Raw genomic sequence first — 57,671 nt, forward strand, 5'->3', positions numbered from 1 at the left:
CGCGGTTGCCGGGTGGAATACGAGACCGATTCGACCAGTGCCGGCCGCGCCGCGCGCAATGCCTGCACGACTGTCGTCTTACCAGTTCCCGAGGGGGCAGAAATGACGAACAGATGACCCAAAGACATACGCGCTATGCTCACTCGATATTCTGTGCCTGTTCCCGCAATTTTTCCAATTCCGACTTCATGGTCACGACGGCTTGCGCGATCGCCGCATCGCCCGCCTTCGAGGCCATCGTGTTCACTTCGCGATGCATCTCTTGGAGCAGAAAGTCGAGCTGGCGCCCGACCGGTTCGCGACTCGCCAAGAACTGACGATACTGCGTGCAATGGCTTTCGAAACGCACCAACTCTTCGGTGATGTCGCTGCGATTGATCGCGGCGCTTCCACTGCGACCGTTTTCCGTGGCTCCGCCCGACCCGCCCACGTTCGCCGCCGCTAAGGTGGTCTTCGCATTGGCAGCGGATCGCTTCCGCACCGCTTGATTCAGTTGTTCCAAGTGTTTCAATCGCCGTCGTTGGTCCAGTTCGATGTGTCGACCTTCCGTGACCCGCATCCGCTCGAGCTGTGCCAACGCCTTCGCGCAGATCCCACGAATGTGTTGCCAATACCGCTCGTAGCGCACCGGCTCTTCTTCGAGACGGATCAATTCGCGCAGATCGACCATATCGAGCAGGTCTTTCGGTTTGGCGCCCAACGCCCGTTCCAAGTCGTGGAGACACCGCGCGTAGACCCGCGCCAATGCGATGTTGACCGTCGCCTTCGGCACTGGTGCGACCGGGGCGCATTCTTTGATGAAGACTTCGGTCTTGCCGCGTTGGATCACGGCCTGGATTTCTTTGCGCAATTTCGGATCGATCACGTTCAACTTCGGCGGGATCTTGAGAAAGATTTCGCTATAGCGATGATTCACGGCCCGGATTTCGATGAACAGCCGGCCTTGGCCGACTGCCCCTTCCGCCGCTCCATATCCGGTCATGGATTTCATGTGTCGCTCATCCTTCCAACACCATCTTGGTTTCACCCACTTCGATCGCGTCGCCGGGTTGGAGTAAACGGCTCTCCACTTCTTCGCCGTTCACATACGTGCCGTTCTTGCTCACCAGATCCAACACGCCGACGCCGATGTCGTCGAAAAAGAGCATCGCATGGAGCCGCGACACCGAGACGTCTTCCAACACGATATCGCCGGTGCGGCGAAACCCGAATTCGGTGCCCGGCGCCGCCTCGGCCCGGCGGAATTGCTTCGTGACATACTGATGGATCACTTTGCGGGTGTTTTCGTCCAACGCCAACGTCACGTCGACATGAAACGACGCGGTCTTGTGCGGGTCGCTCACTGCGCGGCCGATCGCGCGACAGGTCCCGAGTTCGAGTGAAAAATGCGCCCCTTTTTTGGTCCCCGCCACGACCCGGAACGAGGCCCCAGCCGCGGCCTTACCGGAATCCACGCGTGCGGCACTCGCAGCGGCGCCCCCCGTCGGGCGCGCCTTCAGATCGAGCCCTTCTTCTAAAATGAGCAACGGGACGTCGTCCCGTACCGGAAATTTCAATTGGCAGTGTTCGCAGAGCACACCGCGCCCGCCTTCGACCACGACGAGCGGCCCTTTGCATTGGATGCAGGCGAGGACTTCCAGCAGTTGGTGGTCAATGGCCATTGATTAATTCGAAATGCGTCGGTTCACTTCGCACCGCTGTTGTAGGCCCGAATCACTTGATCGGTAATATCGGCGTCGGCCGGGGAATAGAGGACCACGTCCTGCGATTTTTCCAGAATCATGGAATACCCCCCCTCTTTGCCGATCCGCGACGCGACTTGCTTCAACGTCGTGAGGATCGCCCCGGTCTTTTCGGATTCTTTTTGATCGAGCTCGGATTTGTAGTCGCCCAACTTTTGATTCAGCTCGAGGAACTTTTGCCGATAACTCTCTTCTTTTTGCTTTAACGTCTCGGCGTTCATCGTAAGCCGATTTTTCTCTAAGTCGGTTTTCAGCGTCTCGAGTTGTTTTTGCAAGCCTTGCAGGTCTTGTTGCCGTTGGTCGTAGACCTTTTTCAGCTCCGCCTTGGCCCGTTTGCCGACGTCCGTTTCGTTCAGCGCGCGTTGAAAATCGACGAAGCCGACTTTCTGCCCCCCGGTCGCAGCGGCCGGCGCCTCGGCGCTATACCCCGTGCGACCACATCCGGTTGCCCCGATCCCGATCAGGATCATACCCATCCACAGCACCTGCTTCATACCGCCATACCTCCGTATTGCCCGGCCGTATGCCGGGTGTGGCGCTTCTAGCGAGGTGCCACCGAGAATACAAGATGGAAGTGGCATTTCCGTGCGCCCACCTCTTCCCCCTTGAGATTTCATACCCGTTTGCAGTAAGGCGGCGGCGTGGCGAAAGTGAAAACCCAATTTGTCTGTCAATCGTGCGGTTCGGCCGCGCCGAAGTGGTTGGGGCGCTGTCCCGATTGCGGGGCGTGGAATTCGTATCAGGAAGAAACGTGTGCAGCGGAACCGGCCGCAGCGCGCGGTTGGAGCGGCCAGGCAGCAGCCACGCATCCGGTGCGGCTCGCCGAAATCGAGGCCGCGACCGGCCACCCGATCCCGATCGGGATCGGCGAACTCGATCGCGTATTGGGCGGAGGACTGATCCCCGGTTCTATGGTGTTGCTCGGCGGCGATCCCGGGATCGGCAAATCGACCATTGCGTTGCAGGCGTTGGCCCATTTAGCCGGCAACGGACACCGCGGACTGTACGCCACCGGCGAGGAATCGGCCGCGCAAGTCAAACGCCGCGCCCTCCGGCTCGGCGTCGATCCGGAGCAATCGGTCTTCATCCTGACCGAAAACACCGTCGACGCCGTGGCCCGCGCCATTCAAGACCTGAATCCCACCATTTGCATCATCGACTCCATTCAAACGATTTATAGCAGCGCGCTCACGTCGGCGCCGGGGACCGTCAGTCAATTGCGCGAAGTGACCACGCAACTACTTTACTTGACGAAAGCGCGCCCGATGGCCACGTTATTGATCGGCCACGTCACGAAAGACGGCACGCTCGCCGGACCGAAAGTCCTCGAACATATGGTCGACACCGTCCTCTATTTCGAAGGGGAGCGCGGTCACCAATATCGACTGCTGCGCGCGGTGAAGAATCGCTTCGGCTCCACGAACGAACTCGGCGTCTTCGAGATGACGGGCGAAGGGTTACGCGAAGTGAGCAATCCATCGGAATTGTTCTTGGCCGAACGTCCGGCGCATGCGGCCGGATCGGTCGTGATTGCGCCGCTCGAAGGAACGCGGCCGATGCTCGTGGAGCTCCAGGCACTCGTCAGCCACTCCGGCCTCGCCAATCCGCGCCGTACCGTGATCGGCGTCGAGGGCGCGCGCGTCGGCCTGTTGATTGCCGTCCTCGAACGGATCACCGGCTTGGCACTCCACGACCAAGACGTGTTTGTGAATGTGGCCGGCGGACTGAAGATCGCGGAACCGGCCAGCGACCTCGGCATCGTCACCGCGATCGCGTCGAGCTTTCGCAATCGCCCCGTCCCGGAGCGCACTGTGGTAATCGGCGAAGTCGGGCTCACCGGCGAAGTGCGCGCGGTGGTGGGCCTCGAGACACGCATGACCGAGGCACACAAGCTCGGGTTTCGCCGCGCGATCGTGCCGAAAGGACAAGCGGGGATCAAAGGACCCAAAGGGATGGAACTCACGACCGCCGGCAATGTGGCCGAGGCGTTGGAGTGTCTGTCATGATCGCCGCGTGGCTGCGGCGCGGTCGCGCGCTCGGAGCGGCATTGTGGCCGATCGGCCTCTATCTCGTCGCGTACGACCTCGCAGGGCGGATTCCCAACCATTGGCGACCCGCCATTCACGGCGACATCTTGGCGCGCTGGGACCAATGGCTCGGGGCCGGAACACTGCCGCACCAATATCTGAGTCGCAGCACCTCGCTCCCGCTCGATATCGCCGCCGCGATTCCGTATACGCTCCACTTCGTCGCGCCGATCCTGTTTGTCTGGTGGTTGTGGCGGCGGGGCACCGTCGCCGTCCGCGCATTTGCGTGGAGTTTTCTGCTCGCCAATCTCGGGGCGCTTCTCACCCAACTCTGCTTCCCCACCGCCCCGCCATGGTTCTTCGAACGCCACAGCCCGATCCCGCCGACATACGGGATCCTCGGGGATGCCGCGGGTCTCAGTCGCATCGACCAATGGCTCGGGATCGACTATTTCAACCATCTCTACGCGATGAGCCGCGTGGTGTTCGGCGCGTTTCCCTCGATGCACGGGGCCTGGCCGATCCTAATGGCGCTGCATGCCCAGCATTACTCGAATTGGCTCGCCGGCTGGATCCTGATCTACACCGGCTGGATGTGGTGGGCCGCGATGTATCTCCACCACCACTTCCTCGTCGACCTGCTCTGCGGCGTCCTCTACGTCGGCCTGGCCTACCTCGCAGTGCGCCGCTGGGCCTGGCCCTACGCCCGCTTCATCATCACCCACGTCAACACCGACGGCCCCCGCGGCGAGGCGATACGGCATTAGAGAGAATGCAAAATTCAAAATGCAAAGTGCAAAATGTCGGAACGCCTAGCGTCCTCTATTTTACATTGGGTATTTTGCATTTTGAAATTGTGCATTCCCCATAGAACCAGTTACGCTACGCACATGGGCCTCCGCGCCGGGGACTTCGACATCTTGAGTTATCTGTGGGACCAACTCCCGAAGTCCCCCGATCCCGACCACGTCACGTATACCGCGGCCGACATCGACACCCTGTGGCACATGGGCTTCGTCGATATCGGGCTTTGCCCGCTCACCACCTGGCGACAGGCCTTTGCGACCAATCGGCAACCGGACGGGAAGTTTCTCCTCACCCGCGAAGACTTTCTTTCGCTCGACCGCTATCGCTATAAAGGCGAGATCTACGCGCCGTTCGACGCAGACCTAATCAATGAAGGCCAGTACACGGATGAAGGGTTCCAAGAACTCGTGGAACAAAGCCTCGTCCCGTCGTGCAGCCTCGGACGGGCGGAACTGGGCGGCCTGGTGGATGGCCTGAAGGCCAGGATTCGCCAACCGAACGGATTGCTCCGCATTGAAGCCCTCGCCAAACGCGAGATCGCCCGCTGGCTGAAGAAACATCCCTCGCCGCTGCGCCGCTTGGAGCTGCTGTTCTCCGCAATGCTCGAGGCTCAAGCTGAAGCGCTTGGCGACGTCGGCACCCCACCTGCCGCCAAGTCCCCGGAACAAATCGCGCGGGTCGAGGCCTCCACGTTTACCATGCTCTCCGCCCACGACCCGAAAGACCGCCAACGCGCGCTGCACGACTTAACGAAGGCCAAAGACGCCCCGTCGCCACCCACGCCGACCGGCGGCGGCACCCCACTGAAGCAGCTGCGCCGCTCCCGCCGCGGCGTCCTGAGTTAAGAGCAACCAAAATCATCCGAATGGGGACAGGTACCTTCAAACCCACAGTTTTCGGGCATCTGAAGGTACCTGTCCCCACGCAAATGAAGTTAGACTTTCATGGGGATTGGCCGGTGAAGCCGCGCTCTTCACCCCATCGCGACGGGTTCGGTCTCTTTCGGGGCGGGCGGGCGGAGTTCGGAGGCGGCGCCTTCGCGGGCTAGTTCGCGCGCGTTGCGGCCATGATCGGCGGCGACCATCTCGCGGACTAGCGTGAGTTCGCGCTCCAGTTGGCGGATCCGCTTATTCTTGGCCCGCAGCTCGAGCGATTTGTAGAGGCTCGGCAGTGCCTCGAGAAACGGCGTAGTAATCATCCCGGCACAGAACGCGATCAGCATCACGAAACCGACTTGCACCGGTTTGGTGTGCGCTTGATAGAGATCGGGCGGGAGTGTGAACTTGAAGACCATCGGGTAGCCGAACGTCGCGGTATCGGCATTCGAGAGCACGAAGACCACCAAGACCAATAAGAACAACGCTAAGACCACGGCAAAGATTAAGCGGCGCATAAAGACTCCCCGTTAGCAACCCGCCCCGTGCGGTGACAACGCCGCAAACGCGGGCTGTAATTGGGCATACGTTTGATCCAAACACTCCGGCATCGATTTGCTCTGCGCAAGCACCGGAAAGAAATTCGTATCGCCCTGCCAGCGCGGCACGACGTGGAAATGCAAATGATCCGGAAACCCGGCGCCCCCCGCCTTTTCGATATTCATTCCACAGTTCGCGCCTTCGCTCTGCAGCACCTCGCGGTGAATCCGCACGGTCTCTCCGACCAGCCAAATTAATTCGCCCTGCGCCTCCCGCGACAACGTGGCCAGGTCCGCCACATGCTGATTCGGGACCAGCATCACGTGGCCGGCATTGTACGGATAGAGATTCATCACACAATAAACCGAGCGGCCCCGCCACAACACCAGCCGCTCGCGATCGGTTCCTTCCGCCTCCGCCGCGACGAGCCCGCACAACACGCAGCCTGGCACACGCGGGGCACGGAGGAACTCCATCCGCCATGGGGCCCAGAGGACGTCCATTAGATCGCCCCGTTCCCGTCATTCACGCGCTCGCGCAATTCCTTGCCAACCTTGAAGAACGGAACCCGCCGCGTCCCGACGGCCACGGACGTCCCGGTCTTCGGGTTGCGACCGGCACGGGGTTGGCGCACGCGTACTTCGAAGCTGCCGAAGCCGCGAATTTCGATGCGCCCGCCCTGCACCAACGCGCCGGTCATGCTATCGAAGATGTTATTCACGATGATCTCGACATCGCGAAACGCCAGCGTCGGCAATCGTTCGGACACGGCCGTGATCAGATCACTCTTATTCACAAGTCCCTCCTCCGCTGTCGGCTACGGCGCCCAATAATACCCGATCATCGGCTGCGACAACAACCGGCCCCACGCCTGCCATGTCGCACGCCGTTCTCCCAACAAGACCCGCAGTAACCAGGGGCGGTCTTCATCCAGATCGATCACGCGCGGCTCGGGGCCGAGCCCTGCCAGCTCCCCGGCCTTGACGACCGCGTCGTGCAGGTCGCCGACGGCGTCGACCAGTTTGGCCTGCACCGCCGCTTCCCCGGTCACGACGCGACCATCGGCAATCGCATCGACTTGTTCTGCGGTCAATCCGCGGCGCGCCGCGACGGCTGCCTTGAATTGGACGTGCATCGCGCGCAGCAAGTCTTCCAGTAACGCGCGCTCTTCCGCCCGCATCGGACGATGCATCGCCCCGACGTCTTTGAATTGTCCGCTCTTCAGGATATCCGGCTTGAGGTGCAGCAACTGCAGAAATTCGCTCGCATCGAGATGCGACATCCGCACGCCGATGCTGGCCGTGATGGTGCCAGGCAGCGCGAAGACATACTGCGCAGCGATCCCAGCATAGTAGCCGCCCGAGGCCGCGACGTTGCCGAACGACGCCACCAGCGGTTTGGCCGCCGCCAGCCGTTGCAATGCGGCGTAAATTTCCTGCGACGCGCCGACCGAGCCCCCCGGCGATTCGACGCGCAACACCACCGCCTTGATGCCTCGATCCTTGCGCGCGGCTTCGACCTGTTCGACGAAGTCTTCGGCGCTGACGATCGTCCCTTCGAGGCGTAGCAGACCGACCGCGCTCCCCAGCGCCGGCCCCCCGCCCCGCGCCAACGTCAGGACACTGTAGACTCCGAGTAGAAAGAGCAGCGCCAATGCGCCCAATCCCCCGAGGACCCACCACCATGTGCGTCGCTGCATCATGAATGTCGCGCTGGACTATGCCGTCTGGGCCGGTCGCAGGAAGAAACGGCGCTCCCGCGGTTCCGCATAGCTGACGGTCAGTCCGGTGTAGGTCGTCCCCACCGCCGGTTCGGCCGTCAGTTCATGCGCCGGAATGATCCCCGGCACTCCCGGCTCGAGATCCACAACGGCCCCCATTTTTGTGACCATTGTGACTGTGCCATTGGCTTCCGCCCCGACCGGATACTTGCGTTCGATAATTTCCCACGGATCATCCTGCAATTGCTTGAGCCCGATCGCAAAGCGCTCGTTCTCCGGATCGATTTGCATCACGACCCCTTCGACTTGGTCCCCCTTCTTATAGACCTCGACCGGGCTATTGAAGGTCTGGACCCAACAAAGGTCCGAGATATGGGCCAACGCGTCGATCTCGATCCCCACATCGACGAACAATCCGAAGTCGGCAATGTTCTTCACCGCGCCGGAGACCCGCGTGCCGAGCGAGAACTTGCTCCGCAACTGCTCCCACGGATTTTCCATTAATTGTTTCAGCCCCAATGCAATCCGTTTGTTGTCCGGATCGACGTCCAACACCACGGCATCCACCGGTTGACCGACACTCACGACCTTCGACGGATGCTTCAACTTTTTCGTCCAACTCATTTCCGACACGTGGACTAAGCCTTCCACACCCGGCTCCAGTTCCACAAACGCGCCGTAGTCGGTAATGTTGACGACCTTCCCTTGGATCCGGCCACCGACCATGTAGCGATCTTCGACCCCCGCCCACGGATCGGCCTGCAATTGTTTATAGCCGAGCGAGACGCGCTCGGTCTTTTCATCGTACTTCAACACCTTGACCCGAATCGTGTCGCCGACCTTGAAGATTTCCGACGGATGATTCACCCGGCCCCAGCTCATATCGGTGACGTGGAGCAGGCCGTCGATTCCGCCCAAGTCGATGAACGCGCCATAATCGGTCAAGTTCTTCACCACACCGTCGAGGATCTGCCCTTCCTTTAAGTTGGCCAGGATCTCCGTCTTCAAGCGTTCGCGGTCCGCTTCCAACACGACCTTGCGCGAAACGACCACGTTGCCGCGCTTCTTATTCAATTTGATGATCTTAAACTTGAAGGTCTTGCCGAGATAAGAATCGAGGCTCTTGCTGGGGCGAATATCGACTTGCGATCCGGGCAGAAACGCCTTCACGCCGATATCGACACACAAACCGCCCTTCACCTTGCCGACGACCGTTCCTTCCACGACTTCATTTTTCTCGCTGGCGACCACGAGATGATCCCACGTCCGCACCATTTCGGCGCGCTCGCGCGACAACACGACTAATCCGGTATCGTCTTCGATCTGTTCGACAAAGACATCGACGGGATCGCCGATTTGGACCGTGAGTTCACCCTTGGGACTGAGGAACTGGCCTCGCGGGACTTGGCCTTCCGATTTGAATCCGATGTCGATCACGACATGATCTTTCGTGAGTCCGACAACGGTCCCCTTGACGATCTCGCCCTCCTGGACCGAGACGGCCCGGAAGCTTTCTTCGAGGAGGGAGGCGAAATCGGTGGCGGCGGCCCTCATCGGTGCGGCGGTGTTACTTTGCATACTGGTTGTTCCATCCTTTCAAGAGATTCAGCGCCCTTCGTGAAGGGCACCGTTATAAGGTGCCGGGCTATAAATTGATTTCCTGGGGTTGTCAAAAGCTTTCACACTCGGAATCGGGCCAAAGGGCCTGAAAATCGCGCCAATACCCTGGATAGGACTTCGCCACGGCGCAGGCGTCGGGGATCTGGACGGGTCCGCGGGGATCGGCGAGGAGCGAGAGGACGCTAAAAAGCATCACCATCCGGTGGTCGTCGGTCCGGGGAAACTGTTGCGGAGTAGCCCGGAGCGCCGGTCGGCCGTCAATCCACAACGTATCTCCATCCGGCTGCTCCAACGCCATCCCTGCGGCACGGCAGGCGGCCACCGTATGCTGCAACCGATCGCTCTCCTTGCTCCGCAGCGCGGTCAGACCGCGGAAATGGGTCCGCGCTTGCGCCAAGCCCGCGAGGGCGATCAGCAGCGGGAGTTCATCAATACAGCTGGGGACTTCCGAGGGCAGCACGGTCGTCCCACGTAAGCACGACGGGAAAATCGTCAGGTCCCCGTACGGCTCTCCGGCTGCGGCGTCGTGGGCAGCGTGCAGTTCGATTCGCGCCCCCATCCGCTGCAGAATGCGCACCATCCCGAGCCGGGTCGGGTTGAGTCCGACCTTGGCAATGGTCAAAGGCCGCTGTCGCAACACCAGCGCCATCGCGATCCACGGCGCGGCGGCACTCAGATCACCAGGGATATTGATCGCTGCTGCTCGCAGCGGCCCGGGCACCACGTGCAGCCAATCCGCAGCCGCCGCGTTGCAACACGTAGGGCATCGGACATGAGACAATTTCGCGCCGAACTGTGGGAGCATCCGTTCCAAATGATCGCGGGTCAGCACCGGTTCGGCGCACCAACTCGCACTATCCGCTTGCAGCGCCGCCAACAGGAACGCGCATTTGAGTTGCGCCGACGCGACCGGCAGCGCACAGCGCACCCCGTGCAACTGGCGTCCGCGAATGCGCAACTGCGCATCGGCCGTTCCCCAACCCACCGACTCCACCTCCGCGCCCATCGCCCGCAACAGCCCGAGCACGTGCTCGATCGGTCGACGACCTAATTGCGCCGCGACTCGCAGATGATACGTCCCTTGAGCAGCCGCCAGCAGCCCGCACAGGAGTCGCAACGTCGTCCCGGAGGCCCCAATATCTAATGATACGACTTGAATCGGCCACGCCCCCCCGCACCCCTCGATCCGCACCTCGGTGCCGACCCGCACCATCCGCACGCCCAACGCCTGCACCACCCCACAAGTCGCCGCGACGTCGTCACTCTCCGGCACCCCACGCAGCAGTGATTCACCACGCGCCAACGCCGCACACCACACCGCCCGATGCGCAATCGATTTATCACCGGGCACTATGAGTCGGTCACCAGTCACCGCTTTCCCTTGACCATGGTCCGCTGTTTCGATTAGCCACTCGCCCATGCTCGATCAACTCCGTCGTCATTCGCGTTCGTGGATCACGCTGTTCATCTTCGGACTCTTGATCCTCGTCTTCGGCCTCTTCTACGGCTTCAACGACCTCCCGGGCCAACTCCCGCGCAGCACGGTCGCGTCGGTCAACGGGGATCCGATCACTGCCGGCGAGTTCGAATTCGCGTTCGACAATCGCGAGGCCTACTACCGAAAGCTGTTTCAAGACAAGATGCCGGAGCAATCCCGCAACAACATCCGCTACGAAACGCTCAACCAGCTGGTGACCGAACGCCTGCTGATGACGTTCGTCCAACAGTACGGCCTGACCGTCTCCGATGCGGAGCTAGCCGCCAAGATCCGCGCCATTCCCGACCTCAAAACGGAACAAGGTAGCTTCGATCCATTGCTCTATCAACAGAACTTGCAGCGGATCTGGCAAAAATACCACGTCAATCTGGAACGCGTGCTCCGCCACGACTTGCTGCTCGACCGCGTCCACGACCTGATGGAGGCTTCGGCTTACACCTCGGCGGATGAATCCAAAGCCGCGTATTGGCGGGAGCAGACCAAGTTCACGTTCGAAGTGGTGCGCATCGACCCGAACAAACTGGTCGCGGCCAAAAAAATCGCCGCAGTGGAAGACGCCGCGCGTGTCGCGACGGAAATGCAAACCGGCTGGGGCGACGAGGCCGCGCGGAAAAAATTGTTGGCGGAATACGGATTCGAAGCCACAAAGATCGGCCCGGTGAGCGTCGCGGAACACATGCGCGTCCTCGGGCCAAAGGCGACGGCCGCCGACCACATTGCGCTGTTTCGTCTCACGCCGGAGTCACCGCTCTGCCCCGCTCCGGTGCACGTGGAGCAGCAGTTCGTGCTGTGTCGCTTGCTGCAACGGACGGAACCGGACACGGCCAAATGGGAGCAGGCTCAAACGGACTATCGCACCCAGTACCGATCCCGCCAGGCCAACGCCCGCATGAATCGCCTGCTCGCAGCGTTGCGCCAAGAGGCCGACATCGAGCAAAGCCCGACACTCTTCGACACCGCACCGTGAACCCGATGGAGCCGTGGCAGCAGTGTATTGTAGGCGCTGGCGGCCGCATTTACGAGGTCGGCGGAGCGGTGCGCGACGCGCTGCTCGGACGTCCCGTCAAAGACCGCGACTATCTGATCACCGCCGTGCCGATGCCGCAGATCACCGCGCTGCTCCAGCCGTACGGAAAGGTCAGCTTGGTCGGCAAATCGTTCGGCGTCATTAAATTCAGCCCGCATCAACGTCCCGACTTGCTACTCGATCTCGCCATTCCGCGCCGTGAGGTCTCCACCGGCGTGCATCATCGTGACTTCAACGTTGCGTACGATCACACGCTGCCGGCCGAGATCGACTTGGCGCGCCGCGACTTCACCATCAACGCAATGGCGCGCGCGCTCGACAGCGGCGAACTGCTCGACCCATTTGGCGGCCGCGCCGACCTCGACGCGCGCGTGTTGCGCCAAGTCTTCCCCGACGCCTTCCCCGAAGATCCGCTGCGCATGCTGCGTGCCGTGCAATTCGCCGCGCGCTTCGGCCTGACGATCGAACCCGCCACGCTGGCGAGTCTGCGCCAACACGCCGCACTCATTCGCACCGTCTCCGCCGAGCGGATCATTGAAGAGATCGGGAAACTCTTCCGCGCCGAGCGCCCCTCGCAAGGCTTCTATCTGATGGCCGAATTGGGATTACTGCCGCACGTCTTCCCGGAACTCGAGGCCTGCCGCGGCGTGGAGCAAGAGAAGCGACAAGGCGACGACGTCTTTCACCACACGATGCGCGTGCTCGACGCCGCCCGCAGCGATTCCGAAATCGACCATCGCGGCGACCTCACACTGCTGTTCGCTGCGCTCTATCACGATGTCGGCAAACCGCAGACCAAACGCTTCGACCCCGCTGAGGGCCGGATGACCTTCTTCGGCCACCAACTCGTTTCGCGGCGCATCGCAAAGAAACAGCTCGGCGCACTGCATGTCCAAATGCTCGGCGTGGATCTGAAACAGGTCTGCCGGTTAGTCGAACACCATATGTTCGAGACCAAGGCCTCGTTCACCGAAAAGGCGATTCGCCGTTTCATTAATAAAGTCGGCCCCGACCTGATCGCGCTGTTGCTCGACCTCCGGCTGGCCGACAATCGCGGCGGCAAATATCCCGCCGGCATCAAAGGCGTGTTACGCCTCAAGGCACGCATCCAGGCCGAGCTGGCGAAAAAACCGCCGTTCGGCCCCAAAGATTTGGCCATTACCGGCCACGACCTGATGACCGCCGGCATCCCCGCCGGCCCCCAAATGGGCGCCATCCTCAAACAACTCGTCGACCTCTGCCTCGACGACCCCGCGTTAAACGAAAAAGACCGCTTGCTGGAACTGGCGAAGGGGATGGGGAGTGCGGTTTAGCAGGGCATTGCTGACGCACGAGGTCCGGATTGCGGGTCGGGGTCCGCACCCCCTCAATTTCATTTGAGTGGGGACAGGTACCTTCAAATGCGCGCCAAATAACGATTTGAAGGTACCTGTCCCCACTCAAATGAACAACGGCCGGCGAGGTGTATTTTAAAATTACGCAACTAATTGCCAAGCCAGTCGATAATAAAGCAAGTATGGGCCCTCTATGAAACCAGTCGCTCCCAACGCGGCCGCTCGATTTCGCGTCCTTCCCGGACAGACACGTGGCGGCACGCCCCATGTCAGGATCATGCAGCTGGCCGATCGGCTCGGCGGAGCGGCCACGCAGTCGGAATTGGCGGAGTTTGCGCGTATTACCGGCCCAGCTCCGGAGCGCGCTCAGTTTGCGCGTTTCTTCACGGATCGTCAGGTCACCGCTTCGCAGCGCATCGCGCACGCGTTACTGGCCGCCGAAACCATTGACGACGCGGTTCGCGTCGTTGTGGCGGAATATCCGGAAATGGGATGGCTGACCGGGTCCGTCAGCGCCACGCCAGAACTGGGCGGCTACGAGCAAGCGACCGGCACCAAGGCGTTCGTCTCCGAACGTCTCTTCGGCACGAAGCACGTCGAGTTCGATCGGACGGCGTTAGGCATCATGACGTTCTTGTGGGTCCTCAAAGGCGACTATGCCAGCTTTACCGCGTGTCAGAACGCCACCGTTAAATTGACGGAGGCCAGTTTTCACGAACTCCAAGCCTATACGCACAGCATTCTGCAATCGCATCCCGAGGCCGTCGATTCGTTGATCGTCTATATGTTGGCCTTGGACGCGCTCACCGCGTACACGGTCGTCAACGACCTGGGCAAGGTCGTCAGTATGGTGCAATTCTTGGTCGAGCAGTCCGGATTATCCTCGGTCGATCATGACAAAATTCTTTACGATCTGCTGTCTCGCCATCCGCACGTTTCACCGAGCTTTCATCGCTTACCCGAGCGCTACCAACAACTGATCCTGAACGGGTTGAAGGCCGTGTTCAACATGGGCCAATTCATGCAGGCCGAAAATGTCCCAGCCAGTCTGTTGGGACTGATTGGCCTGGATTCCGACAGCATGGATTTTTACTTCCTCCATTTCATTTATGACTTGGCGGGTGCCGCCGGCCACGGCACCCAAAAAGGCTCCGCGGTCCTCATCGAGGGCACGTTCCAGGCCTTTAAAACGGGCGTGATCACATTGGATGGATTGAATCATGGACTGAATCCCACTCAAGTATACGACCAGTACTTAACCGCGCGGGCCGAACGCGTCGGACTCAATCCGGCCGACGCAACCGATCGCGTCGTCGCCAGGGCCTGCTGTATGTTTGCCGTCTTTACCGCGGAAGAAGCCGCGCCGATTAAAGCGGCTTTTTTGTCGTTACCGGAGAATACGCGGGCCATTCTCGAAAGCGAAATGCAGCGCACGGGCCTGAACGACGGTCATGCGATTCTCCCCTATTATGGTCCGGCCTTGTTGCGGAATTTGCGCACGGCACTGGGGAAACTCCAAGATCCCGACCCATTACACGCGGCCGCCCGCATCGGCCTGACGACGTTGGCGCGCGTGTATATTCAAGGACGCGTGAATCTGAAACGTCGGCCGGGCAACGGGGTCTATACCATCAACCTCAACGCGCTGGCGCAGATTGCCGGGGCATCGCCGCATGATTTAGAAAAATCCGTGATCACGTTGCGTCCGGTCGGCACCGATGCGGCGGCCGAAGCCGGGGCACGCCCAGTCATTCACGAAACCCATCTTGAACCGCTGCCGTCTTTAGCGGCGCTGCCTGGGCAACGCATTGCGGTCGTGGCCATCGGCGGAGGCAGTGATGGCGTGCAGGCCGGCATTGTCGGAACGCTGCTGCGCCATGCCGGCAAAAATGTGGCCGGCGTGTTGTCGGTCCGGACAGAAATCGTTCGCTCCCAAGGACGCGGTGGCACGATGGGAGAACGCCGCCGCATCAGCAACCACGGCGGCGAAGTGAGCGACGGCGTAATTCGGATGACGCCGGAGAGCGAGGGTTCACTGGAGCATCTACCCGCCCGCGTGTTTCCCACGCATTTGGTGTTAGACAACGAAGCCAATGACGGCACCTTGTTGGCCCGCTTGCAGGCCTCGTTGGCCGAGCTCCGCGATGTCGACACGATCCTCGCCGTCGATACCGGCGGCGACGCGCTCTATTCAATCACCGGCATGGATCAGGCCAAGGCGACGCCGGATCAGGATTTGCGCGTGCTGCAAACCTTAACGCAACTGGGCCTCCGCGTCCTCTCCATGGAAGTCGCGCCGGGGATCGATAGCCCCGACAATGCCCAAGCTGTCTTAGCCGCCGCCCACGCCCGATATTATCGGCTGACGCCCGAAGAGCGCGACCTGGCACTCGCCACATATGACGCCTGGGACTTTACCGGCCGCAACCCCGCCCGCTATGGCAAGACCGCATTTGCCTGGCAGGCCGCACTGCAGAGCCAAACCGGCTTGGTCGTCGTGCCTATTGTCAGCGATGTCGTGCTGGATCCACGCAACCCATGGATTCCGTTTGTCCACGTCGATCCGAGCATGGCACATTTGTTCGTGATGACTGCCGATGACCATTTAACCGCGATCGGCGTCGAGTCATAGGAAGACCGAAGCTCTTGCCCTGTTCTTTTATAAGAAGCAACTTTGTCGTCGCGTTGCCGATAATCATCATATGACTGTTGGGCGCGTGAAAGTGGCGGCGGCTTATCACGTGTTGCACCCAACAGCGCATTACGACCTGCGCCACCCTGCGAAACAAGTTGTCGCCCTGGCCCGCGATCTGCAACACCGTGGCGTCGACCTTTCACACGCTCATCTCCTATCCATTCGCAGCACCGATGGCGACTTATGCGCAGCGCAGACACGTTCTGGACCAAGCAGGTGGACAGATCCAATCCGACACGCGGTCTTGGAATGTGAAGGTGCCATTTTAGATTTAGATTTCCCAGCAGCCGTTGCGTTACGGCCGGATCAATATTTCCCATGCATGTTCGCGCATCATACCACTGGAGCAATGCAAACCTCGCTCGCGCATATCGCCATTCGCCGCATCGCGATCGCTGAGTTACTGCGGGTACAAGATAACGAGATCGATCGCGCCGTCAGAGACAGTGCCAATCCGTGGATAGGACTTCCGGATTTACTCAGGGAACCGCCGGAGGCTCGCTCACCGGAAATCACGCGCCTCGTGCCCACGCCGACTCATTTCCCAGGGGTCTATCGTATTGTCACAACGAGCACTCATGACCGCGCCTATACGCAAGATGCGATTCTCATGTCCGCATACCAAACAATCTTTGCCGCTCAATTGGCTCAACTACGGGCACTGAGCGGAGATGGATACGCGTTGAGCTTTGTGGAGTCCGGTTTTTTTGCAGCATTGCTCCAAGGCGGAATATTAATGTGCAGCGACATCGTGACTTCGCATAGTGCGGACGAAATTTTCGAGTCAGATTTAGAATCCGCAGCTCGCCAATTATTAGGGCGCTGTCATCCCACGCAGCTCATCCGCATGCAGTTTTATCATACGCATCCAGGCGCCCCGATGGGGCGGACCATTTCACGGGGCGATGTCGACTACGCATTGCGTTTGCGAGCAACCGTCGCGGCGTACGGCGCGCGCGTCGCTGTTGATATGCACGCGTTACCTTTTGAATGGGCATTCCTGGGAGAGTCCGCTTACTATGACCCAAATCGGAGAGAGTTCGTCGCTCAACGATTCGACCCAATTCTTTTGCGAGCGACGATTCCCGTCGCACCATAAGACAACGTTCAACAAGACGCCGGCCCGCAAATGGGCGCGATCCTCAAACAACTCGTCGACCTCTGCCTCGACGACCCCGCGTTGAACGAAAAAGACCGCTTGCTGGAACTGGCGAAGGGGATGGGGAGTGCGGTTTAGCCGAAGCCTGGGAAGCAGCGGTCCACTCTGACGCAGGAATATCACCCCCACTGCTGCACGAGTTGGCGGAAGAGTTGTTGGTAATCGGCGATCCAAGCCGCTTCACTGGGATCTTCTAAAAAACGGCTGATATCTTTGAGCAGGAGCTGCGGCTTGACGGCAGTCACTTTGGCGGTGAGCGCCGCGACGACATCGCGCAATGACGCAAATGACGGGCGCCGCTGCCCGCGATTGAGGTATTCCAGATTCAACGGCGCCTTGCGGTTTAAGTACCAAATCAAATCGTAATAATCGCGCCCCCGCGTGTAGGGACGATAGAGGATCGCCAACACCTTCCCCGCAAACAGCGTTGCCAGGTTGTGCTTCACAATCGGGAAGATTTCCTGAAAACGGCTCACAAAGACACTCTCCCGCTCGTTCGCACGCAACACGAGCGGCTTGGCGTCGACCTCGACTTTCAGATGAATCTTCTGCCCCTGGCGAAACCCGCGAATCCCGAGCGCCTCGTGAAATCCATCGAATCGCAAGAAGGCCTTTTGGACGATCTTCTCCTCATGAATCGTGGCCGTCACGATGAATCCCCGCTGCTGCAATGCCTGGCGCACGCCACGCAGCAACGGCGCGAACTGATAGTTCGCGGTCGGCGCGTCCAGACAGAAGTCGAGATCTTCGGAATACCGTTTAAGATCGTAACAGATCCGCAAACACGTGCCCCCCACGAAGGAAAGGGCCCGTCCCCCTTTGCCATGAAACAGCAGTTTGAGCACCAAGACCTGCAAATACTCGCGCACCACATTGACCAGCGCGTCATCGGTGAGCGGTGCGGCCTGCACGATGCGTTTGAGTTGTTCCATAATCGACCAATGAGGCAATCAACGTCATGACCTTCCTGACGCCGGTCTTCTTGCCATAGGTTTGCAATTTTTGAAAGTCGAGCGCGGCGAGATGTTGCCAGCGCATGGCATCCCAGCAGTCTGTCGACGGTTGCAGTCGTCCGCTATAGAGGTAACAATAATCGACGACGGCCTTTTCCGGCTCGGCGAGCAGCGTGCCGGGGTCGAATCCCCAATACAACTCCTGCTTGAGGTGGTGATAGATGAAATGCCCCCACGGGGTCTGAAACTGCCGCGTCGTCCGCGGTGTCACCAACGTCACGGCGAACACCGCGTCCGGCAGCAAGCCATGGTATTGGAGCGCACTCTCCAGACTGATATAGGCGGGCGAATAGAGTCGCTGCGCGACCATGGCGGTATCGACGCCATGGCGGGGAAAGGCATAAACCCCACGCCGCAGCCGAATCAGGTGGCCGGTCTTCGTCCATTGGCTGAGCTGTAATTTGAGTGTGGGCAACGGGGTCTCCCACGCCACACTGGCCGCTTCGGCGTAGGAAAACACCGGGAGTTGCATCGATTGTTGGAAGAGTTGAAATTTCATTTAGTGATAATATTATATCACTAAATGAAACGGCGCAAGCCCGCTCACACCGGGCGTGGATCGTCGCCGAGCACTGCGCCGTATGACCTTTGAAGGGTCAGATCGTTACGTCCGCTATGGAATGAGCCGGAAGGCGCGGGTCCAAACTAGATCGGCAGATCCAAGACCCTTGCCACTCTGGTGGCGAGCGCAGCAATATCCACTCCCAGTTCGACACCGATCGAAACATGTCCTTCCCGATAGGGGAACAACAACTGATATTGCGGACCGTATCGAATGACGACAAAACGAATCCCATCCAAGTCTAATTCACCGCGGCGTCTTGCCATCTCCAAGATGACGGGATTCACCATCAGCTCCTCCATGCGATCGGTTTCCTGGGGATTGTGGCTGGGGAATCGCGAATTTTGAGCCATCTCGGTGATCCGCCCCCGTTGGTTCACCGCCACATAGCGGATACTGGGATCCACTTGAAACAATACCTGACTGAGATTGGTCTCCATACGGCACCCCCGTTCGTCTCTTGATCCGGCCGCTATCAATATCCGCTCCCTCCCCATTTTACATTTTGATATTTGCACTTTGCATTTTCCCTCCCCTCACCCCACCGCGGCGCCGTCGACGGCGCGCCACAGATACCACGCGGCCACGGTACGATACGGGCGCCAGCGTTCGCCGTGGGCGGCCAACGCCTTCGGAGTGGGAAGCGCCGCGTGGCCATACGCCTTGGCAAAGCCTTTGCGCACGCCGTAATCATGCACCGGCAGGACATCGGGACGGCCCAAGCGGAAGATCAGCAACATTTCAACGGTCCAACGCCCGATCCCGCGAATGGTCGTAAGTCGTTCGATGACTGCCTCGTCGTCCAGTTGTTGCAGCGCGGCGAGCGATGGCACGACGCGGGCTTGGGCCTTGGCCGCCAAATCTTGCAATGCGGCCACTTTCGCGCGCGAGAGGCCGACGCTGCGCAACGCGGCGGTCGTCGCAGTAAGAATATGCGCCGGCCGTAACACGCGTGGGCGATGACAAAGTTGCCGCAGTCGCCCGTAAATGGTGGCTGCGGCCTTGCCGGTCAGCTGTTGATAGACGATCGACTCCGCCAACGCCTCGAACGGACTTTGCAAACGATTCGGCTGCAATCGACAGGGCCCCACCTGCGCGATCAAACGCGCCAAGCGGCGATCGACGCGTACCAGATGTTCGACGGCAATGTTTGGGTCGAAGGAGGAATTCGCCGCAGGTGCCGCGGCGTTGTTCACGGCATTCGCATCCAGATGAACGCCTTCCCGCGCCAACAACCGCTGCTTGAGGTCCGTGCCTTGCGGCGCAGTAAACCCGCCGATTCGACGCCCCGCAGCCAACACGCGGTGACACGGGACCAGCAGCGGAAACGGGTTCCGCGCCATCGCCTGCCCCACCGCTCGCGCCGCGCCCGGCCGGCCGACCGACTGCGCCAGTTCGCCGTACGTCACCGTGCGTCCCCACGGAATTTGTTGCGCGGCGTGGTAGATTTGGGCGTGAAACGGAGGCACCGCCGTGAGGTCCAACGGGATGTCCTGCAATGTGTCGGGGCGCCCTTCAAGCACAGCCACCAGCCGCGCCATCACGCGGCGAATCGTTGCCGGCGGGCGCACTGCGCGATCGGCCTCCGCCCCATTCGATCGTGGCTCCATTTCCGCCGGCACTACCTCGGGAAAGCAGACCCGCTGCACCGCATCGCCCTTCCAAACGATGCCACACCGCCCGATCGGGGTGTCGAACAGATGGTGCGATGACGTATCCGAGGACATGGCAGCAGCGATTTCCATAATGAACCCCTTTCCAGTGTGACAAGCGAAAAGACTCGCTTGACTTGTGAACGATCGTTCACTACCATCCCGTTCGGTTGTTGTCAAAAAGGATCCACCACCTATGAGCCATCTCCCTGAACATCCGATCGTCGAAAAAATCCGCACCTTCTGGCAGCGGCACCGGCGCGGGCCGAGCTATAGCGAACTCGCCCAACTCGCGGGTTATGCCTCCAAACAAGCCGCCTATCGGCTGGCGCAAAAACTGGTCGACGCAGGACTGCTCACCCGCGACGCCACCGGGCGACTGGCGTTAGACCCCACGCTATTGCGGCCTCGGCTGCTCGGGGCCGTCCAGGCCGGATTCCCCTCGCCCGCCGAAGAAGAACTGATCGACACCATAAGCCTCGACGAATACCTGATCCGCAAACCGGCCGAGAGCTTCCTGTTGAAGGTCAACGGCGACTCCATGCGCGACGCCGGCATCCTCCCGGACGATCTCGTCATCATCGAACGCGGCCGCGACCCGCACCACGGCGACATCGTACTGGCCGAGGTCGACGGCGCCTGGACGCTGAAATATTACCAGCGCCACGGCAAGTCGATTCGCCTCGTCCCGGCCAATCCGAAGTATCCGGTCATTGAACCAAAGTCGGAACTCAAGATCGGCGGCGTGGTCCGCGCCACCATGCGGAGGTATTAAATGGAACAGCCGATCACGTTACGCAACTGGCCTCAAGCGATCCTACACCTCGACGCCGACGCGTTTTTTGCCAGCGTCGAACAGGCGATGCACCCGGAGCTGCGCGGCAAGCCGGTCGTCACCGGGGCGGAACGCGGGATCGTCGCTGCGGCCAGCTACGAGGCCAAGGCGCTCGGAGTGCAACGCGGTGTCTCGCTTACCGAAGCGGTCCAACGTTGTCCCTCGCTCATCTTGCTCCCGAGCGATTATGAAACGTATAGCCTCTTCTCTAAACGCATCTTCGCCATCATGCGCCGCTTCACGCCCGACGTCGAAGAATACTCGATCGACGAGGCCTTCGCCGACCTCACCGGACTGCGCCGCCACCACCACGACGGCTACGAAGGGATTGCGAAACAGATCCAGGAAACCGTAATGCGCGAACTCGACATCGGCGTCTCGGTGGGCATCAGCCTCTCCAAGGGCCTAGCGAAACTCTGCTCCAAACTGCGCAAACCACGCGGATTTGCGGCCGCCCCGGGACCACTCATCCATCGGCTGTTGGCGAATACTCGGTTGGAAACGGTCTGGGGATTCGGTCCCAATACGGTCCAACTGCTCACCAAGTTTGGCTGCCGCACTGCGCTCGACTTTGTCCGCCAACCCCGCTACTTCGCCGAGCAACATTTGGGCAAGGTCGGCGTCGCACTCTGGTCGGAACTCCGCGGCGAATATGTGTATCGAGTCGACCCCACGCCGAAGACCGATTACGCGACCATCAGTAAAACAAAAACCTTCGCGCCGCCCTCGCGTGAATCGGACTACGTCTTCGCTCAGGCCGTGCGCAATCTGGAATCGGCCTGCATCAAGGCACGACGTTATCGCCTCGCCGCGCGGCGGGTCGTATTGTGGCTGCGCAGCCAAGACTTCCAAGGCACGGGCCACGAAATCACGCTGAGCCGCGCTAGCAACTCCCCGCTCGACATCGCGGCCGCGTTACGCAACTTGTTCACCAAGGCCTTTTGCTCGGGCCGTCTCTATCGCGCCACCGGCGTGGTCTTGGCCGATCTGCAACCCGACCGATCCGTCCAGTGCGACCTCTTCGAAGACCCGGTCCGAGTCGTGAAAACCACGGCCGCCACGCAGGCGATCGACACCATTAATGCCGAGTTCGGCAAACACACCTTGTTCATCAGCGCAGGCCTGCATCTGGGCCGCACCCCCACAGCACGGTTGCAAGGCGGCCGCCGGGGCGCAGCACCCACACGCCGCACACAGCACCTCCCCGGCGAAACGGCCCGCCGCCACTTGGCTCTTCCGCTGCACAGGTAGTAATTTGAGCTATTTTATGTAAAATTTATTTGAAAATTGGTCAATTTTAAGACATGTTTATATCCTATGGCAGCAGAACCCATCACCCGCTCGATTGAGTACGACTTGGAACAGTTGTTACGCCCCAACAAAAAAAAGGGGGCCGCACTGCTTCATCACAACGTCATCCTCATCACTGGCCCACGCCAAGTCGGCAAAACCACTTTAGTACGATCCGTGCTTCGTCAGCGTAAAATTCCGTATGTCGAATGGAACCTCGAAAAAACGCCCGCGCTGGCGGCACATATTGACCGGTGCGAAGATTTTGACGCCTTTACGGAGTGGCTGCAGCTCGCGCAGCACTTCTCGTTGGGCAAGGGCCAGGTCCTTTTCATCGACGAAGCCCAAGAGAGCCACCGACTCGGCCAGTTCGTTCGGTTCATGAAAGAAGATGAACGATGGGCACAGCAACACGTCATCCTCTCCGGCTCCATCATGTCCCAACTCTTTCGGGAAGTGCGATTCCCCGTTGGCCGTGTCACTCGACTGTGCGTCCAGACATTCTCGTTTGAAGAGTTCCTCAGAACGCACAATCAGAGCTTGTTGGCACATCTCCACGCCCCGTCCCTTCAACCGCTTACTCCTCAGGTGCATACATTAACGCTGCAGTTACTCGATCAATATCTGACCGTCGGCGGCCTCCCGGAGGTCGTCACGCAATACGATCCCCGCGGGAAAGACAAGACCTGGCAACAGACTCGCGAAAATCTTCTCTACGGCTACTTTCAAGATTTCCGTCGCGTGCACGGTGAAGAACGCCACCACTATCTGGCCGCCGCACTCAAGACAACAGCCCACCTCTTGGGCATGCCGTTCAAGAACAGCCACGTCTCACTGTTACTCGATGGGGGAAAAAACCAACACATCATCGAAGCACTCGGACAACTTGAGGCCTGGGAGATGATTCGCACTATCGATCAACGCGGCCCAGCGGTCGAAAGTCACTTTCACCCCAAACGGTATCTCTTCGACATCGGCATTGCAAAGCAGCTCCGCGAGACCACAATTCCCCCAATCGCGCTCTTGCAGACACTCAATGCCGCCCAACGACAACCACTCGGTGGGCTCATAGAAAATGTTGCGGCTAATGCCCTCGCCGCCTATTCTCACGAATCGGCTGGATTAGCTGGGTGGAAAAAGGCCTCCTCCGGTTCCGAAGTCGATTTTGTCATCCAACATCGCGGGACAACCATCCCCATCGAATGCAAGGCGGCTCTGCATATTAAGAATACTCATTTGACCGGGCTCCATGACTTTCTCCGTCAGCATCATACGACGTTGGGCGTGCTCGTGGGCCTAGCCCCACTTGAACTTCGGGCCGTATCGGACCAAGAGCACGTTCTAATCGTTCCACTCTACTTCATGGATTGGCTCCACCATTTGCTTAACCTTGTGGGGCACTCATAAATGCCATTTTTCCTAACCGCGCATTTATGTTACAACGCGCGCATGAAACGACTCGTCATCTTCTGTTGCAGTGTGTTGGCGCTCTGGAGTCTGGCCGCGCGCGCCGCGTTCGCCGAACCCGATCCGATCGCACAGGTAGAACAGGCCTATCAAGACGCGCGGCATTGTTATTATGAAATCTTGGCCGATGCGCAGCGCGTCCAGCAGCGCCAGGCCTGGGATCAATGTCTCGCCAAATTCGTCCGCGTCGCGCAGCAATATCCGCAGAGCCCCCGCAGTGCCGACGCCAACTTTACCGCAGCCAAACTCTATGAGCAGCTCTACCAAATCTCGAAGAGTCGCGAAGACCTGACCGCCGCAAAAGATCGCTACCGGGCATTTGCGAAACGTCACCGCAAACACCGCTTGGCGGACGACGCATTGTACCGCGCGGCAGTCGTGGCATGGGAAGGCTTCCATCAAAAAGGCGAGGCCGGTCGATTGCTGTGGCAAGTCACGCATTGGCACCGCGACGGCGACATGCAGACCCCGGCCACACAGTTCATTACGCAACTCGAAAAAATCGAGGGAAAGACCTACAAACCGATTGCAAGTCTGTTACCGCTGCCGAAAAATACCCCGGCCCAGCAATCTCCCGCCGTCACGCCGCCAACCAAAGCCCCGGTCGCCGCCGCCACAACACACACCACCCCAACCCCCAGCGCAGCGGTTGTGGCCGGCACCGCGCCGGCAACCAACAACATGCACATCATTGTCGACGCAGGTCATGGCGGGACCGACCCCGGCGCCCACGGGCCCGGAGGAACGTGGGAGAAAGACGTCACGCTCGCGATCGCCAAACGACTGGGCGCTCAGCTGAAACAACAACTCGGCTGCAAAGTCACGTATACCCGAACCAGCGACAAATTTGTCAGCCTCGAAGCGCGCAACAAAATCGCCAACCAACGCCGCGCCGATCTGTTCATCTCGATTCACGCCAACGCCGCGCCGAATGTGAAGGCCGCAGGCATTGAGACCTACTACTTGAACAACGCCACCGATCAGGCCGCCAAACGATTGGCCGATCGGGAGAATGCCGCAGTGGCGGGGAACGGTAGCGAGCTGGAACGGATCGTCAGCACGATGCTGCAAAATGCCTTCACCGAGGGATCGCACGACTTGGCCACGCAAGTGCAACGGGCATTAGTGCAACGACTGCGGCGCGACTACAAAGACACCAAAGATCTCGGCGTCCGTTCCGCCCTCTTCTACGTATTGGTCGGGGCCAAGAGCCCTGCCATTCTGGTGGAGACCTCGTTCCTCTCCAACCCCACCGAAGAGCAGCGGCTGCGCGACCCCAAATATCAAACCGCAATCACCGCCGCGATCGCCGACGGCGTGGCCCAATTCCTCCGCGCCGCGCCGGCACGGAGCACGTTGTAACCCATGGACTCGCAAACCCCAGCCGCCGCATCCCCGCGTGAACTCACGTTGCGCGCCGTCGGCTTAGGTCTGGTGCTGGCGATCGTGCTCGGTGCAGCCAATGCGTATCTCGGGTTGAAAGTCGGCATGACAATTTCCGCCACATTCCCCGCTGCGGTGATTGCGATTGCGGCCTTCCGGCTCCGCCGCTCCCGACACCGCGCCGGCGAGAGCGTACTGGAACAAAACATTGCCCGCACGACGGCTGCGGTCGGCGAGGGCCTGGCAGCCGCCGGGATCTTCACCCTCCCCGCGTTGCTGCTGGTCAAGATCGACGGCGTCCCGGTGTGGGGACATTTCGATTATTGGCAGAGCGTCGGTCTGCTCACGGCCGGTGCGCTGTTAGGCCCGCTGCTCCTGATTCCGCTGCGGCGTGCCCTCACGCAGGATCCGGCGCTGCCGTTTCCGGAAAGCCACGCCTGTTATGAACTCGTGCGCAGTGGGCAAGGCGGCGACGCGAACGCGCGCTACGTCTGCGGCGCGATCGGCGCTGGCATGCTCACGGAACTCGGCAAGAACAGCGCCGGCCTGACGGTCATTCGCGACACCACCACCTGGGCGCTACCGCTCCCCGGCGGCCAAGCCGTTACTGTCGCCGCACCACTTGCCTCGCCCGCACTGCTCAGCGTCGGATTCATCATCGGCCCGCTCTACTCCTTCGTGACCGCAGCCGGCGGCGCGCTCGGCTGGCTGCTGCTCGTCCCGATCCTCCTGCTGTTGCAACACGACGCAACCTTGTCGAGCCTTACCCCGAGCGAGCTGACCACACAGATCTGGCGCTCTCAAGTCCGCCCGATCGCCGTCGGGGCGATGCTCGTCGCCGCGTTGGCCACGTTGTGGGGATTGCGACACAGCATCGTCGCGGCCCTGCAACACGCCCGTCGTCGGCCCGGCGTAAGCACAACAGCTGACGCGGCTCGCACGCAGGACCTCCCGACCCGTGCGATCGTGCCGGTGGCCCTCGGGATTGCGGCCGTGTTGGGCGTCGTGGTCTTCACCGTCACCCGACAATTCGGTCTGAGTCTCATCCTAGTGCCCGGCGTCGTCGTCACGAGTTTCCTCGTCAGTATTGTCGGGGCCTGGTTAGTCGGCCTGATCGGCGGCTCCAACCAACCGGTCTCCGGACTGACGCTCTGCGTGCTGCTGCTGATGGGACTCTGCCTGCTCCCGTTTTCCATCCCGGCCGCTCCGGCTGCGGCGCTGCTGATCGGCGGCGCGGCAGTCACCTGCGCAGCCACCGGACTGGCCGGCAACCTGATCCAAGAGGTCAAGATCGGTGAATTACTCGGGGCCTCGCCGTGGAAAATGGAACTGGTGCAGCTCCTCACGACCGCTCTCGTGGCCCTCACAACGGTCGCGCCGATGGTCTTGCTGCACGAGAGTGCCGCTGCGAAGGCCGTCGCGATGGGCGGATTGCCGATCGGCATCGGCGGCGCCGCACTCCCGGCACCCCAGGCCAATCTGATGGCCCAGATCGTCACTGCGCTGTTGGGCGGGACCATTGCATGGCAACTCGTCGGTGTCGGCATCGGGCTGGGCCTGCTGATGGTCCTCTGCCGCGTCCCCGCTCCCATGTTGGTCGCGGTCGGCATGTACCTTCCACTCGACGCCTCACTGGCCATCGCCCTCGGAGGCATTTGCCGATGGCTCCTCCAACGAACGTCGCGCGCCTTCGATCCCAACCGACGTGGCATTATGGAACACCGTGCCACCTTGATCGCCTCCGGACTGATTGCCGGCGAGGCCCTGATGGGCGTGTTGCTCGCCGGAGTCGTGCTCGGACTGCTGCATTTGGCGGAAAGTACGCCGGCACAATATGGGCACTTGGCGCAGAAACTTTCTCTCGCAGGATGGTGGACGGGGCAATCCACACTTGGCTGGTATCACGCGGTCGGTGGCTGGCTCGCCTTCGCGGTCTTTGCGCTCACGGCTGCGGGGATGATCGGGATCCCGCGCTGGACGACCCAGCGGCGGACTAGCAGGTTGTGTTGACAAAGGACTCCATGGGCAGGCTGTTCAAAAAGGTCCAGATGCTAGGCGGACCGCAAACCCGCGACCGGAGCGTACCGAGATGTACGTGAGGATCGCGGGTTTGCGGTCCAACAACGCAGATGGGCCTTATTGAACAGCCTGCTAAAACTCCTTCTCTAACTTAAGCTCGTGAATCAAGCGCTCCACCTCTTCGTCGTATCCGGGGTCATTAAAGAGGCGAAACATGTCGTCGGCCTCGCCAAGCTCCCCTTCTGCGGCGGTCTCGAACTGGCGGGTTTTCAGGTCCCGCTTGATTTCTTCCACGTAGCGATCGGGAAATTTCTTCGTCATCCGCTCGACATATTTGTTGAGCCGTTCGGCGGAGGTTTTTTGCTGTTGCGTCTTCAGCTGCTTCCAGTTGCGCAGATAATGCAGTCGGCAATACCCGGCCGTCGTCTGGGCGTTTTTACAGCCCTCTTGCTTGCATAACCGAATCCTGGTGCGACCGCCGACTGCCATGGAGATCGCCTGTAGCGAATTAGTCTCAAGAATTCAAATAATTTTCGATTGATGCCACACAGTGTCCCACATTAGAAGGGCCGACGGATGCATTGCACACGCGTACGCGCCCCGCTCACCTGGATATCACTCGGCCTTTTGGTGCGCTGGCTCCCGTCGCTCTGGGTCCCATTTTTTTCGAAGGATGAAGGATTTTGGTGGGCGCTGGGCGCCGCGCTCGATCGCGGCGGACTCCTCTATCAGGCCGGCGTCGACCACAAACCGCCATTATTCTTAGGCAGTTATGGTCTGGCCGTCAGCCTGGCCGGAACACACGCGATGGCGCTGCTGCACGGCGTCGTGCTCTGCTGCCACGTCGCGGTGGCGATCAGCATCCACTGGCTGACACGACGCGGCGGTAATGCATTGGCGGCCCGTTACGCCACCGGCACCTATCTGTTGCTGATCATCGCGTTCATCACCCAAGAAGTATGGGCCGCCAACAGCGAAGTCTTCATGCTCCCCTGGATGATGGGCGCGGTCATGGCCTATCAGCGACTCACAGAAAGCGCGCAGTGGCGCTGGACAATCATCATCGGCCTGCTGATCGGCATTGCCGCCCACTTCCGCCAAACCGCGCTGTTCCTCCTGCCTGCGCTGTTGCTCCACCGCTGGCTCACCGCAGATCGTAAAGGCCGCATCCTCGCGGAAGCCTTGTTAGTCGCCGGCAGCGCGTTGTTCATCTTCGGCCTCCATGCCCTCTACTTTTGGCAGCGCGGCACGTTCCCCGAATTTTGGTTCTGGAACATCACCATGAGCCACGCCTACATCGGCGAACCGATCACCCTCGCCACCGCCACCTGGGAATTCACCTGGCACACCTCAGTCATTCTCCTCGCCGCCCTACCGGTGTGGTGGCTCGTCGCGGAAGCTGTTTGGCAATCGTTGGCAAATCGATGGTCAAAGAATGCTGTCCCTGTTTTGCTCGGCGACGATGCCCCTCCCCTCGGAGGGGGGCTTGCGGAGCCCGCTGCCACTATGCCGCTGAACCTGCAGCGGACGAGCATGAGCGCGGCTGCGGCGCGTAAGCCGCAGACGACGCGTACCCCCTCCGAGGGGAGGGGCATCGCCGCCCCCGCAACATTAGAAGTATGCTGCCTCGCCGCCATGTCGCTCGCCGTTTGCATCGGCTGGCGCTTCAGCCACCATTACTACCTCCACCTCTTTCCCTTCGCCGCGCTGCTCTGCGGCGTCGCAGTCGCCACGCGCAGCGCCGCGGGTAAAACGATCGCGCCATTCCGCCCTGCCCTGGCTGCGTTGCTGTTGCTCCTCCCCGCACTCGGATTCACTGCAGAGGGCTATTACCGCTGGTATCAACAGACGCAGGGCGGTCCCCGCCCGGGACTGCGCACCGTTGCGCACTGGTTACAGGCGCACGCCGCACCCGGCGATTCACTCTTCATCTGGGGCTATTATCCGGACATCTACGCCGACTCCGGCCTCCCCAACGCGAGCCGTTACGTCGAGACGCACTTCCTCACCGGCCAACTCCGCGAAGCCACGGCCCCCAAGATCAACCAAACCAACATCCAACTCTGGCGCTGGCTGCTCGACGACTTCGTCACCCACCCCCCCACCTGGTTCATCGACACGACCATGCACAAAGTGAGCGGTCGCTACATGCACCCCCTCACGCTCTATCCGGAACTCGCGGACTATGTCCGCACGCACTACGAACTGGTCGATACCATCGAACAAGTGCCCATCTATCGCCGCCACGATTAGCCCCCACGCCTCAAACGCCAGTTCATTTGAGTGGGGACAGGTACCTTCAAATCGTTATTTGGTGCGTATTTGAAGGTACCTGTCCCCACTCAGATGAACTTGTGGTCGTGGGGCAACGAGCATCGGTGGATCAATAGGCTCTATGGCCAGTCGCGAGGAAGGGGAATGGGCCTAATAAGACTCGGCGCGCCTAGACGGCGGCCGATTTCGCGGCCTTCAGTGCGGCGAGCTCGGCGACACGGCCGTCGCGGTATGGGTCCGGCAGTGCGGGGTCCGCGTGGCCGGGGTGGCAATAGAGTTCCGTGTGGCCGGGCGCGAGGGCGGACAACAGCGCTTGCAGCGCGGCGGTCTTGTCCGTCGCCGTCAGGAGGCGTCCGCCGCAAAAATGGTCGGCGACGGCGATGCCGACTTGCCGCGCCATCCGCGCAAACGTCCGCGCCCACCACAACAGCGGCCATTTCGTGGGCGAGCACAAAAAATCGCGGTCCAACGGCGCCCGGACGCGGGCGATGCCGTACCGCTGCGCTAACGCGAGTGCCACGCGGCGCACGCCGGGAAAAATGTGGACATGGTGATGACTATCGAGGTGCGTCGGCTTGACGCCCCAGACGATCAAGCGCTCCATCTGCGCACGCCACTCCAACGCCAGCACGCGACCGGTTCGCCGCGGCGACGCGATATAACACCACAGAAAATGTCTCCGCGACATCGTTCCGGCCGCATCCGCCAGCCATTGCCCTTCCGACGTTAGCGGCACGCCGGCCGTAGCATTGAGGTGGATGCCGACTTGCAATTGCGGATGCGCGGCCAAACTCGGCACCATCGTCGCGGCCGCCGGCATGTTGGTCATCACGGATGTTGCCGTGACTAATCCGTCGGTGTGGGCTTCGAGGATGCCGCGCGACACCGGTTCCGAGATACCGAAGTCGTCCGCCGTCACGGTCAGCTGTGGCTCCGCTTCGCAGCGCACATCGCGAAGCCGCCGCCGTAAGCGCCATAACTGGCACCACATCCGCCATCCGTCGCGCACCAAGCGGACGCGTGAGATTTCGTCGCGATAGTCGAGCCGCACCGGGACATCGACCAACCGGCTCCCCCAGCGTCCCAGCAGCGCGCAGAACTCGACATCGAAGCTGAAATCGTTGACCGTCCCGCTGGCGGCGAAGCGCTGCGCCACGGCACGCCGCATCAACTTCAGTCCACTTTGCGTATCCGTGGTCCGGATAGGGAGCAGGCAACGAACGACCGCGTTGAACAGCAATCCGATCCGCGCACGTTTGACCACGTACGGAAACAGCCGCGTCGGCACCAGAAAGACCGAATCCGGCAGACGGCGATTCCCGTTCACCACGTCGGCGTGTTCCAACAATGTCAACCAGCGCGGTAAATCGCTAAAGTGGTAGATCAAGTCGGCATCGGTGTAGAGCACCGCGTCGGACGTCGAGGCCGCCAGCCCGGCCCGCACGGCCGCACCCTTGCCCATATTGCGCGGCAATTGGACTAAACGCACGCGCGCATCGTTCGCGGCGGCCCGTTGCACCACCGCGGCCGTGTCGTCGCGACTCCCGTCATCGACCACAATGATTTCATCCGGGCGCACCGGAAAATCGCCGCAGAGCTGCGGCAGTGTGCGCGTCAAGTTTTCCGCTTCATTGTACGCGGGAATGACCACACTCAACCGCATGGACCGCCCTCCGGGACTGTCACGAGCGCTGCCGCGCCTAAGATCCCGCCTTCATCGCCTAACGCCGCGCGCTGCAACACGACCCGTTGCGCCAGCTCCGGATAGATGCGACGCGCCAACGATCGCCGCGCCTCCGGAATAAAGAAGTCCCACGCCGCCACCAACCCACCGCCGATCACAAAATGTTCGACACCGAGCACGCCGGTTAACGAGGCAACCCCGGCCCCGAGATACGCCCCGAATTTTTTCCACAACGTATTCGCAAAAATATTCCCGGCCTGCGCCAATTGCAGCAGCACAGTGCCGGTGACCAACGTGCTTTCGCCATGAAACGGCCGCAGGAATTCGATCTTTTGCGGATCATCCGAGGCATCGATCAAATTAGCCAATCCGGAGGCGGAGCAATATTGTTCCCAGTGCCCCATCCCGCCGCACGGGCACGGATGCCCTTGGAATTCGATCACGATATGCCCGACTTCGCCGGCAAATCCCGCGTCGCCTCGCCACAGCTGATCGTTCAACACGATCCCCCCACCAACACCGGTGCCGAGCGTCAACAGACAGAAATTCGTCAGCCCCTTCCCCGCACCATAGCGCGCTTCGCCGAGCGCAATCGCGTTCGCATCGTTGTCGATCGCAACCGGACAACCCAACGCGTCCGACAACGCCTGTCGCATCGGGAAACCGCGCCACACGGGATAATGCGGGGCGCGCAGCACGATGCCCGCCTGCGGATCGACGATGCCCGGCACGCCCACGCCGACGGCCGCCGCCGCGCCGTACTCCGCGTGCAATGCGCGCACTTCGGCCGCCAAGAAGGCCACGACTTCCGCAGGTGCACGCAGTCCGCCCATCGCCTGTTTGCGCAACCCTGTAACGCGGCCGTCCCGCACCAGTCCCAGCCGCACATGTGTCCCGCCTAAATCGATGCCGATCACTGCGTGTTGTGGATCCATGGCCGCTCCATAATGAACGGGCAGACGAATTGCAATTCCCGCCGCGCTTCGGCATGATCCCGTCATGCCGCAATTCCGGATCGATCCACCAACGATAACCAACGAGACCGTCGCAATTACGGGACCGCTCGCCCACCATGTGACGCGGGTCTTACGGTGCGCGGCCGGCGCGACGCTCCGCTTGACCGACGCACGCGGGACGACGTGGCGCGGCCGAATCGTCGAGGCGACACCGCGCGTCGTCACCGTTGCGCTCGGTGCCGCACGCCTCGAACCACCGCCGTCGACGCGCATCACGCTCGCCGTGGCACTCCTGCCACGGGACCGCTGGCGGATCGCTGTGGAAAAATCGGTCGAACTCGGCGCCGACGTGATTCAACCGCTGCTGACCGCACGCACGCTGATCCGCGCGACGGAACGCACCCCGCGCCAAGTCGCACATTGGCAACAGATCGCCGACGGCGCTGCGGAGCAGTGCGAGACAGCGTGGTGGCCGCAAGTGAACGCGCCACGGCCCTTGACGGCACTGCTGCAGGACGTCACGCAATTCGATCGGGTGGTGTGGTGTCGAGAACGCGAGCCCTCCGCAACGATGCCAACGCAACCCGCTACCGCTGCGACACGTCTGCTCTGTATGATCGGTCCGGAAGGCGGATGGACCAACGAAGAAATCGCGCAGATCACCGCTGCCAATGCCGAGCCACTCTCGCTCGGCCCACGCATCCTGCGCACCGAGACTGCCGCACTTGCCGCATTAATCCACTTACAACGTTAAATCTTCCCAGGTGAAATTCCTTGCGCCGTCCGCGCATTGGCTCTGTATTCCCTCTCCCTTTGGGGAGAGGGCTAGGGTGAGGGGGAGGATGCAAAATAGTGAGAGTCCTGGCGGTCTCCCCCTCACCCAACCCTCTCCCCAAAGGGAGAGGGAGGTGGATACCCCGCCCCTTGGGGCGGGGTGCGCTCATTCGCGAAGTGTTGTTGTGGGGCTTCCAGCACCGCCTTACAAGCATTCAGCAGGCCGACCGCTTCGACGCCATCGACCAGCCGATGATCGAAACTGATGGTAAGCAACATCATCTGCCGCGGCACACACGCGCCGTGCACGAAACAGGCCCGTTCGACGACGGCTTGGAAACCGAGGATGACCGATTGCGGATACGACAGGATTTGATTGCCGTGCACGCTGCCTAAGGCGCCTGGGTTATTAATCGTCACGGTCGCGCCGACGAGATCGTCGGGCATCAACTTGCCTGCCACGGCTTTTTTAATCAGCAGATCGCTCTCGCGCGCTAGCGTGCTGAAATCCTTTTGTTCCGCCCCTTTCAGCACCGGGACGATCAATCCGCGCTCCGTGCCGACGGCCATCCCGAGATTCATGAACGCGTGTTCTTCGATCCAATGTTTGCCCGACTCATCGACGAAGTAGAAGTTGTTACAGGTCGGAAATTTTTTCAGCGCCTCGCGGACAGCATACAGGAAACAGCCGCCGAGCCGGAACTTCGCGCCGGTCCGTTGTTCAAAAGCGGCCTTGGTCTGTTCGCGCCACGCGAGCAGGTCGGTCATATCGACTTCGACGGTCGAGCCGGCGTGCGGGACCACCGATTTCGCCAAGATCATGTTCTCCGCAATCCGGCGGCGAATCGGAGTCGGTTCCACGCGCTTGCTCCCGCTCAACGGCGGCGGCAACGCGACCCGCCCGGCAGTCGTGCCGCAACTCTTCACACTCGGCGCAGCTGCGCCGGTCGACTGCACAGTGGCGTAGCGTAATAGATCGTCCTTCGTCAGTTTGCCGCCGGGCCCAGTGCCGGTCAGCGTCGCCAGCACCGACTCCGGAATACCTTGTTCTTTTGCCAGGGTCCGAATCAGCGGTGGCAAGAGTTGGCCTCCGGTCGCAGTCGCGACCTGCGCGCTCGCCGCCGTCACACTTCCACTCGATCCGACCGTCGCACCGATCTTGGCCGCGCCAGAAATCGCCTGGCCGCTTGCGTCTAATTCAACGGCCACTCCGAGCCGCAGATATTTTTTGGCCGCAGCCTCGTCGCATTCGATCCAGGCCAGCGGTTGTCCGACTTTTTGTTCATCCCCGACTGGCGTGATGATCTTGACAATTTTTCCGGCCAACGGTGATTCGTATTCATACACCGCTTTCGCCGTTTCTAATTCCACTACCGGTTCCTTTTCGGCGATCAGATCCCCGACTTGTTTGATCCAGCGAACCACCACGCCTTCGGTGATGGTCTCGCCTGGTTGAGGCATCGGCAAACCGACAGTCGTAGCCATGGCAACTCCCTTGTTCAGTACGCCATCACCTTACGCGCGGCGTCGACGACACTTTGCAACGACGGCAGATAGGCCTTCTCTAATATCGGATGCACCGGCGGCACGCAGTGCTTTGCCCCGACGCGCAGCGGTGGTGCCGCTAAGTGCCCGAAGGCGTGTTCATTGATCCGTGCAACCAATTCACCGCCGAATCCGCCAATTTTCACCGCCTCGTGCACAATCACCACGCGATTCGTTTTCCGCACTGAGCTGTAGAGCAATTCTTCATCGAGCGGCCAAATGGTGCGCAAGTCGATCACTTCGGCCTCGACACCCTCCGCAGCCAACGCTTTTGCGGCCTCCAGCGCGAGATACGTCATCCCCGACCACGTCACGATCGTTAAGTGCGTCCCTTCGCGCCGCACGATCCCTTTGCCGATTGGGACCGTGTAGTATCCCGGATCGACGTCTTCGCTCACTAAGTTGTAGAGTCGCTTGTGTTCCAAAAAAAGGACCGGATCGGGATCTTCGATCGCGGCCAGCAGCATTCCCTTCGCATCGGTCGGGGTCGACGGCATCACGACTTTGAATCCCGGCGCATGGACAAACCATGCCTCGAGCGATTTCGAGTGAAACGGGCCGACACTCATCCCACCGCCCGAGGGCATGCGAATGGTGACGGGGATATTGGTGCCGAAGCGGTACCGATACGTGCCGATCACGTCAACCAGCGGCGCCATACACACGGTGATAAAATCGGAGAACTGGATTTCAGGAACAGGCCGCAGTCCCGCCAGTGCAGCCCCCATCGCCTCGCCAAGGATCGCGTTTTCAGAAAGCGGCGTGTTGCGCACGCGCGGAAAACCGAATTCTTCGAACAGTCCCTTCGTGACGCCAAAGACCCCGCCATACGTACCGAGATCTTCGCCGAAGATGTAGACACGGTCGTCCCGTTGCATCGCGACCCGCAGTCCGTCACGAATCGCCTCCATGTAGCTCATTTTGGTCATATACATTCCCCGTGCTGTGTCATCCTGAGCAACGCGAAGGATCTCACGGCATCCCGTGGATCCTTCGGCTTCGCCTCAGGATGACCGTCTCTTCTGTCACTCCACCGGATATTCCGCCGAATACGCCCCCGTCGCCGCTGTGGCGGGATCGGGCGGCTCGTCGTCACCGGCGATCTCCACGGCACGATCGATCTCCGCTTTAATGGCCGTCCGCAGCGCTTTGTCTTCGTTGTCGTTCCACCACTGGCGTTCGATCAGATAGATCTTCGCGCGTTCCACCGGATCACGCGCCGCCCACGCCTTCTTTTCCGTGTCCGGCACATACGTAGCCGGGTCGTGGGTCCCATGTCCCGCCATCCGCATCGTCTTGCATTCGATCAACGACGGCCCGTCGCCCGCACGCGCCCGCTCCACGCCCGCCACACAGGCCCGATACACGGCGAAGACATCGTTGCCATCCACGATCACCGACGGCATGCCATACGCGGGCCCACGCTGCGCCAAGTCTTCCGTGGCCATTTGCTCTTTCACCGGCACGGAGATCGCCCACCGATTGTTGTTAATAAGAAAGACGACCGGAAGTTTGAAGACCACGGCGTAGTTCATCGATTCGTGAATAATGCCTTGCTGCGCCGCACCCTCCCCGAATGTCGTAATGGCGACGCGGTTGGTTTTCCGATATTGCTCTGCCCACGCCATCCCGAGCGCCACGGCGACGTTTTGCCCCATATGCGAAGTGAACCCGAGCATGTTGGTCCCGGCCTTGGCGAAGTGCATATTGCCGTCGCGTCCGTGCGTCGGGCAATTTTTGGTGCAGCGGTATTGTTGGAAGGCCTCGAGGACTGTCACGCCGCGATGAAAGTGCGCGGCCATATCGCGGTGCGATTGCGGAAACCAATCGTCGTTCGTGATCGCAAAGGCCGCGCCCGCCGAGACCGCCTCTTGGCCGGTGCTCAAGTAGCCCTTGCCGACGATGAACGGATTGTGCGGCGTTTGATTGGAACAGATGTAATAGATCTCGTCTTCGAACAACCGCGTCTGCACCAACAACCGATACAGGCCCAACGCCGTCTCTTTGGGAATCTCGAAATCCCGCACCGCCAATGTCCATTCCGTCATAACCCCTCCGTGCCGAATGAGCAAAAATGATCATCCCCTTAACGACCGATCGCAAGGGCGTCAAGTAGAAGAACGGGTTCCCCGCCACATGCTCTTTGTCATTTGCAAAACACGCGCAAACCCACTAAGGGTCCGCGCATTCACAACCAAAGGAGATACCAATGAGCGAAATCACGATCCTCCGCAATCCCGACCAAGCCACCTTGCGTGCGCTCACACTGCAGCACACGCCTGCGGTCCTGCAGACGCAGCACGGCAACATCGATAAGATTTCGCGCAACAAGGCGCGGATGGCGAAATACACGTATGTCATTGCGCCGGATGCGGACGCAGCCCGCTATTCGCACACCGTGATCGATCCAGCGAAGGCCGCTGCGTTGATCGCTGCCCAGCGTGCGTACATCCAACAACAAGGCACATTGATCGCCATCGAAGGCTACTACGGTCTCGGCCAACACGCCGTCGGCGTGGAGTGGCGCTACACGCCGGAAGGTGCCAACATTGCCGGGATGCAACAAGTGCTCAGCTTCCCGCGCGACCGTGTGGAAACGGCCGCGCAACAACAAGCGCCATTCACGCCAACATTTCAGATCGTCTTTACTCCAGGATTTGCGGCACCGAACATGCCGGGCCGGCAAGCGATCCTCGTCGACCTCAAGACCTGGACCACGTACATCATGGGTCCCGACTACTTCGGCGAGAGCAAGAAAGGTGTCCTGCGGATGCTCTGCGAATATATGTACGACCGCGGCGCGCTCGTGATGCACGCCGGCGCCAAGGTCGTGCACGCGGGGGGCCGCCACTTTACCGTCGCGATCATGGGGCTCTCCGGCACCGGCAAGACCACGACCACGTTCAGTAAGCAGGGAAAACTCACGCAGCCGATCCAAGACGACATGATCACCTTGTGGCCGCGCGGCGACTTCACCGTCACCGAAAACGGCTGCTTCGCGAAGACCGCCGGCCTGACGCCGGAGTCAGAACCGGTCATCCATGCCGGCACGATCGACCCGAGCGCGTGGGTGGAAAATGTCTTCGTCAACGCGAACGGCACCTATGATTTCAGTAAAGGAATCCTGTCGTCCGCCGAGGTCAAGACGTGGCGGGAAATTTTCCTCCTCACCGGCGCAAACGCGGCCAACGTGGACGCGTACATTGCCGGCACCACGACGGCCAAGGATGTCGTCGACGATCACGGCACCCCGCAAGACGGCTGGGATTTCGTCGTCTGGACCCAAAACGGTCGCTCCATTATTCCGATGCGCGCCATTCAAGACGCCGTCGACCTGACGAAAACACTCCCACCGGTGGAATCGATGGGCACATTGAATCGCGATGAAGGCCCGCTCGCCGCGACGCCGGGCATCGTCCGCTTTACTTCGCCGGAGCAGGCGGCCGGATTCTTCATGCTCGGCGAGACCACCAAGACCTCCGCAGCCGGAAAAGACCGTGGGAAGACCCGCTCCCCATTCACGCAACCGTTCTTCCCGCGCAGCCATGATTTACAGGCCAAGCGCTTCGCCGAGATCGCCGCGACGATGCCACAGTGTCAATTATGGATGATGAACACCGGCTACATCGGTGGCGACCAACTCGATGTCGAACAAGGACACGCGCTGAAGGTCAAGATTCGTCACTCCTCCGCATTGCTGGAGGCACTGTTCAGCGGCACGGTGGCGTGGAAAAAAGACCCTGACTTCGGCTATGAGATCCCCGATCCGGACGCCCCACAAAATCGCGGCCTCCGAGAACTCGTCCCGGCGGAAATCCTGGAACCGCGCCGTTTCTACGAGGCCCACGGCCGTCTCGAACAATACGGCGGTTGGGTCCGACAGATGAACACCGAACGACGCGCGTTTCTGAAAAAATACGACGTCGCCGAATCGATCATCCAGGCAACCTGTGGTGAAAGCGGCGAATGCTGCGGTTGTCGGTGTGCGTAGAGGAAAAGGACGTCATCCTGAGCCGGCAGGCGAAGGATCCAATGGACACCACTGGATCCTTCGCCTGCCGGCTCAGGATGACAACCCTTCAAATATCCACACATCCTAATGGTGGGAGGCACAACGAGTAGGCGCGACATACACCGCAGGCTCGCGCGGTGTTTCCGGAATAGCCGGCGCGCCGACATAATACCGATTTCCCCAGTGCACCCCATGCGCCCCTAACCCAGGCGCGGGACGGGCATGCTCGACCGCCCGTAGGAGCTGTGCCGTTTCCGCCTGCCACGCCGCTTTTTCCCGCAGCGCCGCCATGGCAGCCTGCAGCGTATCGAGCTCGCGTTCGACCTTCGACGTCAGCGGCACACCAAGCGGCCCGCGCAAATTGCGAATCCGCTCGTCCAACGCATCCAGTTCTGCCACACCAGCGCTGCGCTGTACCAAATGCCACTGCAACCGCACGGCCTGGAGTGCGAGTTCCCCACGCTGCGGGTGCTCCTTTGGCAGCGCATTCAGCAACAACTCCGCCATTTCCAATTGCGTGGTTGCCGCCCTATGCACGTCCGGCGCCGCCCACGCGAGCACCGTCTCCCAGTCATCCACTTGCCCATCCGATGTCAACGCATGCCACACCGGCCGCGCTTCTCCCGTTTCGGCCAAATGCGCCTGCCGATGCAGCGCAATAAAGTGCTGGATTAAGCGGGCGATCTCGGGATCCTGGGACAGTCGCGCCGCCATCCAACTCCGCGCGCCTTCCGCGTCCCAGCGACTGGCGCCCATCGGATCCCCGTGGCCCGTGGCTACGGCCTCGATCATTAGGCTCGCCAGTCGCGGTTGCAGCAAGGCCGCCACCTCGTTGATTTTTCCGACCTTAGCGTCCTGATACGCCTGCGGCGGCGCGAGCAGATTGGCGGGGTCCGGCCGCGCAATCGTCCCGATGGCGTGCGTCATCGTCAGATGTTCTTCATCGATTTTTTGCGCCTCGCGGAGCGCCGGCATCAGAAAGGCCTGCAATGCAGCCGCAGAGGTGAACGCCCCGGTTTCCGGGTTAATGCCGTATGATTCCGCGAGCGACGGATCCGCCTGCACGGCCCGTCGCAGCATCGCCGGCACGTCGCTCAACGCGGGATCCAGCACGACACTCTCTTCCAACGTCGCCGTCGCCTCCGCCTTATCGTGCGCGAGACTCCGGGATGTTTCGCGCGTCGACCCATAGAATTCTGCAAAGGCGGCGCCGCCCGCTTCGTAGGCCGTCTGCAATTCCGCATCGGTCTCCGCCGCCGACAGCCGGCTCGCGACGGCAGCGGCCGCGGCGCGGCGCCCGTGCGCCGATAGGCCGTCGTGCAATGTCGTCAGCGCGGTCGCGACGCCAAAGTCGCCGGTCAATGGGAGATACCGCGGCAGCTCCGTCCGCGCCATCACACCGCCGACTAATGCCTCCCGCGCCGCCTGCAGCTCCTGCCTTGCCCGTTCATTTAACGCCGCATCCGCCTCAGGCGCATGCGTGGGGCCACATGTCGCGTCGGTGGTTTCCCGCGCCAGGCGCACCGCATCGCCGTGCCGCGTGATCGCTGCGCCCAGCACGTCGGCCTGGAGACTCCCCTCGCCGAACAACGCGTCCGGTTGTAAAATCTTCAGTTCACTCACATAACGCGCGCGCTCCTCGGCCGACAAGTCGGGGGCTTCCATCCCCATGCCGCGGGCCACAGCAAGTGTGCGCAACAGTAGCAGACTGTCCGCATCGCCGCTCACGCGCGCCGAAGCACTGTATCGCGATAAAGCAACGTAATAATCAGCGTCCGCTCGGATTTCGCCGTCCTCGCCGATGAATCCGTGCTGCTGCGCCCATTCAATGAGCGCGGCCGTCGCGTCGATCTCCCGCGCGACCGATTCGTGCATCGTCATCCCGCCCTCGACCACGCGCACCGGCGCACTGCGCCGCACGTCGCGCGCCAAATCCCGCAGGTCGTGCAGCCCCAGGCCCGCCTTAGCCAGTTGCAGCTGCTGCGTGATCAACACGCCGTACAACAGCCGCCGCCGCTCGGCACGCACTTGGTCGCGCCCCCCGAGCCACTCCCACATCGCCGCTTCATTGCGCAGCACGGAACTGCCGGCCGCCGGCGGCGACGCAGCGGTCGACCCGAACAGTTCGTCGGTGAACCACGCGGCAACCCGCGCTGCGTCTGAATCGTCGATCCGATATTTGCCGAGCATGCGGATGCGATCATACAAACCTTCGCCGTCGGCCGTATAACCACGCAGCGCCTGCGGCAGACGAACCTCTCCCAACCACCCGCTTTCTACCAGCTCCAACACGCGACTGGGGCTCAAGTCGCCGACCTCCGCGCCCAAATCCATCAATTCCGCTTGCAGAAAGTCTTTGGCCTCGCTCAGCGTGGCTTCCGCCAGTAGGCCCCGCCGCGCAGCGACCCGTTCCCGGATGGCATCAACCGTCAGCCGTTCATCGATCAACCCGAATTGCAGTTTGAGCCAATCCAGACCATCCACAATCTCGGAGAGGATTGGGAAATCCCCGGACCCGATCGTATCTGCAAAATCCTTCCCGAGCCCAACCCACCGCAATGCTCGCAGCAACGGACGCATCTTTTCCGCTTCGTCACCGATTTCCGCGGCGCGATCTCCCGCCGAGGCTCGCAGTGCGCGGTCACCGTACCGGGCCTTCATCACGCCCCACGACGTCAGGTCCCAAAAGGCCAATGACGCGCCGACCTTCGTCAACCGCGCGACGCCGCGTCCAACCACCGACCGCGTCAACCAACGCGTCAGACCGCCTTTGGAGGCCAAGTCCACTATATCAGGCGCGAACGTCAGCGTGAGCGACAGCGCGCTACGGCCGCCCCATGTCGCGTAACCGGGAATCAATTTATCGAGTCCGGTATCGAGTAACCGTCCCCAGGTCACCCCCGGCATGAACCACGCGTTGCGCAGCGCACCGCCGAAGCCGCGCAATCCGCCCACGATTCGGGCGCCGACACTCGCTCCCTCCGGCAATAGCTGAAACGCCATCGCCCGACCGATATTGCGCAGCAACGAACCACGCTCGATCGCCGTCACCGCAACGGCGCCGCCGCGCAGCGCCGCTTGGCCCACGAAGTCGACCGCCACGCCGCCGAGTTGCCGCCCCACCACGCGATTCGTGATCACCTGCGCCGCGCGCGCCAACGGCGGCGTCGCCGTGTGGACAATGGCCGTCGTGGCCACAAAATGTTGCGCGTGATCCTCGCCGTCGAAACCGAGCGCGTCCAACAGATCCGTCACCACGGGACCGAGCGCTAGACACAACGCCGCGCCGAGCCCCAGCCCTGGCGCATGCTCGCGCGCATAGTTGCCGTGCGTATCAGCCAGCTGCGCCCGCAGCTCCGGATGCAGCCGCAACTCAACCAACGCCCGCGTCAACGTATCGACCGGGGACGCCAACGGGGCCACGCCGGTCGTCCCGCCCGCACTCCGGACCTCCGCCAAATAATTCCCCGCCGCCGCGACCGGCACCTGGTCCGCTGCCGTCCCGAACCGTCGAACAATCATGCCCGTCGTGTTCGCATCCGTCGGCACGGTCACGGTCAAGCGACCATCTCGATAGGTTGCGGCCGGAACCGCTGGCGCGGCGGGGGGTTGCGCGGGACTAGTGGCCGCTGTTCCCGGCGCCACGGGTACGGGCGGCGTCCTCGGTAGCCGCAACGGTGAATTCGGTCGCGGTTGGCGCCCGGGAGCCGGCCTAGGTGGAATCGGTGGTGGTGGTGCCATAAATAGGCCTGACTTCTTTATGCTCCCCTCGCCCCGACGGGGAGAGGGTGGCGCGCAGCGCCGGGTGAGGGTCTAAACGAGTGAACCCCTCTGCATGATTATCGGATTCCCCGAGGGGCCAAGTTGCGAAATGCCAGAGCTAGTTCGCGTCGAACACCCGCATGGCGGCACTCGAAATAACTGTAGAATAATGAATGCACCCCGCCCCAAGGGGCGGGGTATCCACCTCCCTCTCCCTTTGGGGAGAGGGTTGGGTGAGGGGGAGACCATCAGGACTCTCACTATCTTGTAATCCTCCCCCTCACCCTAGCCCTCTCCCCAAAGGGAGAGGGAAAAAAAGCGCGGCAAGCCGCGAGGAATTTCACCTAGGAAGATTAAACAGTTCAGAGCGACTCAGTCGATCCGTTGCGCGCACAGGCCGAATACCCGCAAAGGACATGCATCAAGATGCCACGGTATCGCAGCGAGAGAGCCGCCATCTCATCAATGCCCCCGGACTCGCACCGGTTCGGGGCGGCCGGGACGTTCGCCCGGGCGACTGGTGCCGCGGCGCGGACCGTGTGGCAGCGCGGCGGACGGGGCCCGTGCCAAGACCTTCGGCAGCTCCCGTTCCACGACACGTGCGTGGGAATCGTCGTTGAGCAGCGGGCGCGCAGTGCGCATCGGATTCGCGGGACGTGGCCCTGTAGTCACCGACGGCGCTGTCGTTCCGCGCGGCGTCGCGTCGGTCGCGGGCACACCCACCGGCGTCGTGCCAGCCCGGCGGAGCAGCGCCGCGCGCCGTGCAGACGCCGGCTGATCAACTGCGGCCTTCGGCGCGGTGTCGGCATCAGCGAGCGCCTTCGGACCTTTCGTCCCTGACGCCGGCGGTGCCGCTGGAGGTGCCGGCGGCGTCGGCCGCGGACCTGGCGCTGGCGGCGTCGGGGCGGCTGGGGGTTTCCCCTGCGGCGCTGGCGGTGGTGGTGTCGGATCTGTGCGAGGCGGAGGGCTCACTTCTGTTTCCAGCAGTGCAAATGCGCGCTCACAATCGCTCACAACCTGCCGATAGCTCTCTACTGTCCCTCCAGTAGCGGCATGCATCAGTCCTCGCGCCGCCTCGATCCCAAAGCCCATGACCCTTGCTCGCACTGCCGGGTCTGCATTCCTTAATAGCGATTGCATCGCCTCTCTATAGTACACAGTTGTTCGAACGGCATGATCCCACATACTAGCCCGTACATTCCCATCGACACTATCGACCCCTGCCGAGGCAACGGGCTGTTTACTCAATACATCGCGGACATAAGTAGTGACATCAGCCTGCGTGAGCGTACTGGCCTTGCTCATTTCAGCAGCGCACAGTGAGTTATATGCCTCGGCAGTCATGCCATCCGGCCACGGCACCATCGTCTGTTCTCGTTTCCACGCGATGATTTGAGCAAATAAGTCGTTGGACGCCGAGATTAACCCTTGCTTTGTCGCTTCTAACTGGCCTGCCTGTGGATTGGTCTCTTTCACGCGACGCCCATCGGCAGCAGCCACTACGGCGTCAACCACTCCCTCTGCAAAGCGCATGGGTGGGAAATCATCTCTTGCGGCACCATATTGGTCGAGCATTGTGCGTAAAGAACCAGCCACCTCCCGTGGTGACTTATCCTCAACCGGCACCCCTTGGACACGACGATCCATGGCGGTATCTCCAGCAGCTGCCAGAATCGCCATTGCCTTTTCAAATTGCGTAACCGTGGTATCACCACCGATCCGCAAACCACCTTTATCAACAGGTTTTGCTAAGGCATCTTTAAGCAATTCCTTTACTTGCTGGGCCTTCGGGTCTGGATCCGTCAACCAGGCATAGATCTCGCCAATTTGTAGCAGGATCTTCTTCCCATCTACCCTCGTAATTTCGTTATAGCCGGTGATGACACCATTCATCACAATCGATAATCCACTATCGTACACCCGCCTTGCATTCACTTCACCTTGGTTGAGACTCACCGGCTCAAACTTCTGCTTCACCAATCGATGCGTTAATCCTCTTAGTTCCGGATCACGAATCGCGGCCCAATTATCTGTTCGCCCTTGTGCAATGAGCCAACCCAATCCCTCCCAGATCACACTCTTTCCTACCCCAGGGATGCCGAGCAAAATTGGATTTTTTCCTGCTGCAACGATTCGCGCAACACTTTTAATGGCCTCCTTATGCAACGCCATGTCTCCCGGTGGGGACTCTCCATGCATGTATTTATCGACCAGATTAATCGTATATCGCTGAAAGGCCACTCGGGGTGAAAGGCCGATACCCAAGAAGTCCTTTTCCCCTGCCTGCTGCGCCCGCTCGGCCTCACTCGCGGCGAGAGACTTCTCTTGCAGCTCCCGATCGCGCGCACGATCTGCACGATCTTCCTCCCGCATCCGTCGCAATTCCTCTTGCTCTCTCACCCGTTCGGCTCGTTCTCGTTCCCGCTCCGCTCGCACCTCCGCCATTTCCTGTTGGCGCTCCGCCTTTTCCCTCTTCAGTGCCCTCCCCGAGAAGATGCTCTTTACTATAGCGATGCCGGCAGTGATGAGACTCACTACCGTCGGTGTCCCAAAGAGGAGTAAGTTGCTCCGCTCCGACTCCCGCATATCGACCCGTTGGTCCATTGCAGTCAACGCGGCCAACACTTGGTTCACTTGCCGCTCGGCGACCGAATCGCTGGCCGTATGCTTCAGTAAATCGAGCACCGGCCCGCGGACTCGACTGATCGCATCGCGCGTCATACGCACGGCAATGCGATAATCTTTGAGTCCGGTCTGATCGTCGCGCACGCGCAGCACATCGCTCTCACCGGTAATCTTGGCAGCCGCAATGACATATGCCAGCATATTAGCTGGCACGGTCGCATCCAGATCCGCGTAATCGGGATCGTCGTCAGAAAGCGGGCGCCACCCGAACAGATTTAATCCCTTCCCCTGGTCCCAGATCTCCAATAACGAATCGTCGTTCACGTGATCAAAATCTCCCTGCGCCAGATACGGCGCGGCAGCGCGCGGATCGGCCAATGCGTGTGCGAACGGCTCGGGCAGATCTTTCTCCGGCACCAAATACTCCACAATCTCCGTCAGAATCTGCGTCTTTCCTAAATGCGGGACTTTACTGGCGAGCGTCTCTACCGCCTCCTGTAAATACTGCACCCGCGGCCCGACACCGGCCGCCAACAGATCCGGACTCTTCGTCAACTCGCCCAGCGCTTGGCTAAGCCGCAGCAAATCGGAGCGTTCAATGATCGTCTGATCAATGTAGTAAACACGCAATCCCTCATTCCCGATCGGCCGCAACGCCTGGTCGGGATTTTTCTTGTCCATCTTCAGACTGGATAAGAGATATTGCACCTCAATGTCGGACAGAAACATCGGATGCCCGGCCTTATCGAGCAATGGCGCCCATCGATCTCGTCCCTTGGTATCCTGTTCGGTTAGCGCTAGCGCCTGAAGCGGAACAGGCTCCTTGACGAAGCCGGAGTAGCCTTTGATCAGCGTTCCGACGTTGTCGAGTGGGATGGCTTCCGGCTTGATGTATTGTCGGATTCCCTCGACCATCTGACCGGGCACGGCCAACATCTTGCGCCCCTCCCGATCCACGTAGCAGACTGAGGATTTATCGAAGCTAGCACCTCCATAAATCGGGAGGAGATAGCGCGCGACTGACACTGGGAGCTCGGTTTTCGCCCGTTTCCCGCCACCACCCCACATGCCGACGAGAAACGACACGCCGAAATACGTGGTTACTGCGTGGGCCTTGGCAGGATCGAGATAGGCGGATTCATCGACATCCGTCTTGCCCTGACTCACGTCCTGGGCCTTTCGATGGCCATCCATCCAGGCCACCGCATCGTGGGAATCGCCTAACTCGGTCCGATATTTTTCGATCGCATCCTGGCGTTCCTTCTCCGTCGCGAAGGGCCCCCTCGGCAGCTGCACACCACCACGTAGCTGCTTCAGCCGTGGTTCCGTGATCGGCATGGTGTCGGGGTCGCAGACAGGGATCAGCCACGGCTGGACTGGCGTGGTCGGCTTTGCGGCTGGATCGGTGCCCATAAGTCCTCCTGAAAGCAATCCCCTCAGAGAGATTCTCGGCTCGTGGGGGAACAGAAGTTGCGTGAATAATGGAAGAAACGCTCTATTGGACCGTAACGCTGATGCCGGCGAATTCGGTCTCCCATTTCCCCTTCATTGCAACGGCAATTGAACGCATACTTTCATTATTGACCTTTATGGTGATGTTCTTCGTCCCATCATCAAATGCGGCAACCAATGGTGAAGACGTACCTGCAGTGCGATCCGTGAGCGCCCACTGCGTGTTCTTCGCCATCACCGCCGCCGTGACCTTGGCGACGTCAATACTGCCAGTCCTTGCCGTCGTCCCCACCGGCTTCTCCTTTGCCGTGCCAGTCCTCTTGCCAGGGGTTTTTTCTGCGCCCCCTTTGGCCGCGTCCGCCCCATCCCCCTCCTTCTGCGCCCACTCGTCGTCCCGCTTTGGCGCAGTCCAATCGGCCGTGCCTTGGGGGGCCGCCGCAGCGGGCGGTGGCGCAGGCTGAGGCGCAGTCGGCGCGGCAGCGGCGGCAGGATTGGTGTACGGCGGATTCCACCCCTGCGCGTACGCCGCGCGCGGCGGATACGGATAAGACGGATACGATGGCGCGAAGAAGCTGGGCATCCAGAAGCCGAGCGTGTTGGCAAAACCGAGCGACGCATAGAACGGGTTCATCGAACCGAAGCCATAGCCGCTAAAACCGTAGCCGCCGGCTCCGTACCCGCCCCCGAAGGCCCCAACCCCGGCCCACAACGGCGTCGCAGTAATGGCGCTGGTATACGGGGACCAACCCCCGCCGCCCCACGGACTCACGCCCCCACCCCATGGATCTCCAAAGCCGATCATCGGCACACCTCTCCCTATAAGTACTATCGACCGCCACTACCCACAAGTTGCGTCTCCGCCATTTCATTGGTTGACGACGCCTCGGTTCTTTGCGATATCAAGTCACGCCAGGGGGAGAACAGAGGCGGGCGATGACTCAGCAGGACCACGACGACGTCAAGCGGTATCTCGGTGTACTGGCCGAAGACTTTACCAGCAAATTGCAGCTCTTCGCCGAGGGTCTGACGGCCCAGATTGAGGCGCTCGCCCGGCGTCAGCACGAGCAATACCAGGAACTCAAGGCCGACATCCGGATGCTGGAGGCGGCCATTCAGCGGAACAGCCAGGATATTCAAGCGCTGCGGACGGGACTCGCGGAGCTCCGAGCCGAGATGACCCAGATGGAGCAACGCCTGACGGCGCAGATCGAGCGCATTCACGAGCGCCTCGATGACCACGACACGGCAATCGCCGAGTTGCGCGACGGATCCCGGTAACCAAGCAACAGCGGCGGCATGGCGTAGATTCTCGCTTGACATGTGTCATCTCTCATTTAAGATGACACATATGACCAAAACACAGATCTATCTGCCGACCGCCGAGTTGGCTCAGTTGCATCGGCTGGCGAAACAGGCTGGTCGCAGCTTGGCCGATCTGATCCGGGAGGCCATCCGCAAGACGTGGCTGCCGCAGCGCACGGCCGACACCGGACCCGTTGCGCTCTGGCCGGGGGCTGCGAAGCGATCGTCGAACGACCACGACAGCATCTACGATGAGCGACCCTAATGCGCCGGCCCACGCCTTATTTCATCGACACGAGCGCCTGGTTGGCGCTGGCGATCGTCGGCGACCCCTATCATGACCGCGCGTGCGCCGCGTGGCAGACGTTGGTCACCGAAGGAAGTAAGGCCTTCACCTCGGTCCCTGTGATCATCGAAACATTTACGTTTCTGGATCGCAACACCACACGGCAAACGGCATTGCAGTGGCAGGCGGCGCTGGGCCACGTGCGCCGCCTCCGGATCTTGGAATGTTCGCTCGCCAACATGGACCGAGCGTGGTCCTGGTTCCTGCGCAAAGAACTGCACAAACTGAGCGCCGTCGACGCCACCAGCTTTACGCTGATGCAGCAACAACGAATTGCCCGGGCCTTCGCCTTCGACGTCCATTTCGCGATGGGCGGCTTCACGTTAGTGGAGGCGTGAACGGAGGCGTCGCTACGGAAGCGGCGGATTGAGCAGTGGGAAAGCTCCAACGGGTATTTGCGACTTGCGGGTCCGAATGCCGATGCGCTAAAGTCGGGCCATGGGCGTCCAGATTCATCCAGATGCCAAAGACCGGATGCACGAACGGGGTGCTACCGCAGAAGAAATCGAGGAGACAGTCCAAGGTGGCGGGCCCTTGGCGGCAAAGTGAGGCTTATGAAACTGACCTACGACCCGCGCTATAATGTTGCGTATATCTGCCTGAAAGAAAAGACGGAACAGGTCGAAACGTTGCAAATCAGCGATGATCTCCCCATTGATATCGCCCCCGATGGTTCCGTGTATGGTTTCGAGCTGCTCAATGCGCGACAACAGCTCCACGCGGACAACGGCGGCAAGCTGACGATCATTAATGAAGAACACGGCAACACCACGGAAATTGCGCTCACCCCGTAGTAGAACACCTTTCCGCCTACACCGGTTCGGTCGGTGCTTCGCCTTCGATATCCATTTTGCGTGTGAGCCGGATTCACATTAGTGGACGCGTAACGCCATGGCGGCGCAGGCTGCGGCGCGCGGGGCGGCGGGCGGGATGTTCTTTCTTTCATCCTTTGTTACGGCGACGTGAGGAGAGGGGCTGACTTTCTTCATACAACGTATCCGGACACAAATCTTGCCCTCCTGGCCATTGGATGCTCCCCAACACCGCTTGAACCGCAGTAAACTGCTTCGGATCTTTCAACACTTGAAAGACGCCATACCGCAAATAAGGGCGCATATCGAAAATACGCTCCTCACCGTTCACAAATTGCAACCGAAGCTGATAGTTGCGTTCCGGAAACACTTTGCGAACTCTTGGGTGCATATATTATTTGAGCGGATCAATTTTAAAGACTTGCTGCCCCCGGACGGCCAGCTCCCAATCGGCCAGCAATTCATCCCGATGGATTTCCATCCAGGCCTCCACTAATCTTCGTTTTCCAATCGGCAATTTCCCTTCCAATAATTTCCCTAATTTAATATCGAACACTGCCTCCGCGTCTTGATATTTCACATGGATATGCGGCTTTTTGTGCCGTTTCCGATCCATGAAAAACAGCATAACAATGATGCCATAAAAAACCGATATGACAGGCATTGTCTCTCCTTTGCGAACGATTTTTCACACAACACAAGAGCCCTTAGCAATAACCATCGCAGTCGTCCAGTACCAGCAGGCTATGTGGAGGCGTGACGACGTTCAGGCGTATGAGCGACACGCGTCGCGGCGTGCTCATGGGTTCTACGGAGTGGCTTCCGGCAGTTGGTTGCCAAAAGTCGCCCAGAAGCCTAATGCTGTAGCCTCAATAACGAGTTGACCGGCGGTCGTTTTGAAAGCATCCGCTTCTACCGCCGTAAGACTCCGCAATTTCCTGAACGTGAGCAAAAAACCGCCGTTGGGTTGCAGCGTCGGGACAATCTTCACCTTGCCTTTCCACTTCGCATTGGCCGCGCGAATCTTCGCGACATATTTCGGATACGCCCGACGCTGCGCTTCCGTCCATTTGAGTTGCGCGAAGTGATCGACGCGAGGCCTTGCGGCAGCGGGCGGTGGCGCAGCGGGTTCCTCTTTCTTCGGCTCTTCTTTCTTCTCCGGCTCCTGGGCCTTTTCCCCGTCAGGTTTCTCGCCGTCGGTGGCGCCACCGGCCGCGGCCGGTGGAGGGGGTGGCGCAGCGGCGGCGGGCGGTGCCGTCGGCTGGGGCGGCGGAGGCGGCGGCCCATAGGGCGATTGGCCGAAATACGCGGGGAATCCGGGCGGGCGGCCACCGGGCATCCGGCCGATCGAGCTCGCCAACGCGAACGACGCGGCGAAAATATTCCCGCTCGGGATGCCGATCCCCATGAAGCCGCTGACACCGATCGCAGCGGGGGTGACGTCGAAGTTCAGGTTGCCGGCAGCAGCGCCGAGGCCTCCGAACACGCTGCTCCCGCCGAAGACCCAGCTCGGATCCGACACCCGATTGAACACGCTCTCGATCCCCATGGCCTACCTCCCCACTTTGTCTTCCTTATGGTACCGCTTCACTAACGCCTGCCAGGCCGTCCCTTCCACTTCGCCGTCTTGCTTGAGCGCGGCAAACAGCTCCGTCAGCCGCCGCGCGACGACGTCGAGGCCCTTGCTGGTGTCGATATTCACTTTCTTGCCCACTTTCTTTACCGGCATCGCGGCATTCAGCAGTTTATTGATATCGTCTTTGTCGACCCTCTTCTCCGTAATCCCCAACGCCTCCATGATTGCGCTGGCCGCGCGGATCATCCGTTCGCGTGCCGGATTGATCTTCTCTTTCGCCTCCGTCGCCGCTTTTTCCAATTGCTCCAACAACCGTCGCCTTTCGCGCGGCGTCTTGAGCGTGGCAAAGACGGTCTCGACCAACGCGTCGGCTTCGCCCGGTTTATTGTAACCGGCGGCTTGAAGCTTTTGCACGACTTCCGCTTTGGGCAGCGCCGCTTCTTGTTTCACGCCGAGTCGTTTCGCCTCGGCCAGCGCCAGCGCGTAGAGTTTGCGGATCATCTTCGGGGCATCGGCGCCCCACTGTTTGCCGAGCATCTTCAGCATCGCGTCGAGATACGGCTCCGGTTTATTGGCATCGTCGCCGTGCGGGGCCCACGCGCTGCCGAGTAGCGACTGGACGGCTTTAACGAAGTCGGCATTCGGCGTCGTCTCGCCCGGCGCAATCAGATTGAGCAACATTTTTTTCGGATCGTTGCCGACGTCTTTGTCGGCATCCAGAAACGCCGCGCGGCGCTCATCGGCGTTGGTCCCGCGCATCCAATTGGCCACGCCATCGGCCAGACTGCGGAGCACGCCTTCGCGACCGGCCAGGTCTTTATTCCCGGCCTCGCCCTTGGCGATCTCATCCTGCACCGGTTTCGGATAGACCCCAGCCGTGCCCGGTTTCGACGGATCATCGGCTTTTTCTTGCGCCGCCTTAAAGTAGACTTCGGCCCGCTCCGCTAACGGCGGCACCGCAGCCGGTGCGCCCGTGGGAGCTCCCGCCTGATTCGCTTGACGGGCGGTCGTTTGCGGCGGCGGGCCATAGCGTCGCTCCATCGTGATGTTGGTCCAGCCGTTGAAGATGTTGATGAGTGGCACCGCTGCGCCGGCCACGGCGGTCGTGAATCCGGGCGGGGTGTCGGGGTCGAATCCGAGCGGCGCGACGCCGAAGATGCTGCCGCGCGCTGCGGGGTTGCGCCAATAGGGGCCGAACGTCGGTTGTTGGTCGAAATAGAGACCGGCGCCCGCGAGCCACGTCGACGGCGCGGTACTGCCCGATTGAAAACTCGGTGCACCAAACTCAAACGACGCCGGTGCCGCTCCGGCACCGCTCGCTCCCCAAGGATCTGCCAGACCGGGAAGGCCAGGCAGACCATAATTCGTCAGTGGAAAGAGACCAACGGTCACAACACTGCTCCGTTCCGTTCATTTTGCACTTTGCACTTTGCACTTTGCATTTTGCCTTATCCTCTCAACTACCCCCACGGATCTCCCCTTTTTGGTAGAGTCCGCGGCCGATCAAATAATCGCGGCGAATCTGGTCTTTCATCGCGTCGCCATCGGCATCCGCCGTGGTCAGGATCCGCTCGCCGAGCGGCATTTGGCGGAATTTCTCGCCTAAGTAATCCGCCGTCCGTTGGGCCAAGTCATGCAACGATTGAGTAATGCGACCGAGTTCACGCGATGCGGAACTGGCTTGGCGCCATTCCGTAGCCCCTTTGCCCGGATTGTAGACATGCGCAGCTAATGGATAGGGATCGACCGATTCCGGCAGCGGTTGCTCCAACGAGCCGACGGCGCCGTCTAATGCGGCATCCACGCCGCCGTCCCGCTCATCGATCGGAGATCCACTGCCGGCGCCTGTTTCCTCCGTGCTCGTCCCAGCCGCGCGACCGGCGCTGCTCCCCGCGACGGCACTCGGCTCTTTGATTCGCGCGGGGCGTTCGCTCCGCGTCGGTGCCACGCCGGGGGCACGGAGCGTCGCTTCCGGCGCCGCACCGGCGAGCGTCGCCATCGCCGCTGTAGGGCTGGGCCGCTTCGCGGCCTTGGCCGCATCGGCGTGGGCGCCGGTGACGGTCGGTTCGGCAGTCGTGCGGGAATCATGGTCAGTCTCAGGTTGAGCCGTCCCGTCGGCCAGAGGGGTGTCAACCCCGGCGGCGACGGGCTCGTGCAATGCAATCGCTTCGCCGGCGCGCGCCGTATCGGCACGACTGCGCGGCGTTGGAATGCCGGTCGGCACGCGACTCGTGGGCACGGCAGTCGGTGGGCGATGGCCGAGGGCCGCCGTCACGCCGGCACGCGTCGTGCGCACAGCCGCATCGGGCGTCGCGGCAGTTGAGGCCGTGCCGACAGGAGCGTTCCCTCTTGGCGCATTGGCCGTTGTAGCACTACGGTCGGCGGACGCGGGCGTGCGGGTCGATGGTTGCCGCGCGCTGAGGCGCTGCAGTCCACGATCGGCCCGCGGCGCGGCGACGACTTGAAATCCGGATCGATTGCTCGAGTGTGGTTCGGCCGCAGTCCCCGGCGCTTCACCCTCCGGCCGAGCTTGTGGAGTCCCATCGGGCGCGGTCGGTTGAGTCGTCGGCTTCGCAACAGCGCCATGCGGTTGCGCGGCCACGGCCAGTTCTTGGCCACGCAATTGCTCGCCGCGCCGGTCCACTTGGCGCGCCTCACCCTGCGCGATCGCTTGGCGCTGGACTTGGACTTGTTCCCGCCCGCGCGCCCCCTGCTGGCGGATCCGTTTGGCGCTCCCCTCCGGCGCGGTGTTGGCCTTCCAATCGCCGACACCGGGCGCGGCCTCGCCGAGCGGTTGCGTGACGCCTGCTGGTGTCTCACCGACATTGGCTGCGGACATGAGTCCTCATTCCCTTTCGCCCCCTCTGCGGGGCCCTTCGCTAACCCATTTAAATCGCTGCAATTCCTTCATTGGCTGTTGGCTCGTCTCCCCACTCCCATCTCTTACCGAGCAAGCCATATGCCAGCATGGGGTGGGGCCCGGAAGAGACACGTCATATCGCGGGTATCGGCAGACCGAGTGGGTCAAGTTGTGCAGAAGTTGGATACCGCCTAGCGGAACGGGTTTGTCACTTTCAGACGCGGGAAGCGTCGGAAGTCATCGTCGGCAGTGAGGATCTCGTCCACCCCGTGCTCGAGCAGCAGCGCCGCGATGTGGGCGTCATGAACAATATTGCCCTGTACATTTACCGCGAGGGCGAGGGAATCGAGGACACCGAAATGACGGTCGGTCTCGGTCAACACCATCAGGCTCGGGGCCAACAGCAAGTGCTTGATATCCGCCAACGCCGAGGACATGGGCGTTGGAGGATGAAACACCTTCGGATGCGTCACGACGCGGAGGAACTCATACACACAAGGCCACGGCAAAGCCCACGGGGCATCGCCCTCTGCATAGCGTGCCAATAATCGCTTTGCTTGACGGTGATGTGCCGTTTCTTCGCGCCTGGCATAGACGAGAATGTTCGTATCGAAGGCGACGGTCACCGCCCCTCCATCAGATTAAATAACGCGTCCCGATCATCCAGATTCACGCCCGGCAGGACTTTGCCGCGCTCCGTGGTCCAGCGCAATTGATATCGTATGCGCGCCTTCGTCGGGAGCAACGCGCGCCGCAACAACGCAGAAACAAATTCGCGCAATGTCGCGCCCTGCTGCGCTGCTCGCAGTTTCAGCATCCGGAAGAGGTCGTCGTCGATCACTAATGTGGTTCGTGCCATATGCATAAGCATATGAATAACGCATATTGCTGTCAAGGCTGAGGGCGATCGCAGCGGCTTACCGGAATGGCGCCAGCACCGCGCGGTGCTCGCGGCAGCCGATGCAGGCGCGGTCGGCGGCGGACGCGGCGTGTTTGGTAGCGAGTGTGCGGATCCGCAACGCCGATTGGGAGAGGAGTTCGGTGGAGAGCTCGCCGCTCTCCACGGCCGCGTTGACACGCAGCATCGCACGTTGCGTAACTTCAGGACTGCTGCAGATCAAGTTCAAGTCGCATCCGGCGGCCAACGCACGTACTGCGGCCTCTTCCGGAGGACAGCATTGTTTGATCGCGCCCATCTCGAGGTCATCGGTAACGATCACGCCTTTGAAGCCGAGTTCTTCCCGTAACAGGCCGGTGATCGCACGCTTCGAAAGTGTGACAGGGGCCGTGGCGTCGATCACGCCGTACAAGACATGCGCAGTCATCAACAGTGGCACGCCTTGTTGGATCGCCGCGGCAAACGGCGCGAGTTCCATCCAGCGCAAACGATCCCAGGTGTGCGGCAGGATCGGCATCGTTTTGTGGGAATCTTCCGGCGTATCGCCATGGCCAGGAAAGTGTTTGCCGCACGGGATCACGCCGCCTTCGAGCAAACCGCGGATCAGCTCGCCGCTGCAGCGCGTGACCAAATCGCGATTCCCCGCAAACGCCCGATCGCCGATAATCGGATTGTCGGGATTCGTGTTGATGTCGAGCACTGGAGCGAAGTTCACGTTCAGACCGGCGGCCGCCAGTTCACGGCCCATCAGCCGTCCGACGTCGTATGCCAAATGCAACTGCGGGTCGGCGTGCATCGCGGCGCCAATCCGCGCCATCGGGGGAATTTGGGTAAACGGCGGCGGCATTCGAAAGACACGACCGCCTTCGTGGTCGACGGCCAGCAACAGCGGACGGCCGGCGGCTTGCCGTAAACGGGTCGTCAGCCCGATCAGTTGATCGAGCGACTGAATGTTGCGACGAAACAGGATGACGCCGGCGAGTTCTTCTTGCTGCAACAACTGCTCGAGGGCAGGCGACACGTCGGTCCCTTGGAAGCCGGTCATGAACAGTTGTCCGATCTTGAAAGTCATAGCAGTTGATTATTTTCCCTCAGACTCCTCCTCATGGACTTCGTCATCACTATGCCCACCACGATGGGGTACGCCCCCTCCCCGTGGCCCGATCTCATACCCATGCGCGCGGGCCCATGCAACCATTTGCTCCGACCAAGCGAAAAAGTTTTCGATCGTGGCGTTCAGGGACGCGGCGGATGCGTCCAAGTTCGCGGACGCGTCTCGCAGTTGTCGATAGATCGTTTCGAGCTGTGCAATCAGTTGATCGAGGATCTGGAGTCCGGTCGCGCGCTCTGCCTCCAACGCGGCCGATTGAAAATGTTGCGCCACTTTTTCGCGCCACTGCCGCGCCTGCTGCACCATATCTTCGACGGCTGCCGGACTGAGTTCGCCCGCTAACCGCGAGACCAGTTGCGCCACACCGTTATGGAATTCGATATAAAACGTCACGTCGCGATCGATCGCGACGAGATCGATGCGCCCACCCCGCCACGCCTGCGTGCCGATCGCCGCGCCGATCGTGGCCAGCGCCACTGTGGCACAGGCGATGCGCAGCCAGCGCGCAGCCGCACCGGGTCTGATGATCAGACCGAGCAATGCGCCCGTGACTAAGCCACCTAAATGGCCCATGTTGTCGATGCGCGGATTAATCAGTCCGAAGAGAAGGTTATAGCCGATAAACGGCAGCATCCCTTGCACCAACGAACGCCGTGCCAACTCCGGCAAACGCGCATGCTTGACCAATCCGACGACTAACAGAAAACCTCCGAGGCCGAAGACGGCGCCCGAGGCCCCGGCCGAAACCGCGCGACCGTTCAGCAACGCGCTCGCGACGGTCCCACCGATACCGCTCAGCAAGAACACGAGCAGATAGCGTTCCCAGCCGAGCAGCGTCTCGCAGAGCGCGCCTAACTGCAGCAATGCATAGCCGTTGAAGAGCAGATGCAACCATCCGATATGGAGGAAAATCGGCGTGACCAGCCGCCAATATTCACCGGCGCGGACTTGCGTCGGTGCCAGCGCACCGAAACGCAGCAAATTCGGAATGGATTCTGAGCCCCCGGTCAATTCCAGACCCAAGAAGGCTGCCGCAATGAGGATCAGGATGGCGATGCTGGCGGGACAGCGGCGGGTCGTCATTAGAGACCAATCGGATGCCACGCGGTTTTCATCTCGGTGGCCTCGGTGATCCAATAGGGACTTTGGGCGACACGGTCGTCCCACCACGCGCGGTCATTGGGGGTCTCGCGGATCAGGATCCGCTTCACAGTAAACGCGGCCTCTTGTTGCAACAACTGGATCGTCGCCGCATCCTGTCCCGAATAGTCGATCGCGTTGATGTCCATGTGTTTCGCCAATACGGGAATAAATTCCGACTTAGAACCGGTCAGGATATTGACGACGCCGGCCGGGACATCCGACGTGGCCAGCACTTCGGCGAAGCTGATCGCGGTGCACGGCGCGGCCTCCGATGCAAGGGCAACCACGGTGTTGCCGGATATGATGATCGGGGCGAGCTTCGAGACCAGACCGAGCAACGGCGCCTCTTCCGGAGCGATCACGCCCACGACGCCGATCGGTTCCGGCAGTGTGAAATTAAAATACGGCGCCGCCACCGGATTCACGGAGCCGAAGACTTGCGGATATTTGTCGGACCATCCGGCATACCAGACGAGTCGGTCGATCGACTTTTCGACTTCACGCCGCGCGTTGGCGGCCGAGGCACCGGTGAGCCACTGGAGTTCTTCTTGAAACGCCGCTTTGCGCGTCTCCAAGACTTCAGCCACGCGATAGAGGATTTGTCCGCGCAAATACGCGGTCGCCTTTTGCCATCCCGGTTGCGCCTTGCGCGCCGCGACCACGGCTTCTCGCAGATCTTTTCGCGAACCGCGGCTCACGTTATGTCCATGGACCGGGAAGGTACGTCCCGATTCCGAGCGCGGAAATTGGCCGTTGATGAACAATTTGTACGTCTTCTTCACTGCGAGTCGATCGCTCATGAACATCTCCTTCACGCCAACGTCACATACGGATACAATCCATGCAAACCACCTTCGCGACCAAAACCGCTTTCTTTATAGCCGCCGAACGGCGAGCACGGATCGAATTGGTTCGCGGTATTGTTCCACACCACGCCGGCCTTCAGTTGATTGGTGATCTTGAAAATCTTCGCGCCCTTGTCGGTCCAAATCGACGCGGCCAATCCGAACGGCGTGTTGTTCGCTTTTTCCACCGCCTCTTCCGGCGTGCGGAACGTCAGGGTGGAGAGCACCGGTCCGAAAATTTCCTCGCGCGCAATGCGGTGCGACTGCGCGACGTTGGTAAAGAGCGACGGCCGGAACCAGAAGCCTTTGCTTGGCAATTCGCACGCGGGCTGCCACAACGCAGCGCCTTCATCGCAGCCGGATTGGACCAGTTCTCGAATTTTTTCGAGCTGCATCCTCGAGTTGATCGCGCCGAGGTCGGTGTTCTTG

General features: G+C 61.0%; 53 protein-coding genes (2 of these 53 running past the window's edge). 19 read left to right on the forward strand and 34 right to left on the reverse strand.

Annotated features, from left to right (window positions below):
- The 4 genes in view from gmk to HY696_00585 are tightly spaced (at most 23 nt apart) and all read right to left on the reverse strand, a layout consistent with a single transcriptional unit that may run on beyond the window.
- A protein-coding gene (gene gmk / locus HY696_00570) for a guanylate kinase (protein ID MBI4236893.1) crosses the window boundary here: on the reverse strand, positions 1-128 show its 5' end (the start). Its footprint begins 445 nt before the window's first position; the window shows 128 of its 573 coding nt (coding positions 1-128); the start codon lies at positions 126-128; the stop codon falls past the left edge of the window.
- A gap of 11 nt (positions 129-139) precedes the next feature.
- Entirely contained in the window at positions 140-991 is an 852-nt protein-coding gene (locus HY696_00575; protein MBI4236894.1) for a YicC family protein, read from the reverse strand.
- A 7-nt stretch (positions 992-998) separates the two neighbouring features.
- Positions 999-1,661, reverse strand: coding sequence for an FHA domain-containing protein (locus HY696_00580; protein ID MBI4236895.1), 663 nt, complete (start codon positions 1,659-1,661; stop codon positions 999-1,001).
- Positions 1,662-1,684: 23 nt separating this feature from the next.
- Positions 1,685-2,236, reverse strand: coding sequence for an OmpH family outer membrane protein (locus tag HY696_00585; GenBank protein MBI4236896.1), 552 nt, complete (start codon positions 2,234-2,236; stop codon positions 1,685-1,687).
- A 147-nt stretch (positions 2,237-2,383) separates the two neighbouring features.
- Here HY696_00585 and radA point away from each other — a divergent pair, with 147 nt between their 5' ends.
- The 3 genes from radA to HY696_00600 all read left to right on the forward strand — a co-directional run bounded on the left by radA (position 2,384) and on the right by HY696_00600 (position 5,421).
- On the forward strand, positions 2,384-3,748 hold the full coding sequence (gene radA, locus HY696_00590) for a DNA repair protein RadA (protein ID MBI4236897.1): 1,365 nt from the start codon (positions 2,384-2,386) through the stop codon (positions 3,746-3,748).
- On the forward strand, positions 3,745-4,536 hold the full coding sequence (locus tag HY696_00595) for an inositol phosphorylceramide synthase (GenBank protein ID MBI4236898.1): 792 nt from the start codon (positions 3,745-3,747) through the stop codon (positions 4,534-4,536). The genes radA and HY696_00595 overlap by 4 nt, the downstream gene beginning before the upstream one ends.
- 123 nt (positions 4,537-4,659) lie before the next feature.
- Positions 4,660-5,421 (forward strand): hypothetical protein, encoded by a 762-nt coding sequence (locus tag HY696_00600; GenBank protein ID MBI4236899.1) that lies wholly within the window; start codon positions 4,660-4,662, stop codon positions 5,419-5,421.
- A gap of 128 nt (positions 5,422-5,549) precedes the next feature.
- On the opposite strand, the gene HY696_00605 is transcribed toward HY696_00600, so the two are convergent.
- From HY696_00605 to aroA, 6 genes are all read right to left on the reverse strand, one after another.
- Complete coding sequence (locus HY696_00605) at positions 5,550-5,969, reverse strand: LapA family protein (GenBank protein ID MBI4236900.1); 420 nt, start codon at positions 5,967-5,969, stop codon at positions 5,550-5,552.
- Positions 5,970-5,981: 12 nt separating this feature from the next.
- A complete protein-coding gene (locus HY696_00610; GenBank protein ID MBI4236901.1) occupies positions 5,982-6,494 on the reverse strand; it encodes an HIT domain-containing protein in 513 nt (170 codons plus the stop codon).
- Positions 6,494-6,787, reverse strand: a complete 294-nt coding sequence (locus HY696_00615; GenBank protein MBI4236902.1) for an integration host factor subunit beta — start codon at positions 6,785-6,787, stop codon at positions 6,494-6,496. Before HY696_00615 ends, HY696_00610 begins: the two co-directional genes overlap by 1 nt.
- Positions 6,788-6,808: 21 nt before the next feature.
- On the reverse strand, positions 6,809-7,693 hold the full coding sequence (gene sppA, locus HY696_00620) for a signal peptide peptidase SppA (protein MBI4236903.1): 885 nt from the start codon (positions 7,691-7,693) through the stop codon (positions 6,809-6,811).
- Positions 7,694-7,708: 15 nt separating this feature from the next.
- Positions 7,709-9,289: a 30S ribosomal protein S1 gene (locus HY696_00625; GenBank protein ID MBI4236904.1), complete on the reverse strand. Its 1,581-nt coding sequence runs from the start codon at positions 9,287-9,289 to the stop codon at positions 7,709-7,711.
- A 91-nt stretch (positions 9,290-9,380) separates the two neighbouring features.
- Positions 9,381-10,751, reverse strand: coding sequence for a 3-phosphoshikimate 1-carboxyvinyltransferase (gene aroA, locus HY696_00630; GenBank protein MBI4236905.1), 1,371 nt, complete (start codon positions 10,749-10,751; stop codon positions 9,381-9,383).
- Here aroA and HY696_00635 point away from each other — a divergent pair.
- The 4 genes from HY696_00635 (at position 10,750) to HY696_00650 (ending at position 16,984) form a co-directional block, all read left to right on the forward strand.
- Positions 10,750-11,796 carry a SurA N-terminal domain-containing protein gene (locus tag HY696_00635; GenBank protein ID MBI4236906.1) on the forward strand — a complete coding sequence of 349 codons (1,047 nt, stop codon included), beginning with the start codon at positions 10,750-10,752 and terminating at the stop codon, positions 11,794-11,796. The two genes, aroA and HY696_00635, sit on opposite strands and share 2 nt — an antisense overlap.
- A 5-nt stretch (positions 11,797-11,801) precedes the next feature.
- The gene (locus HY696_00640; GenBank protein MBI4236907.1) at positions 11,802-13,169 is read left to right on the forward strand and encodes an HD domain-containing protein; all 1,368 of its coding nucleotides are present in this window, start codon (positions 11,802-11,804) and stop codon (positions 13,167-13,169) included.
- 214 nt (positions 13,170-13,383) lie between these two features.
- Positions 13,384-15,822, forward strand: a complete 2,439-nt coding sequence (locus tag HY696_00645) for a hypothetical protein (protein ID MBI4236908.1) — start codon at positions 13,384-13,386, stop codon at positions 15,820-15,822.
- Between the two features lie 412 nt (positions 15,823-16,234).
- Positions 16,235-16,984: a hypothetical protein gene (locus HY696_00650; GenBank protein MBI4236909.1), complete on the forward strand. Its 750-nt coding sequence runs from the start codon at positions 16,235-16,237 to the stop codon at positions 16,982-16,984.
- 179 nt (positions 16,985-17,163) lie between these two features.
- On the opposite strand, the gene HY696_00655 is transcribed toward HY696_00650, so the two are convergent.
- The 4 genes from HY696_00655 to HY696_00670 all read right to left on the reverse strand — a co-directional run bounded on the left by HY696_00655 (position 17,164) and on the right by HY696_00670 (position 20,346).
- Complete coding sequence (locus HY696_00655; protein ID MBI4236910.1) at positions 17,164-17,976, reverse strand: nucleotidyl transferase AbiEii/AbiGii toxin family protein; 813 nt, start codon at positions 17,974-17,976, stop codon at positions 17,164-17,166.
- The gene (locus HY696_00660; protein ID MBI4236911.1) at positions 17,930-18,556 is read right to left on the reverse strand and encodes a hypothetical protein; all 627 of its coding nucleotides are present in this window, start codon (positions 18,554-18,556) and stop codon (positions 17,930-17,932) included. Before HY696_00660 ends, HY696_00655 begins: the two co-directional genes overlap by 47 nt.
- A 146-nt stretch (positions 18,557-18,702) precedes the next feature.
- Positions 18,703-19,059 (reverse strand): hypothetical protein, encoded by a 357-nt coding sequence (locus tag HY696_00665; protein ID MBI4236912.1) that lies wholly within the window; start codon positions 19,057-19,059, stop codon positions 18,703-18,705.
- A 96-nt stretch (positions 19,060-19,155) separates the two neighbouring features.
- Positions 19,156-20,346, reverse strand: coding sequence for a methylated-DNA--[protein]-cysteine S-methyltransferase (locus HY696_00670; GenBank protein ID MBI4236913.1), 1,191 nt, complete (start codon positions 20,344-20,346; stop codon positions 19,156-19,158).
- A 121-nt stretch (positions 20,347-20,467) separates the two neighbouring features.
- Between HY696_00670 and HY696_00675 the strand changes: the two genes are divergently transcribed.
- From HY696_00675 to HY696_00695, 5 genes are all read left to right on the forward strand, one after another.
- Positions 20,468-21,046 (forward strand): LexA family transcriptional regulator, encoded by a 579-nt coding sequence (locus tag HY696_00675; GenBank protein MBI4236914.1) that lies wholly within the window; start codon positions 20,468-20,470, stop codon positions 21,044-21,046.
- Complete coding sequence (locus HY696_00680) at positions 21,047-22,357, forward strand: DNA polymerase IV (GenBank protein MBI4236915.1); 1,311 nt, start codon at positions 21,047-21,049, stop codon at positions 22,355-22,357.
- A gap of 66 nt (positions 22,358-22,423) precedes the next feature.
- Positions 22,424-23,803, forward strand: a complete 1,380-nt coding sequence (locus tag HY696_00685) for an ATP-binding protein (GenBank protein ID MBI4236916.1) — start codon at positions 22,424-22,426, stop codon at positions 23,801-23,803.
- Positions 23,804-23,845: 42 nt separating this feature from the next.
- On the forward strand, positions 23,846-25,225 hold the full coding sequence (locus HY696_00690) for an N-acetylmuramoyl-L-alanine amidase (protein ID MBI4236917.1): 1,380 nt from the start codon (positions 23,846-23,848) through the stop codon (positions 25,223-25,225).
- Positions 25,226-25,228: 3 nt separating this feature from the next.
- The gene (locus tag HY696_00695; GenBank protein MBI4236918.1) at positions 25,229-27,256 is read left to right on the forward strand and encodes an oligopeptide transporter, OPT family; all 2,028 of its coding nucleotides are present in this window, start codon (positions 25,229-25,231) and stop codon (positions 27,254-27,256) included.
- 141 nt (positions 27,257-27,397) lie between these two features.
- Here the strand turns inward: HY696_00695 and HY696_00700 are convergent, their stop codons facing one another.
- Entirely contained in the window at positions 27,398-27,754 is a 357-nt protein-coding gene (locus HY696_00700) for a hypothetical protein (protein MBI4236919.1), read from the reverse strand.
- Positions 27,755-27,841: 87 nt separating this feature from the next.
- Between HY696_00700 and HY696_00705 the strand changes: the two genes are divergently transcribed.
- Positions 27,842-29,518 (forward strand): glycosyltransferase family 39 protein, encoded by a 1,677-nt coding sequence (locus HY696_00705; GenBank protein MBI4236920.1) that lies wholly within the window; start codon positions 27,842-27,844, stop codon positions 29,516-29,518.
- A 190-nt stretch (positions 29,519-29,708) separates the two neighbouring features.
- Here the strand turns inward: HY696_00705 and HY696_00710 are convergent, their stop codons facing one another.
- A complete protein-coding gene (locus tag HY696_00710) occupies positions 29,709-31,202 on the reverse strand; it encodes a ChbG/HpnK family deacetylase (GenBank protein MBI4236921.1) in 1,494 nt (497 codons plus the stop codon).
- Positions 31,193-32,158, reverse strand: coding sequence for an ROK family protein (locus HY696_00715; protein ID MBI4236922.1), 966 nt, complete (start codon positions 32,156-32,158; stop codon positions 31,193-31,195). Before HY696_00715 ends, HY696_00710 begins: the two co-directional genes overlap by 10 nt.
- A 64-nt stretch (positions 32,159-32,222) precedes the next feature.
- Here HY696_00715 and HY696_00720 point away from each other — a divergent pair, with 64 nt between their 5' ends.
- Positions 32,223-32,933, forward strand: coding sequence for a 16S rRNA (uracil(1498)-N(3))-methyltransferase (locus HY696_00720; protein MBI4236923.1), 711 nt, complete (start codon positions 32,223-32,225; stop codon positions 32,931-32,933).
- A gap of 122 nt (positions 32,934-33,055) precedes the next feature.
- Here HY696_00720 and HY696_00725 read toward each other — a convergent pair whose 3' ends face one another.
- The 3 genes from HY696_00725 to HY696_00735 all read right to left on the reverse strand — a co-directional run bounded on the left by HY696_00725 (position 33,056) and on the right by HY696_00735 (position 36,546).
- A complete protein-coding gene (locus tag HY696_00725) occupies positions 33,056-34,438 on the reverse strand; it encodes a 2-oxo acid dehydrogenase subunit E2 (protein MBI4236924.1) in 1,383 nt (460 codons plus the stop codon).
- Between the two features lie 14 nt (positions 34,439-34,452).
- Positions 34,453-35,427, reverse strand: a complete 975-nt coding sequence (locus tag HY696_00730) for an alpha-ketoacid dehydrogenase subunit beta (GenBank protein ID MBI4236925.1) — start codon at positions 35,425-35,427, stop codon at positions 34,453-34,455.
- Between the two features lie 96 nt (positions 35,428-35,523).
- Positions 35,524-36,546: a thiamine pyrophosphate-dependent dehydrogenase E1 component subunit alpha gene (locus tag HY696_00735; GenBank protein ID MBI4236926.1), complete on the reverse strand. Its 1,023-nt coding sequence runs from the start codon at positions 36,544-36,546 to the stop codon at positions 35,524-35,526.
- Between the two features lie 161 nt (positions 36,547-36,707).
- On the opposite strand from HY696_00735, the gene HY696_00740 reads away from it, so the two are divergent.
- The gene (locus HY696_00740) at positions 36,708-38,489 is read left to right on the forward strand and encodes a phosphoenolpyruvate carboxykinase (ATP) (protein MBI4236927.1); all 1,782 of its coding nucleotides are present in this window, start codon (positions 36,708-36,710) and stop codon (positions 38,487-38,489) included.
- A gap of 105 nt (positions 38,490-38,594) precedes the next feature.
- On the opposite strand, the gene HY696_00745 is transcribed toward HY696_00740, so the two are convergent.
- The 3 genes from HY696_00745 to HY696_00755 form a co-directional block, all read right to left on the reverse strand.
- On the reverse strand, positions 38,595-42,032 hold the full coding sequence (locus HY696_00745; protein MBI4236928.1) for a hypothetical protein: 3,438 nt from the start codon (positions 42,030-42,032) through the stop codon (positions 38,595-38,597).
- 702 nt (positions 42,033-42,734) lie between these two features.
- Positions 42,735-46,310, reverse strand: a complete 3,576-nt coding sequence (locus tag HY696_00750; protein ID MBI4236929.1) for a hypothetical protein — start codon at positions 46,308-46,310, stop codon at positions 42,735-42,737.
- 82 nt (positions 46,311-46,392) lie between these two features.
- Positions 46,393-47,151: a hypothetical protein gene (locus HY696_00755; GenBank protein ID MBI4236930.1), complete on the reverse strand. Its 759-nt coding sequence runs from the start codon at positions 47,149-47,151 to the stop codon at positions 46,393-46,395.
- A 131-nt stretch (positions 47,152-47,282) separates the two neighbouring features.
- Here HY696_00755 and HY696_00760 point away from each other — a divergent pair, with 131 nt between their 5' ends.
- From HY696_00760 to HY696_00775, 4 genes are all read left to right on the forward strand, one after another.
- Complete coding sequence (locus HY696_00760; protein ID MBI4236931.1) at positions 47,283-47,627, forward strand: hypothetical protein; 345 nt, start codon at positions 47,283-47,285, stop codon at positions 47,625-47,627.
- 70 nt (positions 47,628-47,697) lie between these two features.
- A complete protein-coding gene (locus HY696_00765; GenBank protein MBI4236932.1) occupies positions 47,698-47,916 on the forward strand; it encodes a CopG family transcriptional regulator in 219 nt (72 codons plus the stop codon).
- Positions 47,916-48,335, forward strand: a complete 420-nt coding sequence (locus HY696_00770) for a PIN domain-containing protein (GenBank protein ID MBI4236933.1) — start codon at positions 47,916-47,918, stop codon at positions 48,333-48,335. Before HY696_00765 ends, HY696_00770 begins: the two co-directional genes overlap by 1 nt.
- A 216-nt stretch (positions 48,336-48,551) precedes the next feature.
- Entirely contained in the window at positions 48,552-48,791 is a 240-nt protein-coding gene (locus HY696_00775; GenBank protein ID MBI4236934.1) for a DUF2283 domain-containing protein, read from the forward strand.
- Positions 48,792-48,939: 148 nt separating this feature from the next.
- Here HY696_00775 and HY696_00780 read toward each other — a convergent pair whose 3' ends face one another.
- The 11 genes from HY696_00780 to HY696_00830 form a co-directional block, all read right to left on the reverse strand.
- The gene (locus HY696_00780; protein ID MBI4236935.1) at positions 48,940-49,200 is read right to left on the reverse strand and encodes a DUF2442 domain-containing protein; all 261 of its coding nucleotides are present in this window, start codon (positions 49,198-49,200) and stop codon (positions 48,940-48,942) included.
- 3 nt (positions 49,201-49,203) lie between these two features.
- Positions 49,204-49,473 carry a DUF4160 domain-containing protein gene (locus tag HY696_00785; GenBank protein ID MBI4236936.1) on the reverse strand — a complete coding sequence of 90 codons (270 nt, stop codon included), beginning with the start codon at positions 49,471-49,473 and terminating at the stop codon, positions 49,204-49,206.
- A 144-nt stretch (positions 49,474-49,617) separates the two neighbouring features.
- Positions 49,618-50,358 carry a hypothetical protein gene (locus HY696_00790; GenBank protein ID MBI4236937.1) on the reverse strand — a complete coding sequence of 247 codons (741 nt, stop codon included), beginning with the start codon at positions 50,356-50,358 and terminating at the stop codon, positions 49,618-49,620.
- A 3-nt stretch (positions 50,359-50,361) separates the two neighbouring features.
- Positions 50,362-51,777: a hypothetical protein gene (locus tag HY696_00795; GenBank protein ID MBI4236938.1), complete on the reverse strand. Its 1,416-nt coding sequence runs from the start codon at positions 51,775-51,777 to the stop codon at positions 50,362-50,364.
- A gap of 64 nt (positions 51,778-51,841) precedes the next feature.
- Entirely contained in the window at positions 51,842-53,224 is a 1,383-nt protein-coding gene (locus HY696_00800; GenBank protein ID MBI4236939.1) for a hypothetical protein, read from the reverse strand.
- Between the two features lie 212 nt (positions 53,225-53,436).
- Complete coding sequence (locus HY696_00805) at positions 53,437-53,871, reverse strand: PIN domain-containing protein (GenBank protein MBI4236940.1); 435 nt, start codon at positions 53,869-53,871, stop codon at positions 53,437-53,439.
- Positions 53,868-54,104, reverse strand: coding sequence for a DUF2191 domain-containing protein (locus HY696_00810; protein MBI4236941.1), 237 nt, complete (start codon positions 54,102-54,104; stop codon positions 53,868-53,870). Before HY696_00810 ends, HY696_00805 begins: the two co-directional genes overlap by 4 nt.
- Positions 54,105-54,162: 58 nt before the next feature.
- Positions 54,163-55,215 (reverse strand): beta-N-acetylhexosaminidase, encoded by a 1,053-nt coding sequence (gene nagZ / locus HY696_00815; GenBank protein MBI4236942.1) that lies wholly within the window; start codon positions 55,213-55,215, stop codon positions 54,163-54,165.
- Positions 55,216-55,224: 9 nt separating this feature from the next.
- Positions 55,225-56,358, reverse strand: coding sequence for a rhomboid family intramembrane serine protease (locus HY696_00820; GenBank protein MBI4236943.1), 1,134 nt, complete (start codon positions 56,356-56,358; stop codon positions 55,225-55,227).
- Positions 56,337-57,197 (reverse strand): aldehyde dehydrogenase family protein, encoded by an 861-nt coding sequence (locus HY696_00825; protein MBI4236944.1) that lies wholly within the window; start codon positions 57,195-57,197, stop codon positions 56,337-56,339. Before HY696_00825 ends, HY696_00820 begins: the two co-directional genes overlap by 22 nt.
- An 11-nt stretch (positions 57,198-57,208) precedes the next feature.
- Positions 57,209-57,671, reverse strand: partial view of an aldehyde dehydrogenase family protein gene (locus HY696_00830; GenBank protein MBI4236945.1) — the 3' end only. Its footprint extends 1,046 nt past the window's final position; 463 of the gene's 1,509 nt are visible here — the last part of the coding sequence; its start codon lies off the right edge, out of view; its stop codon occupies positions 57,209-57,211.

It is taken from the genome of Deltaproteobacteria bacterium, assembly GCA_016210045.1.
GTDB lineage: Bacteria > UBA10199 > UBA10199.

What these genes read in the sequence shown, in the direction of transcription:
- HY696_00650 (MBI4236909.1), top strand. Translation starts at nt 16,235, where the DNA reads ATGCAAACCTCGCTCGCGCATATCGCCATTCGCCGCATCGCGATCGCT.
- HY696_00610 (MBI4236901.1), bottom strand. Translation starts at nt 6,494, where the DNA reads ATGGACGTCCTCTGGGCCCCATGGCGGATGGAGTTCCTCCGTGCCCCG.
- HY696_00785 (MBI4236936.1), bottom strand. Translation starts at nt 49,473, where the DNA reads ATGCCTGTCATATCGGTTTTTTATGGCATCATTGTTATGCTGTTTTTC.
- aroA (MBI4236905.1), bottom strand. Translation starts at nt 10,751, where the DNA reads ATGGGCGAGTGGCTAATCGAAACAGCGGACCATGGTCAAGGGAAAGCG.
- HY696_00705 (MBI4236920.1), top strand. Translation starts at nt 27,842, where the DNA reads ATGCATTGCACACGCGTACGCGCCCCGCTCACCTGGATATCACTCGGC.
- HY696_00800 (MBI4236939.1), bottom strand. Translation starts at nt 53,224, where the DNA reads ATGTCCGCAGCCAATGTCGGTGAGACACCAGCAGGCGTCACGCAACCG.
- HY696_00825 (MBI4236944.1), bottom strand. Translation starts at nt 57,197, where the DNA reads ATGAGCGATCGACTCGCAGTGAAGAAGACGTACAAATTGTTCATCAAC.
- HY696_00765 (MBI4236932.1), top strand. Translation starts at nt 47,698, where the DNA reads ATGACCAAAACACAGATCTATCTGCCGACCGCCGAGTTGGCTCAGTTG.
- sppA (MBI4236903.1), bottom strand. Translation starts at nt 7,693, where the DNA reads ATGATGCAGCGACGCACATGGTGGTGGGTCCTCGGGGGATTGGGCGCA.
- HY696_00700 (MBI4236919.1), bottom strand. Translation starts at nt 27,754, where the DNA reads ATGGCAGTCGGCGGTCGCACCAGGATTCGGTTATGCAAGCAAGAGGGC.
- HY696_00750 (MBI4236929.1), bottom strand. Translation starts at nt 46,310, where the DNA reads ATGGGCACCGATCCAGCCGCAAAGCCGACCACGCCAGTCCAGCCGTGG.
- HY696_00775 (MBI4236934.1), top strand. Translation starts at nt 48,552, where the DNA reads ATGAAACTGACCTACGACCCGCGCTATAATGTTGCGTATATCTGCCTG.
- HY696_00625 (MBI4236904.1), bottom strand. Translation starts at nt 9,289, where the DNA reads ATGCAAAGTAACACCGCCGCACCGATGAGGGCCGCCGCCACCGATTTC.
- HY696_00660 (MBI4236911.1), bottom strand. Translation starts at nt 18,556, where the DNA reads ATGAAATTTCAACTCTTCCAACAATCGATGCAACTCCCGGTGTTTTCC.
- HY696_00595 (MBI4236898.1), top strand. Translation starts at nt 3,745, where the DNA reads ATGATCGCCGCGTGGCTGCGGCGCGGTCGCGCGCTCGGAGCGGCATTG.
- HY696_00740 (MBI4236927.1), top strand. Translation starts at nt 36,708, where the DNA reads ATGAGCGAAATCACGATCCTCCGCAATCCCGACCAAGCCACCTTGCGT.
- HY696_00810 (MBI4236941.1), bottom strand. Translation starts at nt 54,104, where the DNA reads ATGGCACGAACCACATTAGTGATCGACGACGACCTCTTCCGGATGCTG.
- HY696_00760 (MBI4236931.1), top strand. Translation starts at nt 47,283, where the DNA reads ATGACTCAGCAGGACCACGACGACGTCAAGCGGTATCTCGGTGTACTG.
- HY696_00605 (MBI4236900.1), bottom strand. Translation starts at nt 5,969, where the DNA reads ATGCGCCGCTTAATCTTTGCCGTGGTCTTAGCGTTGTTCTTATTGGTC.
- HY696_00710 (MBI4236921.1), bottom strand. Translation starts at nt 31,202, where the DNA reads ATGCGGTTGAGTGTGGTCATTCCCGCGTACAATGAAGCGGAAAACTTG.
- HY696_00585 (MBI4236896.1), bottom strand. Translation starts at nt 2,236, where the DNA reads ATGAAGCAGGTGCTGTGGATGGGTATGATCCTGATCGGGATCGGGGCA.
- HY696_00575 (MBI4236894.1), bottom strand. Translation starts at nt 991, where the DNA reads ATGAAATCCATGACCGGATATGGAGCGGCGGAAGGGGCAGTCGGCCAA.
- HY696_00655 (MBI4236910.1), bottom strand. Translation starts at nt 17,976, where the DNA reads ATGGAACAACTCAAACGCATCGTGCAGGCCGCACCGCTCACCGATGAC.
- HY696_00675 (MBI4236914.1), top strand. Translation starts at nt 20,468, where the DNA reads ATGAGCCATCTCCCTGAACATCCGATCGTCGAAAAAATCCGCACCTTC.
- HY696_00755 (MBI4236930.1), bottom strand. Translation starts at nt 47,151, where the DNA reads ATGATCGGCTTTGGAGATCCATGGGGTGGGGGCGTGAGTCCGTGGGGC.
- HY696_00690 (MBI4236917.1), top strand. Translation starts at nt 23,846, where the DNA reads ATGAAACGACTCGTCATCTTCTGTTGCAGTGTGTTGGCGCTCTGGAGT.
- HY696_00680 (MBI4236915.1), top strand. Translation starts at nt 21,047, where the DNA reads ATGGAACAGCCGATCACGTTACGCAACTGGCCTCAAGCGATCCTACAC.
- HY696_00725 (MBI4236924.1), bottom strand. Translation starts at nt 34,438, where the DNA reads ATGGCTACGACTGTCGGTTTGCCGATGCCTCAACCAGGCGAGACCATC.
- HY696_00730 (MBI4236925.1), bottom strand. Translation starts at nt 35,427, where the DNA reads ATGACCAAAATGAGCTACATGGAGGCGATTCGTGACGGACTGCGGGTC.
- HY696_00685 (MBI4236916.1), top strand. Translation starts at nt 22,424, where the DNA reads ATGGCAGCAGAACCCATCACCCGCTCGATTGAGTACGACTTGGAACAG.
- HY696_00640 (MBI4236907.1), top strand. Translation starts at nt 11,802, where the DNA reads ATGGAGCCGTGGCAGCAGTGTATTGTAGGCGCTGGCGGCCGCATTTAC.
- HY696_00780 (MBI4236935.1), bottom strand. Translation starts at nt 49,200, where the DNA reads ATGCACCCAAGAGTTCGCAAAGTGTTTCCGGAACGCAACTATCAGCTT.
- HY696_00770 (MBI4236933.1), top strand. Translation starts at nt 47,916, where the DNA reads ATGCGCCGGCCCACGCCTTATTTCATCGACACGAGCGCCTGGTTGGCG.
- HY696_00735 (MBI4236926.1), bottom strand. Translation starts at nt 36,546, where the DNA reads ATGACGGAATGGACATTGGCGGTGCGGGATTTCGAGATTCCCAAAGAG.
- HY696_00670 (MBI4236913.1), bottom strand. Translation starts at nt 20,346, where the DNA reads ATGTCCTCGGATACGTCATCGCACCATCTGTTCGACACCCCGATCGGG.
- HY696_00645 (MBI4236908.1), top strand. Translation starts at nt 13,384, where the DNA reads ATGAAACCAGTCGCTCCCAACGCGGCCGCTCGATTTCGCGTCCTTCCC.
- HY696_00600 (MBI4236899.1), top strand. Translation starts at nt 4,660, where the DNA reads ATGGGCCTCCGCGCCGGGGACTTCGACATCTTGAGTTATCTGTGGGAC.
- HY696_00635 (MBI4236906.1), top strand. Translation starts at nt 10,750, where the DNA reads ATGCTCGATCAACTCCGTCGTCATTCGCGTTCGTGGATCACGCTGTTC.
- HY696_00665 (MBI4236912.1), bottom strand. Translation starts at nt 19,059, where the DNA reads ATGGAGACCAATCTCAGTCAGGTATTGTTTCAAGTGGATCCCAGTATC.
- HY696_00720 (MBI4236923.1), top strand. Translation starts at nt 32,223, where the DNA reads ATGCCGCAATTCCGGATCGATCCACCAACGATAACCAACGAGACCGTC.
- HY696_00745 (MBI4236928.1), bottom strand. Translation starts at nt 42,032, where the DNA reads ATGATTGTTCGACGGTTCGGGACGGCAGCGGACCAGGTGCCGGTCGCG.
- HY696_00715 (MBI4236922.1), bottom strand. Translation starts at nt 32,158, where the DNA reads ATGGATCCACAACACGCAGTGATCGGCATCGATTTAGGCGGGACACAT.
- nagZ (MBI4236942.1), bottom strand. Translation starts at nt 55,215, where the DNA reads ATGACTTTCAAGATCGGACAACTGTTCATGACCGGCTTCCAAGGGACC.
- HY696_00580 (MBI4236895.1), bottom strand. Translation starts at nt 1,661, where the DNA reads ATGGCCATTGACCACCAACTGCTGGAAGTCCTCGCCTGCATCCAATGC.
- HY696_00790 (MBI4236937.1), bottom strand. Translation starts at nt 50,358, where the DNA reads ATGGGGATCGAGAGCGTGTTCAATCGGGTGTCGGATCCGAGCTGGGTC.
- HY696_00695 (MBI4236918.1), top strand. Translation starts at nt 25,229, where the DNA reads ATGGACTCGCAAACCCCAGCCGCCGCATCCCCGCGTGAACTCACGTTG.